The organism is Pseudomonas sp. AFG_SD02_1510_Pfu_092 (assembly GCF_003331055.1).
GTDB lineage: Bacteria > Pseudomonadota > Gammaproteobacteria > Pseudomonadales > Pseudomonadaceae > Aquipseudomonas.
In genome coordinates, this window is sequence record NZ_PUQD01000009.1 from 56,427 (window position 1) to 110,472 (window position 54,046).

A 54,046-nucleotide genomic window follows, 5' to 3' on the forward strand; every position below is an offset into this window, starting at 1 on the left:
CTGGGCCGAACTCAACCCGCTGCCGCGGATTGTCGACTTCCAGCCCGGCGAGCGGGTATTGCCCTGGCTGTCGATCCGCATCCGTATCGAACAGGCCACGCCGCTGCGTGCTGCGGTGCTGACGCGTGACGGCATCTGGCATGTCGGCTCGACCCTGATCGATGCCGCTGGCGGCGGTTGTACCGCGCCCAGCGTGGTACGCACCCAGCCCGGCTGGGAGGAGCACCTCGGCGAAGTGCTGGGCGGGCGCTACCCGCGCGCGGACAGTAGCCGCTTGCGCCTGCAGGTAGCGCACCCGATGGACAATGGCCTGGTCAGCGGCATCCCCGAGTTCTTCCTCAACCACGCCGAGCTGCAGGGCGCCGATGGCCAGCGCCTGGCCAGCCTGGCGCTGTACCCGGCGGTCAGCGAAAACCCCAACCTCGGTTTCGACATCCTTGGCCCAGGGCCGACCCGCCTGGTGTTGCAGGACAACAGCGGCAACCAGTTCGAGGCCGCCGTGCCCTGAGCGCCGCACCCGATTCCCCGACCAGAGGCCGCCGTGATGCGTTGCATTCTGCTGTTGCTGCTGTGCCTGGGCCTGCCGGCCTGGGCCGACCTGAACTATCGGCTCAACCCCCGGCAGATCGCCGAGGGCACCTGGCTACTGGAGGGCAGCACCGACAATTTCGCCAAGGATAACGGTGGCAACATCGTCAACACGGCATTCATCGCCACCGAAAGCGGCGTGCTGGTGATCGACAGCGGGCCGTCGAAACGCTACGGCGAAGCCTTGCGCCAGGCCATTGCCACGGTCACCGACAAGCCGGTGAGCGAAGTGTTGCTGACCCATCATCACCCCGACCATGTGCTGGGCAACCAGGCGTTTGCCGATGTGCCCGTCGGCGCCCTGGCCGGCACGGGCGAGCTGTTGCGCCAGCAGGGTGAGGCGATGGCCGAGAACATGTACCGCCTGGTCGGCGACTGGATGCGTGGCACCGAGGTGGTGCTGCCGACGCGGGTGCTAGAGCCGGGCATTCGCGAGGTTGGCGGGCACCGCCTGCGGCTGCTGGCGCTGGGCGGGCATACCGGCGCCGACCTGGCGATTCTCGATGAAACCACCGGCGTGCTGTTCGCCGGCGACCTGGTGTTCTACCAGCGTGCCCTGACCACGCCGAACAGCCCGGGCCTGGAGGTGTGGCTGCAGGACCTGGACACCTTGCAGGCGCTGCCCTGGAAGCAGCTGGTACCCGGCCACGGCCCGGTCGCCAGCGATGCCCGGCCGTTTGCCCAGATGCGCGACTACCTGGGCTGGCTGGACGGGCTGATGCGCGACGGTGCTGCGCGCGGCGATGACATGGCCGAGATGATCCGCAGGCCGATCCCCGAGCGGTTTGCCGGCATCAGCCTGACGCGCTACGAGTTGATTCGCAGTGTCAGCCATCTGTACCCGCGCTACGAACGCCAGCAACTGCGGCGCGTGGACGCCAGCCCCATACCAAGGAACTAGAAAACTCCGTACTCCTGGCAATTGTTGGCAAACAGGCCGCGACCAAGAATTCCCGGCACACCGGGAAATTTTCCCGGACACAACAAAAACTCCAAAGGTAGCCGTCATGACCCGATCCCCACGTCGTCCCGTGTTCGCCGTGAGCCTGGTGCTCAGCGCCATGCTGCTTGCCAATGCGGCGCACGCTGCTGTCAGCAATGAAGAAATCCTCCAGGACCCGAAGAACCCGCAGCAGATCGTGACCAACGGCCTGGGTGTGCAGGGTCAGCGCTACAGCCCGCTGGACATGCTCAACAGCAACAACGTCAAGGAACTGCGGCCGGTCTGGGCGTTCTCGTTCGGCGGCGAGAAGCAGCGCGGCCAGCAGGCTCAGCCGCTGGTCAAGGACGGCGTGATGTACCTCACCGGCTCCTATTCGCGGGTGTTCGCCGTGGATGCGCGCACCGGCAAGAAGCTGTGGCAATACGATGCGCGCCTGCCCGATGACATCCGCCCGTGCTGCGACGTGATCAACCGTGGTGTGGCGCTGTACGGCGACCTGGTGTTCTTCGGCACCCTCGATGCCAAGCTGGTGGCGCTGAACAAGGACACCGGCAAGGTGGTGTGGAGCAAGAAGGTCGCTGACCACAAGGAAGGCTACTCCATCAGCGCCGCGCCGATGATCGTCAACGGCAAGCTGATCACCGGCGTCGCCGGTGGCGAATTCGGCGTGGTCGGCAAGATCCAGGCCTACAACCCGGAGAACGGCGAGCTGCTGTGGATGCGCCCGACCGTGGAAGGGCACATGGGCTACGTGTACAAGGATGGCAAAGCCATCGAGAACGGTATTTCCGGCGGCGAGGCGGGCAAGACCTGGCCTGGCGACCTGTGGAAGACCGGCGGTGCGGCCCCTTGGCTGGGCGGCTACTACGACCCGGAAACCAACCTGATCCTTTTCGGTACCGGCAACCCGGCACCGTGGAACTCGCACCTGCGCCCGGGCGACAACCTGTACTCCTCGTCGCGCCTGGCGCTGAACCCGGACGACGGCACCATCAAGTGGCACTTCCAGAGCACGCCGCATGACGGCTGGGACTTCGACGGCGTCAACGAGCTGATCTCGTTCAACTACAAGGACGGCGGCAAAGAGGTCAAGGCCGCCGCCACCGCCGACCGCAACGGCTTCTTCTACGTCCTGGACCGCACCAACGGCAAGTTCATCCGTGGTTTCCCGTTCGTCGACAAGATCACCTGGGCCACCGGCCTGGACAAGGACGGCCGGCCGATCTACAACGAAGCCAGCCGCCCCGGTGCACCAGGCAGCGAGGCCAAGGGCAGCTCGGTGTTCGTCGCCCCGGCCTTCCTCGGCGCCAAGAACTGGATGCCGATGGCCTACAACAAGGACACCGGCCTGTTCTATGTGCCTTCCAACGAGTGGGGCATGGACATCTGGAACGAAGGCATCGCCTACAAGAAGGGCGCGGCGTTCCTCGGTGCCGGCTTCACCATCAAGCCGCTCAACGAAGACTACATCGGCGTGCTGCGTGCCATCGACCCGGTCAGCGGCAAGGAAGTGTGGCGCCACAAGAACTTCGCGCCGCTGTGGGGCGGGGTGCTGACCACCAAGGGCAACCTGGTGTTCACCGGCACGCCGGAGGGCTTCCTGCAGGCGTTCAACGCCAAGACCGGCGACAAGGTCTGGGAGTTCCAGACCGGTTCCGGCGTGCTCGGTTCGCCAGTGACCTGGGAAATGGACGGCGAGCAGTACGTGTCGGTGGTCTCCGGCTGGGGCGGCGCGGTACCGCTGTGGGGCGGCGAAGTGGCCAAGCGGGTCAAGGACTTCAACCAGGGCGGCATGCTCTGGACCTTCAAGCTGCCCAAGCAGCTGCAAACCGCCAGCGCCAAGCGCTGACCCCACGCCTGCCGCTTGCCGCCAGCCATCCGGCGGCAAGCGGCCCTACTACCAAATGACGAGAGCCCCGCTGCCAACGATGCATTCGCCCGGCAGGCGGGGCTTTTTACCATCGGTCCATCGCCTGTCGCCAGACAGGCATCGACCCGCAGAGGCTCAGCATGATCTACGCACAACCCGGAACCCCAGGCGCCATCGTGTCCTTCAAGCCACGCTACGGCAATTTCATCAACGGTGAGTTCGTGCCGCCGCTGGGCGGCCAGTACTTCACCAACAGCTCGCCGGTCAATGGCCAGCCGATTGCCGAGTTCCCGCGCTCTGGCGCCGAGGACATCGAGCGCGCCCTGGACGCCGCGCATGCCGCCGCCGAGGCGTGGGGCAAGACGTCGGTGCAGGACCGCGCGCTGGCGCTGCTGAAGATCGCCGACCGCATCGAGCAGCACCTTGAAGTGCTGGCCGTGAGCGAAAGCTGGGACAACGGCAAGGCCGTGCGCGAAACCCTCAACGCCGACGTCCCGCTGGCAGCGGACCACTTCCGCTACTTCGCCGGCTGCATCCGCGCCCAGGAAGGCGGCGCCGCGGAAATCAACGAAGGCACCGTGGCCTACCACATCCACGAGCCGCTGGGCGTGGTCGGGCAGATCATTCCGTGGAACTTCCCGCTGCTGATGGCTGCCTGGAAACTCGCCCCGGCGCTGGCTGCCGGTAACTGCGTGGTGCTCAAGCCGGCAGAGCAGACGCCCTTGTCGATCACGGTGTTCGCCGAGCTGATCGCCGACCTGCTGCCTGCCGGCGTGCTCAACATCGTCCAGGGCTTTGGCCGTGAAGCCGGCGAGGCCCTGGCCACCAGCAAGCGCATCGCCAAGATCGCCTTCACCGGCTCCACCCCGGTGGGTTCGCATATCATGAAGTGCGCCGCCGAGAACATCATCCCGTCCACCGTCGAGCTGGGTGGCAAGTCGCCGAACATCTTCTTCGAAGACATCATGCAGGCCGAGCCGGCGTTCATCGAAAAGGCCGCCGAAGGCCTGGTGCTGGCGTTCTTCAACCAGGGCGAAGTGTGCACCTGCCCGTCGCGCGCGTTGATCCAGGAATCGATCTACGAGCCGTTCATGGCCGAGGTGATGAAGAAGATCGCCAAGATCACCCGTGGCAACCCGCTGGACACCGAGACCATGGTCGGCGCCCAGGCCTCGGAGCAGCAATACGACAAGATCCTTTCCTACCTGCAGATTGCCCGCGAGGAGGGCGCACAGCTGCTCGCCGGTGGCGGGGCAGAGCGGCTCGACGGCGACCTGGCCAGCGGTTACTACATCCAGCCGACGCTGCTCAAGGGCCACAACCGGATGCGCGTGTTCCAGGAAGAGATCTTCGGCCCGGTGGTGGGGGTGACCACCTTCAAGGACGAAGCCGAAGCCCTGGCGATTGCCAACGACAGTGAGTTCGGCCTGGGCGCCGGCCTGTGGACCCGCGACATCAACCGCGCCTACCGCATGGGCCGCGGGATCAAGGCCGGGCGGGTATGGACCAACTGCTACCACCTGTACCCGGCGCATGCCGCGTTCGGTGGCTACAAGAAGTCCGGGGTCGGCCGTGAAACCCACAAGATGATGCTCGACCACTACCAGCAGACCAAGAACCTGCTGGTGAGCTACGACATCAACCCGCTGGGCTTCTTCTAACGCCTGGAATGGCCTCGGGGGCTGCTTTGCAGCCCATCGCCGGCAAGCCAGCTCCCACAGGGATCGCAGGAATTCCAGACCTGTGTAGTACCTGTGGGAGCTGGCTTGCCGGCGATGAGGCCAGGGCAGCAACACATTGCTCCTCGGCTTTCGCTGCCTTCCTACCAACGCACCCCGCCAATCAGTCCCAAAGTAGCATTCGGCCCCGCCGCCCCTCGTGCATTAATGCCTGTACCGGAATCGCCCGGCACAAGAAGAGGACATGCCCCATGTGGACCAAACCCGCGTTTACCGACCTGCGTATCGGCTTCGAAGTGACGATGTACTTCGCCAACCGTTGATACCTGCCCGGCCATCGACACGGTGGCCGGGCCCTGATTGCAGATGCCGCCGGTGAAGCTGATCGAGTGTGACCAGGCCTTGTCGTTGCGCCGGGGGTTCCGCCTGTGCTGGGAACACCGCCAGGCCTGCCACGTGCTGCAGCACCCCGCGGGCGTCATCGAACTCAACGCCAGTGCCGGCTGGGTGCTCGAGCTGCTCGACGGCCAGCGCAGCGTGGCCGCGGTCATCGAGCGCCTGGCCCAGCGTTTTCCCGGCGCGCCGGGGCTCGCCGAAGATGTCCTGGCGTTTCTCGAGGTGGCCCGCGCCAAGTCCTGGGTCGAGTGAGCCGCTGCCCCGCTTTGGTCTGGTTGCTTTCGCTGCGGGATGCTTTACGCTGGCGCTTATCTTCCAGAACAAGAACAACAGGCTTCCCGATGAGCCAGAGTTTCAGCCCGCTTCGCAAATTCGTTTCGCCTGAGATCATCTTCGGTGCCGGCTGCCGGCATAACGTCGCCAACTACGCCAAAACCTTCGGCGCGCGCAAGGTGCTGGTGGTCAGCGACCCCGGCGTGATCGCCGCCGGCTGGGTGGCGGATGTCGAGGCCAGCCTGCAGGCCCAGGGCATCGACTACTGCCTGTACAGCGCCGTGTCGCCCAACCCACGGGTCGAAGAGGTGATGCTCGGCGCCGAGATCTACCGGCACAACCACTGTGATGTGATCGTCGCGGTCGGTGGCGGCAGCCCGATGGATTGCGGCAAGGCCATCGGCATCGTGGTCGCCCACGGGCGCAGCATCCTCGAGTTCGAAGGGGTGGACATGATCCGCGTGCCCAGCCCGCCGCTGATCCTCATCCCGACCACTGCCGGCACCTCGGCGGACGTGTCGCAGTTCGTGATCATCTCCAACCAGCAGGAACGCATGAAGTTTTCCATCGTCAGCAAGGCGGTGGTGCCGGATGTGTCGCTGATCGACCCGCAGACCACCCTGAGCATGGACCCGTTCCTGTCGGCCTGCACCGGCATCGATGCGCTGGTGCATGCCATCGAAGCGTTCGTCTCCACCGGGCATGGCCCGCTGACCGACCCGCACGCGCTGGAAGCCATGCGCCTGATCAACGGCAATTTGGTGGCGATGATCGCCAACCCTACCGATATTGCCCTGCGCGAGAAGATCATGCTGGGTAGCATGCAGGCCGGGCTGGCCTTCTCCAATGCGATTCTGGGCGCGGTTCATGCCATGTCGCACAGCCTGGGCGGCTTCCTCGACCTGCCGCATGGCTTGTGCAATGCTGTGCTGGTGGAACATGTGGTGGCGTTCAACTACAGCTCGGCGCCGGAGCGTTTCAAGGTGATTGCCGAAGTGCTCGGCATCGACTGCCGCGGCCTCAACCACCGGCAAATCTGCGGGCGCCTGGTGGAGCACCTGATCGCCCTGAAGCGGGCCATCGGCTTCCACGAAACCCTGGGCCTGCATGGCGTGCGCACCTCCGACATTCCGTTCCTGTCGCAACATGCGATGGACGACCCGTGCATCCTCACCAACCCGCGTGCGTCGAGCCAGCGTGATGTCGAGGTGGTGTATGGCGAGGCCCTCTGACGAGCAGCAGCGGGCGCTGGCCGGGCTGCTGGGGCTGGGTGACCACTCCGCGCGCAAGAGCCATTACCCGGAACTGGCGGCGCGCCTGGACGAACTGGAAGCCGAGCGCAACCGCTACAAATGGCTGTTCGAAAACGCTGTCCACGGGATTTTCCAGGCCAGCCTGCAGGACGGCATGCGTGCCGCCAACCCGGCGTTGGCGCGCATGCTCGGTTACGACGACCCGCAACAGGTACTGTTTTCGCTGACCGACCTGGCCGCCAACCTGTTTGTCGGCGGCGCCGAAGAGCTGCAGGCGATTACCGCGACCCTCGCCTGTGAACGCAGCCTGCATGGCTATGAAACGCGCTTGCGGCGCAGGGACGGCAGCCATCTCGACGTACTGATGAACCTGTTGCTCAAGCCCGGCCACGAAGGACTGGTGGAAGGCTTCGTGGCCGACATCACCGAACGCAAGCTGGCCCAGCAGCGCCTGCAGCAGCTCAATGACGAACTCGAGCAGCGGGTCGCTGCGCGTACCGATGAACTGCTCGAGGCCCGCGACGCGGCGCAGATGGCCAATCGCAGCAAGGACAAATACCTCGCCGCCGCCAGCCATGACCTGCTGCAACCGCTGAATGCCGCACGGCTGCTGATCTCCACCTTGCGCGAACGGCCGCTGCCAGACGCGGAAAAGGTACTGGTGGAGCGTACCCATCAGGCCCTGGAAGGCGCCGAAGACCTGCTGACCGACCTGCTCGACATTTCCCGCCTTGACCAGGCGGCGGTCAAACCGGATGTGGCGCTGTACCGCCTCGACGAACTGTTCGGGCCACTGGTTTCGGAGTTTCGTTCGGTGGCCGACGCGGCCGGCCTGAAGTTGCGCGCGCGCATCGGCGACTACGCCATCAGCACTGACCTGCGGCTGATGACCCGCATTCTGCGCAACTTTCTCAGCAACGCCTGCCGCTACACCGACCACGGCGGCATCCTGCTGGGCGCCAGGCGGCGTGGCCAGCACCTGCGCCTGGAGGTGTGGGACAGCGGGCGCGGCATTGCCGCCGACCGGCTGCAGGATATTTTCCTCGAGTTCAACCAGCTGGACGTCGGCCGCGCCGCTGATCGCAAGGGCGTGGGCCTGGGGCTGGCCATCGTCGAACGGATCGCCAAGATTCTCGGCTACCGGGTGGCGGTGCGCTCGTGGCCGGGGCGTGGCTCGATGTTCAGCATCGAGGTGCCGATCGGCGAAGCCATGCCGCTGCCTGTGCACCAGGCAGCGCCGCAGCCGGGCACTGGCAACCCGTTACCGGGGCGCCGCCTGCTGGTGCTGGACAATGAAGTGAGCATTCTCGAAAGCATGGGTGCACTGCTCGGGCAGTGGGGCTGCGAAGTGGTGACCGCGACCGACCAGGCGGGGGCCTTGCTGGCGTTGCAGGGGCGCGCACCGGAATTGATCCTGGCGGATTTCCACCTGGACCACGGCGTGGTCGGCTGCGAGGTGGTCAGGCACTTGCGCGAACATTTTACCAGCGCCATTCCCGCAGTGATCATTACCGCCGACCGCAGCGATCAGTGCCGACGCGCCTTGGCCAAGCTTGGCGCGCCGTTGCTGAACAAACCGGTCAAGCCGGGGAAACTGCGCGCGGTGTTGAGCCAGCTGCTGGGCCAGGCCTGATACCAGCAGCGGGTTGGTCGAGGCACGGCGGGACAGGCGATTGCCAATTGCCGATCAGCGCGCATAGATCTGCCTGCCGGCAAACCAGGTCTGCAATACCTGGGTGTCGCGCAGCGTTTCGGCATCGACGGCGAACACGTCGCGGTCGAGGACGATCATGTCGGCCTGCTTGCCGACCTTGAGCGAACCGATCTGTTGTTCCAGGCGCATGGCGCGGGCGGCGTTGAGGGTATAGGCCTGGAACATCACCTGGCGGTCGATGGCTTCGTCGGCGTTGAGCACGCCGTTCGGCCCCTTGCGGCTGATGGCCTGGTAGATCGCCTTCCACGGGTCGGGGGTGGTGATCGGCCAGTCGCTGGCGCCGGCAAGGGTGGCACCGTGCTTGAGCAGCGAACGTGCCGGGAAGGTGTGCAGGAAGGCCATGGCGTTCACGTACGGCTTGACCAGTTCCAGGTTTGCCTGGTCGGCGCTGGCCCAGTACAGCTGCATCGCCGCGATCACGTCGAGCTGCCTGAAGCGGGCATATTCCCTGGGGTTGACCATCTGCACGTGGGTGATGGAGTGGGGAATGCCGCTGTGCCGATCACGGCGCGCCTGGGCGATGCCGTCGAGCGCCTCGCGCACGGCGCGGTCGCCGATGGCATGCACATGCACCAGCCAGCCACGGGCATCGGCGGCGCTGACCAGTTCGCCGAAGTGCTGTGGGTCCAGCAGTAGCTCGCCGCGCTGCCCGGAGTTGCTGTAGGGCTCGAGCATCGCTGCGGTCTGCGCGGGTGCTTCGGCCACCCCGTCGGCAAATACCTTGATGCCCGGCAGGGTGAGGTTGTGCACGCCGAGGAACTGCCGGCGCACCTGGTCCAGTTGGTCGAGGTCGGCTGGGCGGGCCCTGGCGTCGGCCATCAGCAGCGCGGCGACATGGGCGTTCAGTTCGCCGCGCGCAGAAAGGTCTTTGTAGACCGGCAGCACGCCCAGCGAATCGTTGTGCACATCGGCCCCCGGCAGCTCGTTGGCCAGCGGGTCCATCCAGCCGGTGACACCCAGTTGCTTGTAGTGCTCCAGCGCCAGGCGCCCGGCTCGCATCAGGGTGGCGTGGCTCAGCGCCGGCAGCAGGTCGGTGACCGGGTAATAGCTGGCATCGGCAAGGAAACCGTTCGGGGTACCGTCCGCCTGCTGGCCAATGGTGTTGCGGGCCTCGGCGGGCAGGGCGCTGATGCTGCCGGCATCGATTCCGGCGCGCCTGAGCAGGGCCTGGTTGGCCCAGCCGGTATGCATGTCGTTGGCGGCGAGCAGCAGCGGTTGTGTGGCCCATTCGCCCTGGTTGAAACGCTGTTGCAGCGCCGGGATGTCATTCCAGTAAGCGCCCGGCACGCCGCCGACCACCAGGAATTCGCCGCGCACGGCCTTGCCGTTGTCGCGCCACTGGCGCAAACGCCGCTCCAGTTCGTCCAGCGTGACCTGTTCGCCGGCAAGATCAGCCAGCGCCAGTTGCAGGCCACCCTTGATCGCATGCGAATGCGCATCGAGCATGCCCGGCATCAACACCTTGCCGCCCAGGTCGATGACCTGCGTACCTGCGGCCTTCAGGCGTAACACGGCCTGGTCGGAGCCCACGGCGACGATGTTTTCGCCTGCGACCGCCACGGCCTGCTGCAGGGGCTGGCCTGGCTCGGCGGTGTAGACCTTGGCGTTGTGCAGAATCAGGTCCACCGCTGCGAAACCCGGCATGCAGGTGCAAGCCATGCCGGCGCTGATTGCGATCTTCAGGAACTGCTTCATGCGTTGCCTCGTTGTTGTGGTGATGGCGCCGCAGCCTAGCCAGCGGGCAAGGGCGGATAAAGGCGCGCGCAGGCACAACTTTTTTCGGTATGAGGAAACAATCCCGCGCCGGTGATTGCCAGCGTGCAAGCAGCCGGCCTGTAGCTGCCTATTCAAATTGTCGGCATTTGCGGGTTTGATAGGCATCGGCAGCGACTGGCTGCCGTCGCACCGCCCCCAACCGTTTGTGCCCAACAGGAAGAAACCATGGACAAGATGATGGCCCTGACCATCTTCGTCGCTGCCGCCGAGCATGGCAGCTTCAGCCGGGCGGCCGAGCAGCTGGGCAAAACGCCGTCAGCCATCACCAAGGCTGTCGCCCATCTGGAGAGCGAGCTGGGCGTGCGCTTGTTCGAGCGCACCACCCGGCGCATGGCCCTGACCGAGGCTGGCACCTTGTACCTGGAAGGCGCGCGTCAGGCGCTGATGCACCTGCAACGGGTGACCGAAGAAGTGGAGCAGCTGCAGCATGCGCTGCGCGGTACCCTGCGCATTACCGCGCCGCCGTCGTTCGGCCCGGCATTTCTGCACCAGGTGTGTTGCCGTTTCATGCGCGAGCACCCGCAGGTGCGCCTGGAGGTCAACCTCAACGATGCCAACGAAGACCTGATCGATGGCGGTTACGACCTGTCGTTACGCGATGGCCCCACCGATCAGCCGGAGCTGATTGCCCAGCCGCTGATCGAGAACCGCGTGATCCTCTGCGCCAGCCCCGCCTACCTGGCCCGTCACGGCGAGGCGATCACCCTCGATAACTACGCCGAGCACGATTGGCTGTTGCTGCGCCACCCGCTGCTCAACCGCAGCTTCTGGTGGATCGAGCACGGCGGCCAGACCTTGCGGGTACGCCAGCCCACGCCGCGGCTGCTGAGCGACAACTTCGATTTCCTGCTGGCGTGCCTGCTCGATGGCCAGGGCTTGCAGTTCGTTCCCACCTGGTGCGCCGCGCCCTACCTGGCCAGCGGGCAACTGGTGGAAGTGATGCCCGATTACTGGCGTGCTCTGAGCGCCTTCGGCCCCTGGGTGCACGTGCTGTATCTGCCGCACCGGCGCAACACGCGCAAGGTGCAGGCGTTCATCGCGTTGCTGCACGAGCACCTGCACGGGCAGGGAATGCAGGTGCCGGGACACGGCTGAGTATTTCCCCACGGGCACAAAAGTTGTGCGGATGGTGACGATGATCGGCCGGGAACAGCGGGTTAGGCTAGCCGAGCTTGCCTGAACACCGCGGACTGTTTGCCTGTCGTTCTACGGCGCGCTTCTGGCCGTACTCTTTCCACAATGGCAACGATGCCCCCAGGCCAGCTGCACCAGGAGTTACCCGCCGTGATAATCCACACCCATGTCAGCGACATCCGCAACCCGCTCGAGCGTGGCCGCCAGATCGGCGCGCGCTTTGCCGAGCAGATCCGTACCACCACCGCCTTGTACCTGGGCTTCTTTCCTCGGGTAGGCGTACCTTTGAGCGAGGCGCAGCGCATCGGCGAGAATAGCCTGGCGGCACTGCAAGCCTGGAGCCCCGGCCTGGCCGATGAAGTGGCCGGCCTGGCCGCCGGTGCCGGCCTGCCGCTGTGGCAGCTGGCGAGCCTGAACGCCCGTACCGAAGTGCTGGCGGCGCGGACCCGGCACAGTGAATGCTCCACCAGCGTACACGCGCCCCGTGGTGCGCGGGCGCCGCAGACGCTGCAGACCTGGGACTGGCATGACAGCCTGTGCCCCCATGGCCTGATGCTGGCGCTGCACAGCGAACACGGCATGAACGTCAAGCTGTTCTGTGAGTTCGGCATGCTGGCCAAGCTCGGTGTGAACAGCGCGGGGCTGGGCCTGCACTTCAACATTCTCCACCACGCCAGTGACAACGACAGCGGTGCGGTACCGGTGCACGCCATCGCCCGTCGCCTGCTGGAGGAAGCCAGCAGCGTCGAGCAAGCCATCGAGCTCGCCCGCTCGGCGCAGGTCAGCGCCTCCACCGTGCTGACCGTGTTTTCCCGTGAGGACAGCAGCCCGCGTGCCGCCAGTATCGAACTCAGCCCCGCGCGCACGGCGCTGGTTTTGCCGCGCGAGGACGGCTGGCTGCTGCACACCAACCACTTCCTCGACCCGCAACTGAGCCTGGGCGAGCAGGTCGCCGACCTGGCGGATACCCGTTGCCGGCTGAGCCACCTTGAACAGGTGATTGGCCAGATGGGCAGTGCCGACCTGCGTGCCCGGGCCGCCGCCATGTGCGGCAGCGCGGGCGACAGCGCGCCGATCTGCTTCCACCCGGACATGACCATGCCCGACACCGAACGCTGGCAAACCCTGCTCAGCGTCGGCATCGACACCGAGCGCTGCGCCCTGCAGTACCTGGCCGGCACCCCTGTACAACTGGCCAAAGCCGGCTTCGACACCTTCTGAGCCAACCCGCTGCCGCCTGCCCGAGGCGGCACCTGCCTGACGAGAACAACAACAATGCATGCACAACCTTCCGGCCCTGCGTCTTCGCGCTCGGCCTTGCGCACCTTCTGCGTCTCCGGCCTGGGAACGGCGCTGGAGTTCTATGACTTCATCATCTACGGCACCGCTGCGGCACTGGTATTTCCCCAGGTGTTCTTCCCGCAGATGGATCACCTGACCGCCACGCTGCTGGCGTTCAGCGCCTTCGGTGCGGGCTTCCTTGCGCGCCCCTTGGGCGGCCTGGTGTTTGGCCATTTTGGCGACCGCCTCGGGCGGCAGAAGGTGCTGGTCAGCACCTTGCTGCTGATGGGCCTGAGTACCTTTCTGATTGGCTGCCTGCCCGGCCATGCCAGCGTCGGCGTGGCCGCGCCGATCCTGCTGGTGCTGCTGCGCCTGATTCAGGGCTTTGCCGCAGGCGGAGAGTGGGGCGGCGCCGCGCTGTTCGGTATCGAGTCTGCGCCAGCAGGCCGACGCGGGCTGTGGGGCAGCTTCACGAGCATGGGCATCGGCGTGGGTGGCATCCTCGGCGCCGGGGTGTTCGCCATCGTCAGCGCAGCGTATGACGACAATCTGGTCGATTTTGCCTGGCGCATCCCGTTCTGGCTGGGCGGCAGCCTGGTGCTGATCGGCCTGTACGCGCGGCTGAAGGCGCCGGTTGCCGCCACTGCACCGTTGGCCAAACCGGTGCGTGCGCCGCTGGCCGAGGCCCTGCGGCAACGCCCGCGGCAGTTGTTGCTGTGCACCGGGATCGCCTTCGGCTACTGCACCATCGCCTACATCGGCAGTACCTTTTTCCTCACCTATGCCACGCAAGTGGGCTTCGGCAGTACCGAGGCGTTGATGTTCGACCTGGCGCTGTCGGTCGCCATCGTGCTGTCGGCACCGCTATGCGGCTACCTGTCGGACCGCCTGGGGCGGCGCACGGTGATGGGCTTCGGTGCAGGCGCCATGGCCCTGGGGCTGTTCGCGTTCTTCCCGTTGGTGAGCATGCACAGCTTCGTGGTCGCCTTGTGCGCCTACAGCCTGACCGGCCTGCTGATGGGCGCGACCCAAGGGCCGATCCCGGCCTTTCTCGCTGAGCAGTTCCCGCGCAGCATGCGCTACTCGGGTATTTCCGCCAGCTACCAGATCGGCGCCGCGCTGGGCGGTGGCAGCGCTTCGAGCGTGGCCACGGCAATCTTGATCCTCACCGATCATCAGCCGCTGGGCGTGGCGTTGTACGGGGCAGGGGCGCTGGCGCTGGTTGCGCTGTGTTCGCTGATGCTGCGCGAAACATCGCGGCTGAGCATGGCGCAAATTGACGAACAGGCGCCGATACTGACGGGGGCAATGGCTTCGAACGCGCAAGGCGCAAACTGCAAGTCGGCGGAATAGAGCAGGTACAGTAACTTTGAAGTTTGGATCCACTTATCAGGAAAAACTTTCCATTCGGTCAAGTCCCAATAACTTAGCCAACTAACTAACTTTCTTTAGTGTACCGCCTGTCGGTCGTTTTGCTCGAAAAATGAACGATTTGCGCAGCGGTGACTCCTATTTGCCAGCAGGTGCTATCCATGTGATTGCACCTCGCGCCTTCCCCCCTGAACTTATGGACGTTCAACCTCATCGGCATTGCACGGATGCTCATGGGGCTTTTGTATTCTGAATAGTGGAGCAATGCCATGCCAAACCGAGGCTCTTCGGGTGAGCCGCCGCGTGTCTGAAATTACAATCTGCTGTTTCACTTAAACGATATGAACTTGGCCTTGCCGCTGCGACCCTCTTGTTCGCATGCCTATGTGCAGGTCATTTAGCGCTGACGCATTACGTGGAGAAAACGTCGTGGAGATTAATACAATTATTAGCCTGTTCGGGCAGAAAGAATCCATGGAGCTGGTGCGGTTGTCGGTCATTTACGTTCATTTATTGGCCTGTTGTATCGCCATCGGCCTGGTGTTTGCCAGCGATGCCGAGATGGTCAGGAACTTGTTGAAAGGCCAGAAAGAGGCTGGGCATGACGGGCAACACATGACCCGTTTGCAAAAGTCCGTGGCCAACGCCCTTATCTTCTTGTGGATAACGGGCGCTGCAGTAATCGGTATCGACTACCTGGATAAAGGCATGAACTATTTTGCCAATCCGAAACTTCAGGCAAAGGTCATTATTGTTTTGTTGCTGACCTTTAACGGCATGCTCTTGCACCGTTATGTTTTGCCGGCCCTGCTCAAAGCGGGCAACTTGCTCGACCTCAACTTTGGCGTGCGTATGTTTGCGCTGTTCTCCGGTGCACTTTCGGGTGTGTCCTGGCTGTATGCGGCAATGCTCGGTGTCGGCCGACCGCTGGCGTGGAAATACTCGCTGACCGAGTTGCTGCTGGCCTACCCGGTGCTGATCCTGCTCGGCTTTGCCCTGATGGCAGCCCTGACCCAGTGGGCGCGCAACCGCAGCCAGGCCGAACCGGCCCGGGCACCCGTCTGGCACCTGGCCGGCATTCCCGTCTGATCGCCTGAGCCACGCTGCAATTGCGCCGCGAACCGGGTAGCCCGGTTCGCGGCGAGCTCATTTCTTGCCAGGCAACACCGAACCGAGCACTTGCCTGGCCGTCTGCACGATCACCCCGGCCTGGTCAGGGTCGCCTTTGAGCAGGGCGCTGGCGAACTTCTTCGCCTGCTCCAGCTTGATGTGCGGCGGCAGTGGCGGCACGTTCGGGTCGGTCTTGAACTCGATCAGGACCGGCCGGTCAGCCGCCAGCGCGCGTTCCCAGGCACTGGCGACCTCTTCCTCGCGCTCCACATAGATGCCTTGCAGGCCTATGGAAATGGCGAACAAGTGGTAGGGCACATCCGGTATCGACTGCGAAGCTTCGAACTTCGGGTCGCCTTCCATGACCCGCTGCTCCCAGGTGACCTGGTTGAGGTCCTCGTTGTTGAACACCGCGCAGATCCATTGCGGGTTCTGCCATTGTTGCCAGTACTTGGCCACGGTGATCAGCTCCGCCAGGTTGTTCATCTGCATCGCGCCGTCACCCACCAGCGCTATCACGCTGCGCTGCGGGTGGGCGAACTTGGCGGCGATGGCATACGGCACCGCAGCCCCCATGCTGGCCAGCCCGCCGGACAGCGAACATTGCATGCCCTGGCGGATCTGCAGGTCGCGGGCGAACCAGTTGGCGCAGGAACCGGAGTCGCTGGTGACGATGGCCTGGTCGGGCAGGCGCGGCGACAGCTCGTACACCACACGCTGCGGGTTGATCGGGTCTGCCTTGACCAGGGCGCGTTTTTCCAGGGTCTTGTCCCACGCTGTACGCCAGCTTTCGACCTTGCCGCGCCAGTGGCGCTCGGTCTTGTGCTCCAGCAGCGGCAGCAGCGCCGCCAGGGTTTCACTGGCGTCGCCGACCAGGTTCACCTCCATCGGGTAGCGCAGGCTGAGCATGTCCGGCTGCAGGTCGATCTGCACGCCGCGGGCCTGGCCTTCGCTGGGCAGGAATTCGACGTAGGGGAAGCCGGAACCGATCATCAGCAAGGTGTCGCATTCGTTCATCAGCCGGTAGCTGGGCTCGGTGCCGAGCAGGCCGATGGCGCCGGTGACCCATGGCAGGTCGTCGGGCAGCACGGCCTTGCCGAGCAGGGCCTTGGCCACGCCTGCACCGAGCTTCTCGGCGATTGCCACGACCTGCTCGCTGGCTTGCAGGGCGCCGGCACCGACCAGGATCGCCACCTTGCGGCCGGCGTTGAGTACGTCGGCCGCGCGCTGCAGGTCCGCCGCGAAGGGCACCACCCTGGGCTTGCTGTAGCCAATGCCGGAGTGCAGCGTGCCGTGCGCCCGGGGCGGCTCGCTGTAGGGCAGGTCCTGCAGGTCATTGGGCAGGATGAGGGCAGTCACCCGGCGTTCACCGACGGCGGTACGCACGGCGCGGTCGAGCAGGTGGCGCACCTGCTCCGGGGTCGAAGCCTGCTGGACGAACGCGCCGGCCACATCCTTGAACATCGACAGCAGGTCGAGCTCTTGCTGGTAATGCCCGCCCAGCGCCGCACGTGCCTGCTGGCCGACGATTGCCAGCACCGGCTGGTGGTCCATGCGGGCATCGTACAAGCCGGTCAGCAGGTGCGAGGCACCAGGGCCGGAGGTGGCCATGCACACCCCGAGTTCGCCGGTGAACTTGGCATGCGCGCTGGCCATGAACGCCGCCATTTCCTCATGCCGGGCCTGGATGAACTCGATCTTGCCGTTGGCCCTGGCGAGTGCACCGAACACACCGTTGATGCCGTCGCCGGGGTAGCCGAAGATGCGCCGCACCCCCCACTGATACAAGCGTTCCACCAGAAAGTCGCCTACCGTGCCAGTCATTGTGTTCTCCCGGGCTATGGTCGATAGGGGTCTGGACTTGGCCGGCGCCGCGAAAGTTTCAATCCGCTGGCGGGTCCTCTGGCTGACGGCGTTCGGCCAGGGCCCGGTACTCTTTGCGTAGCGCCTGCAGCTTCTTGCTGTCCATGTCTTCCAGGTCGAGTACCGACATCTCCGTGTGCTTGGTCGCCCGTATCAGCTCGTCGAGCTTGACGTGGATGATGTCGTTGTCGCGGTTCTGCGTGTTCTGGATCAGAAACACCATCAGGAAGGTGATGATGGTGGTGGAAGTGTTGATGATCAGCTGCCAGGTATCGTTGTAATGAAACCAGGGCCCCGACAGCGCCCACATCAGGATGAGCAGCAGGGCGATGAGGAAGGTCTTGGGGCGCCCGGCATGGTTGGACAGCCATTGGCAGAATTGGGCGAATCTCATGGAAGTGGTCTCCTGGCTAACCTTTAAGTTGGGACCGTGGGCCGTGCCGGAAAATTTGTTTTTTCATCACCCTGCATACCGGCGGGCCGGGTGGCACTGGTTTTACAGCGTTGGTCGCCAACGCTGTCGCTCAGGTTGAACGCTGCAGCAACCAGGGTGCTCTTAAGGCAAAGGCGATCGTGAGGGCTTTTCAATGAGCATTGAACGCAGCATTCCTGAGCTTGAGGCCTGGTATGCCCAGTACGACGACATCAGTTACCGGCGCGAGTCGCCGGATGCCTATCACCACGAGCTGATACGCACCGCCGAGGCGTTGCGTGACGACGGCGCCATCGACTGGGACGACTGGCTGGCGCTCAAGGCGTTGGCCGATGATGCCCATGTGCACGCCCTGCAGGATGCCGTGCAGGCCCATGTGAGCGACCCGGACGCATGAAGGCGCTGAAGATTGCCACGTTCAACATCAATGGCATTCGCAGCCGCCTGCCAGCGCTGCTGGCCTGGCTGGAGCGGGAGCAACCCGATATCGCCTGCCTGCAGGAGCTCAAGGCGCCAGATTCACAATTTCCGCGGCAGGCGCTGGAGGCGGCGGGTTACGGTTGTGTCTACCAGGGGCAGCCGTCGTGGAATGGCGTGGCCATTCTGGCGCGCGGCAGCGAGCCGCTGGTGGTGCGGCGTGGCTTGCCAGGCATGGAGGACGATGCGCAGAGCCGCTACCTCGAAGCGGCGGTGCACGGGGTGCTGGTGGCGTGCCTCTATCTGCCCAACGGCAACCCGCAACCCGGGCCGAAATTCGACTACAAGCTGCGCTGGTTCGAGTGCCTGCTCAAGCACGCGCAGGGGCTGCATGACAGTGGTCATCCCACGGTGCTGCTGGGCGATTTCAATGTCGTGCCGACGGACATGGACATTTACAATCCGCGCTCATGGTTGAAGGATGCATTGCTGCAACCGGAGTCGCGGGCCTGTTTCCAGCGCTTGCTGGCGCAGGGTTGGGTCGATGCCATTCGCCAGGTGTATCCGGACGAGCGTATCTATACCTTCTGGGATTACTTTCGCAACCACTGGGCGCGCAACGCCGGGCTGCGCATCGACCATCTGCTGCTCAACCCGGAACTGGCGCCTTACCTGAAGAAGGCAGGTGTCGATGCCTGGGTGCGTAACGAAGCCAAGGCCAGCGATCATGCGCCCGTCTGGATCGAGGTCGGCGGGCGGCGTAGGAGCCGGTAAGGTCCATGCAGACCCGCCTTGCCTGTCCTTCATGTGGGAGCGGGCGACGCGGAGGATGGCACCGGCTGCGCCGGTGTTCGCGGCTAAAGCCGCTCCCACAGGTACCGCGTGAGCCATAGGCCTGCATGATTCCATGTGGGAGCGGGTTCACCCGCGAAGCAGGCAACGCGGAGGATGGCACCGGCTGCGCCGGTGTTCGCGGCCACGGCCGCTCCCACAGGTACTGCGTAAACCCGCGGCATACGCAGCCCCCTGTGGGAGCGGGTTCATCCGCGAAGCAGGCGACGCGTTGGATGGCACCGGCTGCGCCGGTGTTCGCGGCTAAAGCCGCTCCCACAGGTACCGCGTGAGCCATAGGCCTGCACGATTCCATGTGGGAGCGGGCAAGCCCGCGAAGCAGGCGACGCGGAGGATGGCACCGGCTGCGCCGTTGTTCGCGGCCACGGCCGCTCCCACAGGGACTGCGTAAACCCGCGGCATACGCAGCCCCCTGTGGGAGCGGGTTCACCCGCGAAGCAGGCGACGCGGTGGGTGGCACCGGCTGCGCCGGTGTTCGCGGCCACGGCCGCTTCCACAGGTACCGCGTGAGCCCAAGGCCTGCACGATTCCATGTGGGAGCGGGCAAGCCCGCGAAGCAGGCAACGCGGAGGATGGCACCGGCTGCGCCGGTGTTCGCGGCTAAAGCCGCTCCCACAGGTACCGCGTGAGCCCTAGGCCTGCGCGATTCCATGTGTGCGGGCAAGCCCGCGAAGCAGGCAACGCGGAGGATGGCACCGGCTGCGCCGGTATTTGCGGCCACGGCCGCTTCCACAGGTACTGCGTGCGCCATAGGCCTGAGGGTCGCGCCAGCTTTAGAAATTGAGCAAGACAGTTGCTCCCACCTCGACAACCCTGCCCCCAAGATCCAACAAGTGACCGCCCGGCAGATCAATACTTGTTATCATTGACGCATCCCTCACCTGCGCCAGTCTCACGAGAACACGCTGTCTCGCCAGGGTTTTCATCGAATACGAGTTCAAACAATGAAAAGGACGATCAAACCTTCCTCTGCCTCGCAGCCTGAGCGGGACGGGATTGTGCCGAGTCACCTGAACTTTCCGGTAGTCGGCATCGGCGCGTCGGCCGGCGGGCTTGCCGCTTTGAAGATATTCTTCGAGCACATGCCGGCCAATAGCGACATGGCCTTCGTCATTGTGCTGCACCTCTCGCCAGACCACGAAAGCGTGGCCGACAAGATCCTGCAGTCGGCCACGGCGATGCCGGTGCTGCAGGTGAACGGCACCTCGCGCATCGAGCCCAATCATGTCTATGTGATATCGCCGGCCTCGCAGCTGACGATGAACGATGGCTACCTGAAAGTGGTGCCCTCGACCCGGCCATTGGGCAAGCATATTGCCATCGACCTGTTCTTCCGCGACCTGGCGGATGTGCACAAGGAGTTCAGCTTCTGCCTGGTGCTGTCCGGCACCGGCAGTGACGGCGCGGTGGGCCTGTCACGGATCAAGGAGCAGGGCGGCATCACCATCGTGCAGAGCCCTGACGATGCCGAGTTCGACGGCATGCCGCATGCCGCGATCGCCACCGGCATGGTCGATGCGATTCTGCCGGTGGTCGACATACCGCACAAGTTGCTGGAATTGTGGCGCAACACGCAGACCATCAGGCTGCCGGCGCCCCACGATCTGAAAGTCTCGGTACAGACCGAGGAGCACGCCCGCGAGGACGCCGAACGGGTGCTGCAGGATATCCTGCGTACCTTGCGCAACCGCACCGGCCACGACTTCAAGCACTACAAGCGCGCCACCGTGCTGCGGCGTATCGAACGCCGGCTGCAGGTGACCGCGCAACCGGACCTGCCCAGCTACCTGCGTTACCTTGAAGAAACACCGGATGAAGCCAAGAAGCTGCTTGGCGACATGCTGATCGGCGTAACCAACTTCTTCCGCGACCGCGAGGCGTTCGAAGCCCTCGAGCGCCATGTGCTGGGCTCGTTGCTCAGCGCCAATGGCGAGGATGACAAACGCGAGGAAGTACGCATCTGGTCGGCCGGCTGTTCGACCGGTGAGGAAGCCTACAGCCTGGCGATCCTCAGCGCCGAACACCAGAAGCTCGAGACCAATCCGTTGAAGCTGCAGGTGTTCGCCACCGATATCGATGAACGGGCGATCGCCGTCGGCCGGGCGGGGCTATATTCCGAAGCCATCGTCACCGATGTGCCGCCGATGCGGCTGCGGCAGTACTTCGTCAAGGAAAACGACCACTTCCGGGTGCGTAAGGAAATTCGCGAAAAAGTGCTGTTCGCCAAACACAGCCTGCTGTCCGACCCGCCGTTCTCGCAAATCGACCTGGTCGTCTGCCGCAACCTGCTCATCTACCTGGACCGTGACATCCAGAAAGAGATGCTGCAGATGTTCCACTTCGCCTTGCGCCCGGGTGGTTACCTGTTCATGGGCTCGTCGGAGTCCGCCGACGCCTGCCCCGAGCTGTTCACCCCGGTCGACAAGCGTAACCGCATTTTCCGCGCCAAGGTCGGCGCCAGTGTCAACCGCCGCGCACCGACCATGCCCCGGGGCGGCTTCACCCTGTCCAGCCTGGCGCTGCCGGCACCGCTGGTACAGGTGCCGCGCAAGTTTTCCTACGCCGATATCCATAACCGGGCCATGGCCCAGCAGATGCCGCCGAGCATGATCGTCGACGCCAATGGCGACATCCTGCACATGAACGAAGGGGCAGGGCGTTTCCTGCGTTATGTGACCGGCGAAGTCGGGCGCAACGTGATGGTGCTGGTCATGCCGGAGCTCCGGCTGGAGTTGCGCACCACGCTGTTCCAGGCACAGCAGAGCGGCAAGGCCACGCTGTCGCGCAAGGTGCGCATCAGCGAGGCCGCCGGCGACTTCTGGCTCGACATCGCCGCCCGCCCGTACAAGGACGATGTGACCGAGCAGGAAGTCTGCACCATCGTCTTCAACATGGCCCCGGTCAGCGTCGGTGAGCAACTGCTGGAGTTCGACCAGCAGACCGAGAACAAGGTGATGGCCAGCCTCGAAAGCGAGCTGCAGCGCACCAAGCTGCACCTGCAGGAGACCATCGAGCAATCGGAGGTTTCCAGCGAGGAGCTCAAGGCCTCCAACGAAGAGATGCAGGCGATCAACGAAGAGCTGCGCTCCGCCACCGAAGAGCTGGAAACCAGCAAGGAAGAGCTGCAGTCGATCAACGAAGAGCTGTTGACGGTCAACTACGAGCTCAAGAGCAAGGTCGAGGAAACCGACAAGATCAACGATTACCTGGCCAACCTGATCGCGTCCACCGATATCGCCACGGTGTTCGTCGACCGCAACATGCACATCCGCTGGTTCACGCCACGGGCCAAGGACATTTTCAGCATGTTGCCGGTGGACACCGGGCGTTCGTTGCTCGACATCACCCACCGGCTCGATTACCCGCAGCTGGCCGATGACGCCACCGCGGTGTACGAGTCGCTGACCATGATGGAGCGCGAGGTCAGCAGCAGCGACCATCGCTGGTACATCGCCCGGCTGTTGCCGTATCGCTCCAGCGAGGACCATATCGACGGCACGGTGCTGACCTTCATCGACATCACCAAGCGCCGCGAAGCGGAAGAGGACCTGCGCCTGGGCCAGGAGCGCATGCGCCTGGTCGCCGAAAGCACACAGGACTTCGCCATCATCATCCTCGATGGAAACGGGCTGATCAGCGACTGGAATCGCGGCGCGGAATTCATTTTCGGCTACAACACCGACGAGATCATCGGCCGCCACTTCAGCGTGCTGTTCACCGAAGAGGACAACGCCGCCGGCGTGCCTGAAACGGAACTGCGCAAGGCCCAGGAGCATGGCCGCGCGGAGGATGAGCGCTGGCACGTGCGCAAGGACGCCAGCCGCTTCTATTGCAGTGGCGAAACCGCGCGCTTGCGTGGCGAAACCGCAGGCTTCGTCAAGATCGCCCGCGACCTGACGGGTCACAAGCGCTTGCAGGACGAGCAAAGCAAACAGCTGGCCGAGACCCAGACCAACAGCATGCTCAAGGATGAGTTCTTTGCGGTGATGTCGCATGAGCTGAAGCACCCGCTCAACCTGATCCAGCTCAATGCCGAAATTCTTCGCCGGCTACCGGCGGTACGCAACACGGTCAACGCGAGCAAGGCGCTGGCGACCATCAACGATGCCGTGACCAGCCAGGCGCGCATCATCGATGACCTGCTGGATACGGCCCGGCTGCGTACCGGCAAGCTCAAGCTCAAGCGCCAGCTGCTGGACCTGGCCGGCCTGGTGACGTCGATTCACGCGATTGCCGCAGAAGAGTACCCGTCGGCCCGCATCATCCTCGAACTGCCACAGCCGGGCGCGTCGCTGCTGGTCAATGGTGACCCGACGCGGATCGAACAGGTGGTGTGGAACCTGCTCAACAATGCGCTGAAGTTCAGCGGCGAGAATGCCCGGGTGCGGGTGGTGCTGAGCCGCACGCAGACCTGCGCGCGCCTGGATGTGATCGACAATGGCCCGGGCTTGTCGGCTGCCGACCTGGCCAGCATCTTCGAACTGTTCAAACAGGTGAAGCATGGCAATCACCGCCGCGATGGCCTGGGTATCGGCCTGTCGTTGGTCAGGCAGCTGGTCGAAGCACATGGTGGCTCGGTGGTCGCCCGTTCAGCCGGGTTGGGGCACGGCTCGACCTTCTGTGTCGAGCTGCCGTTGTCCAGCCAGGATGTGACCGAGCTGGCGGCGGCAGAGGTACAGGAGGCCGGTGACGGCCGGCTGAAGGGGCTGAAGGTGCTGCTGGTGGACGATTCGCCGGAAGTCGTCGAGGTGATGCGCATGCTGCTGGAAATGGAACAGGCGCTGGTCAGCAGTTACCTCGACCCGGTCCAGGCACTGCGTGAAGTGGCCGAGCAACGTTTCGATGTGATCCTGACGGATATCGGCATGCCGGAAATGGATGGCCATGAGTTCGTCAGCGCATTGCGTGAGAAGCAGCAGCACCGCACCACGCCGACCATTGCCCTGAGCGGTTATGGCTCGAGCCAGGCCAAGCGGGCGGACGAGGCTGCACTGTTCGACCGGCGCCTCACCAAGCCAGTGCAATACGATGACCTGGTCGGGGCCATCGAGGCGGTCTGCCGCAAGGGGCGGGCTTGAGCCAGCAGGGGCCTTGTGCAACGCAAGGCCCCTTGCAAGCAATTGGCGCCTCGGAAGATCAGCCTGTTGCCATCAGTGCTACAGGGTTTGGCCGGGCGAATATCTTGTGCCCAATTGCTTAAGGCATTTCGTCAGCGTTAGCGAAATCACTTTCACCCTGAAGCGTTTGCCTTCGGTCATTAGTTAACACAGACCAACCTGTGTTAACCACATGAGGTGAAAATCATGGCTAACAACGACGACAAACGCAGCAACCAGGGCGGCAGCGCGAACACCAACCCAGGCAACTTCGCCAACGACCGCGAGAAGGCCTCCGAAGCCGGTCAAAAGGGCGGACAGATGTCGGGGGGCAACTTCAAGAACGACCCTGAGCGCGCCTCCGAAGCCGGCCACAAAGGCGGGCAGATGTCGGGGGGCAATTTCAAGAACGATCCTGAACGCGCTTCCGAGGCTGGCCACAAAGGTGGCCAGATGTCCGGTGGCAATTTCAAGAACGATCCTGAACGTGCCTCCGAGGCTGGCCAGAAAGGCGGGCAAGCCTCCGGCGGCAATTTTGCCAACGACCGCGAGAAAGCCTCGGAAGCCGGCCGCAAAGGTGGGCAACAGAGCCATGGCGGCGGGCGCAACAGCGATGACAACCGCTAGCACCTGTTGAAAGTCCGTTGAACCTGCCGAGGCGGCCACGGCCGCCTCGGTACGCTAAAGAGGATTTGCCAATGTTCATGCACAACAAGCGATTGCAATATACCGTTCGCGTCGCCGAGCCCAACCCAGGGCTGGCGAACCTGCTGCTGGAACAGTTCGGTGGCCCCCAGGGCGAGTTGGCGGCGGCCATGCGCTACTTCACCCAGGCAGTGACCGAGGATGACCCAGGGCGCAAGGACATGCTGTTCGACATCGCCACCGAAGAGCTGAGCCACCTGGAAATCATCGGTTCGATCGTGGTCATGCTCAACAAGGGGGCCAAGGGGCGCCTGGCAGAAGGGGTCGAGGCGGAAGGTGAGCTGTATCGCTCACTGACCGGTGCCGGCAACGATTCGCACATCACCAGCTTGCTGTATGGCGGTGGTGCCGCGTTGGTGAACTCGGGTGGCATCCCCTGGACGGCTGCCTACATCGACACCATCGGCGAGCCGACCGCCGACCTGCGTTCCAACATCGCCGCCGAGGCCAGGGCCAAGATCGTTTACGAACGCCTGATCAACGTCACCGACGACCCGGGAATCAAGGATGCCCTGGGCTTCCTGATGAGCCGTGAGATCGCCCACCAGATGTCGTTCGAGAAGGCCCTGCATTCGATTCAGCCGAACTTCCCGCAAGGCAAGCTGCCAGGCGACCCGGAGTTCAACCGCACCTACTTCAACCTGTCCCACGGCGGCGAAATGCGCGGGTCGTGGAACGAAGGCCAGGACTGGGTCTATGTCGACCAGCCCGAGCCTGCGGTGGATGGCGGCGATGGCATGGCGACCGTGCAGCTCGATGAAGCGTCGGCGGCAGCGGCCGAAGCCATGAAGCTCAGAACGATGTCCAACCCCGAGTTGCAGCCACTGACTGGCGCGGAACTGGGCAAGGTCAACGGCGACGAGCCGGTGTGATGATACCCCGCAACGGATCTTGCGATCCGCTGCGGGTAACTTGTTGACGCTTGCCTTAACGTTTGGCTTCGGCGTCCGGGTCAGCGGAGCGTGCCAGGAAGGCACGGGTAATCTCCGGCAGGTGCTCCTTCAGCCACTGGGCCATGGCTTCCTCCTCCTTGAGTATCGACCGGCACGCCTGGGCCGTGGCGCTGTCGCCGGCCGCCTCGGCCGCCTCGATCAGCACCGTGTAGGACGCGATCTCCATGTTCTCGAACACATAGCCGGACATCGCGCCCTTGACCACTTCATCGCTCATGACCATGCCGCCGACGGCCTGGCCGAACGCCATGAGCTTGCCGGCCAGGTCCTTGAGCGTGGAAGTGCTGCCACCCAGGCGCTCGATGCACTCCAGCAGTACCCGTTGCTGGCCTTGGGTTTCTTCGATGTGCTGGACGATGCGGGCCTTGAGCTGCGGATAGTGCTCCAGCCGTTCGGCCTGGCCCTTGAGCATGCTCTCGGCTTGCTGCTCCATGGCATGGGCGTCGCGCAGCCAGTCCAGCAGGTTGTCTTGTACCGTTGCCATTGCAAGTACCTCTTCCATTGCAGTGATAGGTACTGTTGTGAGGCCGCCGGGGCTGGAACGGTCGAACCACTCGACGGATGGCAGCGGCAATGCCGGTTACAGGACTTCACAAATCTTCTGAATGAACAGCAACCCTTGTGGGAGCGGCTTTAGCCGCGAACACCGGCGCAGCCGGTGCCATCCACCGCGCTGGATTCTTCGCGGCTAAAGCCGCTCCCACAGGGTACGCAGACGGCACTTGAGCCAGCCGTCATTGGCGTTGAACGGATACATCTGCCGCCGGATCAACCCCATGCGTCGTCCGTTTTTCAACCAGCCACGCGGGAGCACATTCGATGGCCAAGTACCTGTACCTGATCAGCTACATTCTCGACAACCAACCCGGCACCTGTGAATTGCGCAGTGATGAAGAAGACCTCAGCAGGGACGCTGCGCGCGATTATCTGCAAGGCGTGCACCGCAATGAAGCGACCTCGTTCACCGATGTGCAGGTGCAGCGCCTGGAACATGAGCATCAGCCCGGCACATCGCCGGGCCATTACCAGCAGCCCTGAGCCACCAACGGCGTGAGCGGGCAGGGCGCCCGTTCATGCCCCTCTGATACCCAGGCTTTCCCGCGCCTGACCGCGCGCGTTGGCTTCTTCGGGCAAGGCCGTGACCTTGATGGCGCGCACCGGCACGGCGAACTTGGCGCCGATGCCGGAAAAGCGCTCGAGCAGGCGGAAGTTGATGGCCTGCTGAATGTCCATGTACAGGTTGTAGCCGGGGTCCTGGACGATGTACACGCATTCGAACTCCAGCGCTTCCTTGCCGAAGCCGCGCAGGTGAGCGCGGTCGAAACGCACCTGTTGCTGCGCCTTGATGGCTTCTTCGACGATGCCCGGGGCTTTCTTCACCGCCTCGGTGGGCGTGTCGTACGACAGGCCGAACTCGAACACGATGCGCCGTTCCTGCAGGCGCTTGTAGTTCTGGATGGTGCTGCTGATCATGCTGGCGTTGGCCATCACGATCTGCTCGCCACCCAGGCTGCGGATGCGCGTGGTTTTCAGCCCGACGTGTTCCACGGTACCGGCCAGCGGGCCGATGACGATGAAGTCGCCGACCTCGAAGGGTTTGTCCACGGCGATCGACAACGAAGCGAACAGGTCGCCGAGAATGTTCTGCACCGCCAGCGCGACCGCGATACCGCCCACCCCCAGGCTGGCGACGAACGCGGTGATGTTCACCCCCAGGTTGGAGAGCATCGCCAGCAGCACCACCGACCACAGCAAGACCCGCGCGCCCCATGCTGACAGCGTGGCCAAGGCGCTGCCCTGGTTCAGCCCGCTGGTGTTGTGCCGGGCGAAATAGCGGCTCAGGCCGAGGCCGATGGCGCGGTTGGCCCACAGCCCGATCTGCAACGCCGCGACCACGAACCACAGGCTGCCGACCCGCGTCAGCCAGCGCTCGGGCAGGTCGAGCATGCTCAGGCCGACCAGCAGCGAGGCCAGCAGCAGGAGGAAGTTGCTGGTCCCTGCCAGCACCTTGGCCAGCACTTGGCTCAACACCCCGTCGTGTTCCGACCAGCGCCTGACGCGCCGCAGCAGGAAGCTGATGGCCGCCCGCGCCACCAGGAAGGTCACGATGGCGACGGTCAAGGCCAGCAGCAGGTTGAGAATGGAGATGCCGAACAGCGTGGTATCGGCGAACAATGCGATGATGCGATCACTCATGAGGGCTTGCCTCCTTCCGTAAGGATTGGGTGACTCAAGGTACGGGCGCTACAGGCCCAGCATGTTGGCGTGCACGTAGTACATGATCCACAGCGACAGCCCCACCAGCAGCACGATGATCACGATCGAGAACACCAGCGCCACCAGGCTCCAGCGTTGTTCGCGTGCGGTGGTCAGGTGCAGGAAGAACACCATGTGCACGAGGATCTGCAGCACGGCGCAGGCCAGTATCAGCAGAAAGGTGAGTGCGCGCGGCAGGCCTGGGTACATGGCCAGGCCGAACGGCACCAGGGTGAGAATGGCGGCCAGCAGGAACCCCACGTTATAGGACAGGTGGCTGCTCTGGCTGGCACCGGCGCTGCTGTGAACCTGGCTTTCACTGGACATCAGATCACCCCGAACAGGTAGACGACGGTAAACACGCACACCCAGACGATGTCGAGGAAGTGCCAGAACAGGCTCAGGCAGCTCAGGCGTGTGGAGTTGACGCAGGTCAGGCCACGCTGCTGTACCTGGACCATCAGCACGGCCATCCATACCAGCCCGGTCAGCACGTGCAGGCCATGGGTGCCGACCAGGGTGAAGAAACCGGTGAGGAAGGCACTGCGTTGCGGGCCGGCGCCCTCGGCGATCAGCTGGTAGAACTCGTTGATCTCCATGGCGATGAAGCCCAGGCCGAGCAGGAAGGTCAGCCCCAGCCACTGCAACACCCGGCGCTTGTCCTTACGGTGGTTGGCCAGCATGGCGTAGCCGTAGGTGATGCTGCTGAACAGCAACAGGAACGTTTCGACCAGCACATACGGCAGCTCGAAGATGTCCGCCGCGCTCGGCCCGCCTGCCACGGCCTGGCCGAGCACGGCGTAGGTGGCGAACAGCGTGGCGAACAGGATGCAGTCGGTCATCAGGTAGATCCAGAAGCCGAACAGGCTCAGCGAGCCGGCATCCTCGTAACCTTGCTCCTGCTGATGGGCGGTTTCGTTCAACACGACATGGGACATGGTCAGGCCTCCGCCATCAGTTGCCGCCGTTCGCTTTCCACGCGCTCGACTTCCTCGGCGGTGACGTAGTACTCGGTATGCGGGTCGTAGCTGCGCACGATCAGCGTCGCCACGGTGGCCAGCAGGCTGACGATCACCAGCCACCAGATGTGCCAGACCAGGGCGAAGCCCAGCACCGTGGCGAGGGCCCCGAGTACCACGCCGAGGCTGGTGTTGCAGGGCATGTGGATCTTGCGGAAATCCGCTTCAACCAGGGTTTTCAGGCCTTTTTCCTTCATCCCCCAGTAAGCGTCGATACCCTGTACCACAGGTTGTTCGGCAAAGTTGTAGAACGGCGGTGGCGAGGCGGTCGCCCATTCCAGGGTGCGGCCATCCCAGGGGTCGCCGGTATGGTCGCGGTTCTCGTGGCGCTTGCGGATGCTCACCACCAGCTGCATCGCCTGGCAGGCCACGCCGCACAGGATGATCAGCACACCGAGCATTTCCAGCAGCAGGAACGGCCGCCATTCCGGCACATCGAAATGGTTCAGACGCCGGGTCATGCCCATGAAGCCGAGGAAATACGACGGCATGAAGGCGAAGTAGAAGCCGACCAGCCAGCACCAGAACGCCGCGCGGCCCAGCGGGTCGTAGAGCTTGAAACCGAACGCCTTGGGGAACCAGTAGGTCAGCCCGCACAGGTAGCCGAACACCGCACCGCCAATGATCACGTTATGGAAGTGCGCGATCAGGAACAGGCTGTTGTGCAGCAGAAAGTCCGCCCCCGGCACCGCCAGCAGCACGCCGGTCATGCCGCCGATGCTGAAAGTGACGATGAAACCCACCGTCCACAGCATCGGGGTTTCGAAGCGCACACGCCCGCGGTACATGGTGAACAGCCAGGTGAAGATTTTCACCCCGGTGGGCACGGCAATGATCATGGTCATGATGCCGAAGAAGGCATTCACGTTCGGCCCGGCGCCCATGGTGAAGAAGTGGTGCACCCAGACGATGAACGACAGCACGGTGATGACGATGGTCGCCCACACCAGCGAGTAGTAACCGAACAGCCGCTTGCGCGAGAAGGTCGACGCCACTTCGGAAAAGATACCGAACGCCGGCAGGATCAGGATGTACACCTCCGGGTGGCCCCAGGCCCAGATCAGGTTGATGTACATCATCGGGTTGCCGCCCAGCTCGTTGGTGAAGAAGTGCATGCCCAGGTAGCGGTCCAGGGTGAGCATGAACAGCGTCGCGGTGAGGATCGGGAAGGCCGCCAGAATCAGGATCGAGGTGCACAGCACGGTCCAGGTGAACACCGGTATGCGGAACAAGGTCATGCCGGTGGTGCGCATCTTGAGGATGGTGACGAAGAAATTCAGGCCGGTGAGCAACGTTCCCACCCCGGATATCTGCAGCGACCAGATGTAGTAGTCCACCCCGACGCCGGGGCTGTAGCCGATACCGGAAAGCGGTGGATAGGCGACCCAGCCGGTGCGGGCGAACTCACCGATGCCGAGGGAAATATTGACCAGCAACGCACCGGAAACGAACAGCCAGAAACTGACGGCATTGAGGAACGGGTAGGCCACGTCGCGGGCGCCGATCTGCAGCGGTACCACGATGTTCATCAGGCCGACCACGAACGGCATGGCCATGAAGAAGATCATGATCACCCCGTGGGCGGTGAAGATCTGGTCGTAGTGCTCGGGCGGCAGGTAGCCGGGCGAGCCGTCCGAGGCCATGGCCTGCTGGGTGCGCATCATCAGCGCGTCGGCGAAGCCGCGCAGCAGCATGACCAGCGCGACGACGATGTACATCACGCCGATGCGCTTGTGATCGACCGAGGTGAACCACTCCGTCCACAGGTATTTCCACTTGCGCTTCCAGGTAATCGCCGCCACGCCGCCGAAGCCGATCAGCCCGACCACCGCCAGGGTGTACATGATGATGGGCTCGCCCAGCGGGATCGCATCCCAGGTCAGTTTTCCGAACATGTGCGTTACTCCTTGCCGGGTTGCTGCGCAGCGGCTTGTGGGTCGCCCAGGCGCCGCTCGACTTCGCGTGAGCGGTTGACGCCCTGGTACTTGTCGATCAGTTTCTGGAACAGTTGCGCATCCACCGCGGCGTAGTGCTCCACCGGGTGGGCGACGCTGGGCCGGGCCAGTTGCGTGTAGCTGGCCTGGTCGAGCTGGCGTTGCGAGCTTCGCACCTTGGCCACCCAGGCATCGAAGCCGGCCTGGTCGAGGGCGAGGGCCTTGAAGTGCATGTCGGAAAAACCGGGGCCGTTGTAGTTGGCGGCAATGCCGGTATAGCTGCCGCGGTGGTTGGCGATCAGGTGCAGTTGCGTCTGCATGCCGGCCATGGCGTAGATCTGCCCGCCCAGCGCCGGGATGAAGAACGAGGTGATGGCGCCGTCCGCGGTCACCCGGAAGTCCACCGGGGTGTCCACCGGCATGGCCAGTTCGTTGACCGAGGCAATGCCCAGTTCGGGGTAGATGAACAGCCATTTCCAGTCGATGGCGATTACCTGTACCTGGATCGGGCGGGCGTCGGACTGCAGCGGGCGGTATGGGTCCAGGGCGTGGGTGGAGCGCCAGGTGACGATGCCGAGCACGATGATGATGACCAGCGGCACGCCCCACACCACACACTCGATCACCCGCGAGTGGCTCCACTCCGGTGTGTACCGGGCCTTCAGGTTGGAGGCCCGGTAATGCACCGAGAACACCAGCGCCAGGACCATTACCGGGATCACCACGATCAGCATCAGCAGGGTCGCGAGGATGATCAGGTTGCGCTGTTCCAGGCCGACCTGGCCCTTGGGGTTGAACAGCACCATGTCGCACCCTGCCAACTGCAACGCGACCGCTCCCAGCACCAGCAGGCCGACCAGCCTGGCGGCTTGCGCATATCCCTTCGCCATGATCTTGCCCCGTATTGTGTTACCGAATGTTCAGGCTTGTTGCGTTAGAAGAAGGGCGGGCGGCAGAAGGTTGTATGGAATGTGTGCATTGGCGACGAGTGGTGCTCGGCCGCTGGCGCAGGCGCCTGGCTTGGCCGGCTGTCTGATGGCGCGGATTGTTTTGGCACTGGCCAGGGTAGACCGAGGCCTATGGAAGACAACACCGACGAGGGCAGCCCCATGAAGAAAAGAGGCGAGACGTACCGTAAATGGCGCGATCCGATCCTGCATCATCAGGTCCACGAGGAAACCCTCGGCGATGGCACGTGCCTGGAGGTCCAGACACGGCTGTCACGTACCGGGGCGACGCAGCTGTTCATCGGCGTGTATCGGGCTGATGGCACGGCGCTGTACGAGCGGGCCTACGCCCAGCGCGCCGGCGAAACCATGAGCCGCGCGCTGGTCTGGGGGGTGGGGTATGCACGGCGGGTGGCCAGCGAGGGCCGGGCGTTCAACGCCGAGCCGCTGGGCAACTGAGGCTCAGCCGTCGGATTGCTCCTCCGGTGGCACCTGGTCGTCCTGCCAGTCGGGTGCCTCCTGTTCCGGCTCGGGCTTGGGTACCGGCTCGCCGGGGTTGTGCGGGACATCATCGACATACGGGTCGGGGTGGTTGGGGTTGGTCATGGCGTGTTTCCTCCAAAAGGGCTTACCCGGGTTAGCGGTCGCCGTGGATGGTCAGCCCGGTTCCATGGCGGTGTTCTTCTTCCAGCCGCGCAGGTTCATGGCGCACAGGCAGACCTGCAGGATGATCAGCGCCCAGGCCTGGGCCTGCCAGCCCCACACTGCCCACAGCAGGTTGCTGCCGATGAAGCAGCAGAAACCCAGCTTGCGGCGGCCGGGGCGGCGCGAGCCGATGCACCAGGCGGCAAGCACCGTCAGGGCCATGGCAGGCCATTCGAGAAAGTCGATCCAGTATTCCATCAAGCGGTTCCACAACGGGCTGAAAGCGATACCTGCGCGCCTGGTGAGGCGCGCAGGCGGGCGTCAGGCGGCGCTCTGTTCGCCTTTGAGCAGTTTCTTCTGCGCCTCCATGGCCTGGCCCATCTCGTCCAGCGCCTGTTTGCCCAGCAGTTTGCGAGCGGTCGGGAACAGCTCGCTTTCCTCTTCCTCGATATGGTGCTCCAGCAGTTCTTTCAGCACCTTGACCCGGCCGGCGAATTCGACGGTGGCGGTTTCTGTCTGCAGCAGGTCGGGTAGCACCAGCGAGTCGACGGTGCGGTGCTCCTCCTTGGCCTCGTAGTACATTTTCTCTTCTTCCTTGCCGCCGGCCTGTTTGATGGCCGGGTACAGGATTTCTTCTTCGAGGGCGGTATGAATGGTCACCTCCTGCTTGATGCGCTCAAGCAGCTCGGCGCGTTTTTTCACCGCGCGCTCGGTGGTGGAGGACAGCTCTTCCAGCAGTTTTTTCACCAGTTGATGGTCCTGGGTCAGCAGTTCGATCGCGTTCATGAAACACCTCTTCGGGCTCGGAAAAGTCACGGTTGCCTTCGATGGAGTGAGGTGCAAGCGGCAAGGTTCAAAGCGTTTGACCAGCGCACCGGGCGCAGCCGTGGGCGCCGGCGATGACCACCGGGTCAGAATTAATGAATCTTTTTCCGCGGGGCAGGCTCCATTAGCCTGAATCGAAGAAGGAGAGTCCAATGGCAGGACAGCAGTTGTTTGTGATCGAGTACGAGCTTCACGGGGAATTTCGCACCTTCATCATCCGCCAGGAACGCATGGATAACGCCGAGGCCTGGCACTGGGCCAGTTGCGATGCCGGTGTGGGGATCATCCCACGGTTTGGCCAGCACAAGATCAAGAAGGTCAGCCGGCCGATGGCCGAGCGCTATGGCCTTGCCAATGTGCGTTGGCGCGCCTCGGGGCAGGGCCCCGAATTCGTCGCGCCACCGATCGATGTGAAGAAATTCTCCAACGGGACTGCCGGAGAGGCCTGAAGCGCTTCTCTGGCCTGAAAGATCGGGGTCGCGCTGCGGCCTCGATTGCTGAGGACATGTTTGTGGAGATACAACCGCTACTCGATGCCTTGTTGCTGGCGCGCGGTCCGGGCGGCCAGGAAGACGAGGTCCGGGCAATCGCCCAGCGCGCACTGGCCAGCTGTTGCGAAGAGGTCCACTGCGACAACGCAGGTAACCTGGTCGGGGTCATTCGCGCAGCGGCCCCAGCCGACCCTGCTACGGCGATACGGGTCATGGCCCATCTGGACGAGATCGCCATGATCGTCAAGAAGGTCAGGCCGGATGGCAACCTCGAGGTGCTGGCGCTGGGCGGCGCGCAGCCCATCAGTTTCGGCGTCTGCCCGGTCGATATCCTGGCTGAACGGCAGGTGCTGCCGGGGGTGCTGTCCTACGGTTCGATGCACAACAGCGGGCAGTCCGGGGCCGGGCGCGATGTGCTGTCCGGCGCCGTGCAATGGAAGGATGTCTACGTCGTCACGCGCATGACCCCGCAGGCCCTGGAGCAGGCCGGGGTGCGTGCAGGCACGCGGGTGGTACTGAGCCAGCACTGGCGACAGCCGTTCAAGGTGCAGGACTGTATCGCGGCCCATTTTCTCGACGACCGGGCGCCACTGGCAGCGGTAGTCCAGTGCGCGCAGCTGCTTTGTCAGCGACGCAGCGAACTGCGCCAGGACGTGTGGTTCGTGCTGACCACACTGGAGGAAGAATCCAACGCCGGTGCCATGTATGCGGCATCCAGGCTACCCGGCGATACCACCATCGCGGTGGAAGTCGGGCCGGTGCTGGATGAGTATGCCACCCGGCTGTGCGCCGACCCGATCATCAATACCGGCGACCAGAAAGGTTATTACAGCCGCAGCGTGGTGCAGGCCCTGATCGCCGCGACGCGCCGGGCAGGCTACACGCCGCAGCCGGCGCTGCTGGTCGACTTTGCCTCCGACGCGAGTGCGGTGCTGAGTTCGGGTACCGATGCGCGGGCAGGCTGCATTGCCATCCCGACGGAAAACACCCACGGTTTCGAAATGGTCCTGGTGGAGGGGATCAGCGCCTGTGCCGGCAGCTTGCTGGAGTATCTGCTGCAGCCGCACGCGGCTGTCACTCCTGAGGAATGACCGAGATCTTGCCGTTGCGTTCGACGATGGCGAACTTGATCTGCTCGACCCTTTCGATGCCTTGGCTGTCCCGCGCTGATTCGAGAATGTCGTCCTCGGTCAGCCGGGCCCGGCGCATGCGTTGGTGAAGAAAGCGCCCCTGCTCGACGACCAGGGTGGCATGGCCATCCACCAGCCGCGCCAGGCGCCTGGAATTGAGCTTGGCCAGGGACAGGCCGACATCCAGGGCGATCAGCGTGGCGATCACCAGCATCGCATTGGTGAAGGAAAAGTCTTCGCCCAGCAAGGCCTGCTGGGTCGCTTCGCCGATGATCAGCAGCAAGACGAAATCGAAGGTGGTGAGGTCGGCCAGCGAGCGCCTGCCGGCCACGCGAAACAGCAGCATCAGGGCGACGTACATGCCTGCTGCGCGGAGAATCGAGTCCATGTCGAGCTCCTAGGGGAAAAGGAAGGTGGAGAAGCGTACCGCGCTGCTTTCGCCGGCCCTGACCACGCCCTCGAGGGTGCCGACATGTTCGCTGCGCAGGGTCAGGTAGAGGGTGGCGATACCGTCCTTGCTGGTACCCAGCTGCAGCAGCAGCGACTTGCCGTGGGACAATGACTGTTGCGGCTCGGGCTGCAGGGTCTCGATGCTGGCTTCACGTAGCAGTGTGCCGCCCAGCAGCACCATCACCGGCTTGCCTGCGCTGCCGTGAACGGTGATGCGCAGGTTGTCGGTGGTGCCGCTGCGGCTCAGTCGCTGATACTCGACCTGGACGCGGCCGTCTTCACTGGTGACCTGGGCATCGCTGAGCGGGCCGTTGCCGAACAAGCCGGCCAGGGCCAGCAGCACGATAAGCACCAGCACGTACCATCCCACCCGCTCGAAGCGCCACACGCGCTGCTGCATGCGCATGTCTTCCTCGACCGGGTGGCACCTGGAGACCAGTTCGTCTTCGCTCATGGCGTCAGCCCTCAGGCGCGTTCACCGCGCAACCAGCGTTGGTGGTAGGCCTGCAGGTGCGACAAGCCGTAAAGCGCGCTTTGCCGAATGACATCGGCGCGTTCGCCAAAAAAGCGCTGGCTACGGGTGAACACGGCCAGCGGCTCCCCGGCAAATGCCCAGGCAAAACACACCGTGCCCGGGGCGATGGCACCCTGCGGCTCGGGCCCGGCGACCCCGGTGCTGGCGATGGCCACGCTGGCGTCGCTGTCTTTCAGGGCGCCCAAGGCCATTTCCCAGGCCACTGCCTCGCTGGTCAGGCCGTAGCGTTCGATGGTTTGCGGGTTGACCCCGAGCAGGCGTTTCTTGGCGCTGGGCGAGTACACCACATAGCCGCTTTCCAGCACTTCGCCGGTGCCGGGGACCGCCGCCAGCAGCGCGACCATGGCGCCGGCGGTGCAGGACTCGGCGGTGGTCAGGAGCAGCTTGTGGGCCTTGAGGTAATCAAGGGCCTCGATTACAGGGTCGTTTGCCATGGCAGCTCACTCATGCGTCGTTTTGTGGTGGACGTGTTTCTACGGCGGTTGGTTCATTGCGTGTGGGCCACCTGTCATGGGCGGGCAAAGCTGGCTGAACTTTGCCTGGGCTGGCGGCTTCCTCTTAAGTAGGAGGGTGGCGCAAGACATGCACCACCGCCGGTTCAACCAGAGGAGAGGCGATCATGACCGAGCCCGTAACCTATTTCTGGATCGCCGTGGCGGCGATCATTCTGTTGGTCGATCTGTGGGCCATTGTCAGTGTGTTCCGCAGCGACAAGACCGATGTGACCAAGGCGATGTGGGCCTTGCTGCTGTTGGCGCTGCCGGTGGTCGGCCTGGCCATTTGGGGCGTGCTCGGGCCGCGTGGCATCAAGCGCGGCACTGGGCCGTCTTCGCCGGAACACAGCAAGGGATAGGAGGTGGACATGAACCAGCAATCGACGCCCGCGCGCAGCGAGCCCCAGGGGGAGCAGGAGCGCGACAACGATGCCCAGCGCCCCGATGGCTCGACGGGTACGGCGCATGATTCCACGGCGCAGAAAACCGCGCGGGAAGCGCCACGGCGCAAGCGCTGAACTCGCTGTTGCCAGAGCTGGCAAGAACCCTGTGGGAGCAACTGTCTTGCTCAATTTCTAAAAGCTGGCGCGATCCCTGTGGGAGCGGGTTCACCCGCGAAGCAGGCAACGCGGTGGATGGCACCGGCTGTGCCGGTGTTCGCGGCTAAAGCCGCTCTCACAGGGATCGCGCCAGTATTCAGAAATTGAGCAAGACAGTTGTTCCCACAGGTAAGCGGACTACTGCCATGCAGCTCTGCAGCCTCGGACACCACCCTTTCACATGCCAGGAGCCCCCGCGTGCCGCGCATCATCACTCCCTCCACACCGGAACACGAAATCACCGAGCACAACGCCCGCATGTTCGGTTCGCCCAAGGAGCGGCTGGATTTCTACCGCAAGGAGATCCAGTACGAAACCAGCATTCTGGCCAACCGCACCGACGCCTACCTCGCCGCGCAGTCGTTTCTGGTGATCGCCTTCGTGTCGTCGATGGGTAACCTCAACCAGAGCTGGGGCGAGATGTTCACCCTTATCGTGCCACCGTTCCTCGCCCTGCTCGGTGTGCTCAGTTCGCTCAACGCCTGGCCGGGTATTCGCGCGGCCTACAAGATCATCGAGCACTGGCAGTTGAAGCAGAGCCACCTGCTGCGCAGCGAGCCGCTGATGGGCCTGGCCTACGATGAATCGCCGCTGTTCAGCGAGGCCGAGACCTCGCTGGCCGGGCACCGCAAGTCATTGCTGTTTTCCCTGCGCACGCCGTGGATCTTCCTGGTGTTCTGGCTGGTGCTCGGCGCCTACGCCGTGTTCATCCAGCTGGCATGAGCCTGCGGCCCCCTCCGCCGGGGGGGGGCTGGTGCGGGTTCAGCGGCGGGCACGGCGCAATAGCGCGAACGCGCAACCACCCAACAGCAGCATGGCCGCAACGCTCAACACGCCAGGCCGGTTGGGCCGTTTATGGCGCCCGGCAGGCTGTGCCGCGCGGTCAGCGTCGGCTGTCGAAGCTGCCGCCTCGGCATCGATACGGCTCAGTTGCAGGCGCGTACCGTCGACCAGGATCAAAGTCAGGTCTTTGATGTCGCCTGCCGCGCGGCCGGGGAACACCGGTTCGCCGGTGGCATCGAGCGCGTCGTAGATGAACCGTTGCCCCTCCAGCCAGCCGAGGGCAGTCAGCAGTTCAGGCCCCAGGTAATATTTGCCATCCAGGAAGAACCCGGGAAACTGGTGCACCCGTTCAAGGTTCTCCACCTGGTAGCGTTCGCCCGGCTTCATGCCGGTTGCCGGGTCGATCATGGCTGCGTCCCCGCGAAGGCGTGGTCAGGCCCCAAAGTGCCGGCGGCAGCGCCCGGCACGAGGATGACCTTGCGGCAATCGTCCTGCTTCTGGTCGAACATCTTGTAGCCCATGGCCGCTTCTTCCAGGGCCAGGCGGTGGGTGACGATCAGTTCCGGCTGCAGGCGCCCGGCCTCGATGTGCTCGAGCAGTTCCGGCAGAAACTTCTGCACGTGGGTCTGGCCCATCTTGAAGGTGAGCCCCTTGTCGAAAGCGTCACCGAACATGAAGGCATGGATGAAACCGGCGTACACCCCCGGCACGCTGACCACACCGCCGCGGCGCACGGCGGCGATACTCTGGCGCAGCGCCTTGCCGCTGCTGCCTTCGATCTTCAGCGTGGTCAGCACCGTTTCGGTGGTGCTGCCCTTGGCCTCGAAGCCGACCGCATCGATCACCGCATCGACCCCGCGCATGCCAGGGGTAAGACGAATGATGCTGTCGGCCGGGTCGTCATCCTGCTCGAAATTGATCGGCACCACGCCGTAGGCATCACGGGCGAAGGCCAGCCGGTAGTCGTTGTCATCGACCATGAAGATCGTCTGCGCGCCGAGCATGCGTGCGCAGGCCGCGCTCAGCAGGCCGACCGGCCCGGCGCCGTAGATGGCGACCGTGGAACCCTGGCCGATCTGGGCATTGGTGACCGCCTGCCAGGCCGTGGGCAGGATGTCCGAGAGGAACAGCACCTTGTCGTCCGGCAGGGCGCTGGGCACTTTGAACGGGCCGGTGTTGGCCTTGGGCACCCGGACGAAATCGGCCTGGCCGCCGGGCACGCCACCGTACAGGTGGCTATAGCCAAACAGCGCCGCACCTGGCGGAATGCCTTTTTTGTTGAGGATCGCGCCACGGCCGGTGTTGGTGGTTTCGCAGGCAGCGAACTGCTCCAGCTGGCAGAAGAAGCAACTGCCGCAGGCGATCACGAACGGAATCACCACGCGGTCGCCGACCTGCAGGTTGGTCACGCCGCGGCCGGTCTCCTCGACGATGCCCATGAACTCGTGGCCGAAGATATCGCCAGGTTCGGTCTGCGGAATCTTGCCGTGATAGAGGTGCAGGTCGGAGCCGCAGATGGCGGTGGCGGTGACCCGCAGGATGATGTCGTCCTCGTCCTGGAGGATCGGGTCGGGGACGTTGTCGACCCTGACGTCCTGGCTGCCGTGGTATGTCAATGCTCTCATGGGTTCAGCTCCTGCAATAGCGGGTGGGGGAAATGCTCTATGCAGGGGAAGTCGGGGCGGGCGGTAAAGTTCAGGCGGAATCATCCAGTGGCGATGCCGGGCGCCGTCGGCCCCAGCCAAGTGAACCTTGCCCGGTGGGTGCGCTCGACTGACAAACAGCGTACGGACCGCCTTCATGAATGCACTCACCGAGCAGATCAGCATCGAGCAGCGCCGGCTCGAAGCAATCAATCGTTGGTTCCTGCTGTTCGACGACCTGGAACGCCGCCGCGAGTGCCCCAGCAGCCATCACGAAGAATTGCTGCGCCAGGCCGATGAAATGGATCGCCTCGGCCTGGTGCCGTGGCAGCAATGGCGCGATTTGCGGCGGCTGGCCGATCGCGCGTTTCTCAAGGCCATCGCTGGCGCGGATTACCACCCTCGCTGACACCCGCGGGTGGCCGCAGGCCATGAATTACCGGGGTGCCGTTCATTAGTTCGGCGGGCAACTGTCACAGATCATCGCGACTGAACTTGACGCAACATCGCCACGTCCCTCCCATGAATGCCTGCGGAAATCCGGCATTTGTCCACCACCAGCTACGAGGGCGTAATGATGGAAAAGACCGATCAAAGCTCGACCTCTTCACCCCAGCGCGGCCAGGACCATGTGCACGCCATCGGTGAAGAAGCCGGGGCACTGCTGGGCGAAGCCAGGCAGAAAGGTAGCGAGCAGCTGGAGCACTACCGCGACAGCGCCGCCGATCAGCTCGACTCGCTGCAACAAGGGGCGCGCTCGGCGGCAGCGGCACTGCAAGACAACGACAGCCTGGGCCTGTCCCAGTACCTGACCCAGGCGGCGGAGTGCGTCGGTGAGTTTGCCGAGCAGGTGCGCCACGAAAGTGCCGAAAGCCTGTTGCAGCGCGGCGCGCAGTTGGCCAAGAGCAACCCGGCGCTGTTTTTGGCCGGCAGCGTGGCAGTCGGCTTTGCCATCTCGCGTTTCATGCGAGCCAGCGCCAGCCATGCCACCTCTGCCACCCCCGCAACGGCCAGCGCCGGGGAGGGCTTGAGCGAACAACGGCATGCGCAACCGGTGGTGCCCGACCGGGGCAGTGACGTATCCACCCGCGAACCCTACACCCCCGTCGACCCGACCGGGCCGGGTGCCGGCACGCCGGTCACTGGCAGCCCGTTCGAGCGCGACGCGCTCAAAGGAGGCGAATGATGAACAAGGACTCTTTGCACACGACCCCAGGCGTGCACACGCCGGCTGACGACCCGGTCGGTGTCGGCGGCCTGCTGCGCCAGTTGATGCGCGAGGTACCAGAGCTGTTCACCAAGGAACTGGCCCTGGCCAAGGCCGAGCTGCAGCACAACCTGGCCACCCTCAAGGCCGGTACCGCAGCGGTGGCGGCCGGCGCCATCGTGGTGCTGGCGGGCTTCGTCATCCTGTTGCTGGCGGCGGTCTATGCGCTTGCGCTGGTCGTCCAGCCCTGGCTGGCGGCACTGATCGTCGGTGCGGTGACGGTGGTGATCGGCTTCATCATGCTGCAGTCGGGCAAAAAGCAGTTCGAACCTGGCCATCTGGCCCCTGACCGTACCCTGCATGCCATGCAGCAGGACAAGGACACGCTGAAGAGGAAACTGCCATGACCACGGCCTTCGAACATGAAGCACACAAGGACCCGGACCTGCTGGAGCAGGAAATCAACGCCAAGCGCGAGCACATCAGCGACCTGGTAGACGCCCTGGAGCAGCGCCTCAGCCCGGGCCAGATGGTCGACCGGGTGCTGGCCTATGCCAAGGGTAACGGCGGTGAGTTCTGCCACAACCTGGGCACCACCCTGAAGAACAACCCGGTGCCTGCCACCCTGACCGTGCTGGGCCTGGCGTGGCTGGGGCTGAACCAGAACCGCCCATTCAACCCGGGGCCGGTGCACCAGGGGCCGGGCCTTGGCGACAAGCTGGGGGAGGCGGTGGAAACGGTCAAGGGCGCCTTCGCCTCGGCAGGCGAGGCGATGCACGATGCCAACCAGAAAGTGCGCATGAAGGCGCATGACATGCGCGACCGGGCCAGTGAACTTGGCAGTGGTGCGCGCGAGTCCGTGGGCGCATCCGCCGATAGCTTGCGCAGTTCCGCGCACAAGGTCGGTGACCAGGCGAGCGCAGTGAAAAGCCAGTTCGATCATTTGCTGCAGGAGCAGCCGCTGGTGTTGGCCGCCCTGGGCATTGCACTGGGTGCTGCGTTGGGGGCGGCGCTACCCGCTACCCGCAAGGAAGACCAGCTGATGGGCGCGGCCAGTGACCAGCTGACCGACACGCTCAAGGCCAAAGGCAGCGAGGTCAAGGCGTCGGTCGCGCAGTCCCTGGAGGAAAGTGCAGGCAAAGCGCCGACCCAGCCAGGGCGCAGCACCGACGGCTCCGACCTGTCATCCGGGCTGGGCTTTACTTCCTGAGGCGTCCGGTACCAGCCCCTTCCGCCTGTGCTGAAGGGGTCGGTGCCTGGTGCGTATCGCGGGTCCGTGTCAGGCGGCTTCCTCGGCCAGGCGCTTGAGCAACGCTTTGGCCGCCGCTTCGGAAGACGCCGGGTTCTGCCCGGTGATCAAATGGCCATCTTCGACCACATGGCTTGCCCAGTCCGCCGCTTTCGAATACTCCCCGCCGTTGCCCTTGAGCATGTCTTCCACCAGGAAGGGCACCACCTCGGTCAGCCCGACCGCCTGTTCCTCGCTATTGGCAAAACCGGTCACGCGTTTGCCCTTGACCACCGGGTGCCCGTCGGGTGCCTTCACGTTTTTCAGCACGCCCGGTGCGTGGCACACGGCAGCGATCGGCTTGTTGGCGGCATAGAACGCTTCCAGCAGGGTACGCGAGTTCTCGTCTTCGGCCAGGTCCCACAGCGGCCCGTGGCCGCCGGGGTAGAACACCGCATCGAAGTGGTAGGGGTCGATTTCGCCGAGCGGTACCGTGTCGGCCAGCGCCATCTGCCCTTCGGTGTCGCGGGCGAAGCGCCGGGTGGCCGCGGTCTGGGCGTCGGCTTCGTCGCTTTTCGGGTCCAGTGGTGGCTGGCCGCCCTTGGGCGAGGCGAGGGTGACGTCGGCGTCGGCATCGACAAACACGTAGTAGGGCGCAGCGAACTCCTCCAGCCAGAAACCGGTTTGCTTGCCGGTGTCGCCCAGCTGGTCATGGGAGGTCAGCACCATCAGGATCTTTTTCATGCAGGCCTTTCTCCGAAAGCAAGGGCAGGGCGCCGCTCGCCCTGCATTACTGTGGGAGGGTGGTGCACGGCAAGCGTTCCATCAGCTTGCCGGAACCATGGCCGCGGCGCGGCTGCCGAATGCAGGCAAACGACAACCGGGGGTCGCAATGCCAAATCTTCCTGTCATCGGGGTCACTGCCTGTTCCTACACGGTGGGCCCGCATGCGGTGCAATTGAACGACGACAAGAATGCGCGGGCGGTGGCCAGCGCGGCCAAAGGGTTGCCACTGATCCTGCCGATGTTCCCGGAACTGCTCGCTATCGATGACATCATCGATAGCCTGGACGGGTTGTTGTTCACCGGCTCGCCGTCGAACATCGAGCCGCACCACTACGACGGGCCGCCCAGCCCGCCCGGCACCCAGCACGATGCCGCGCGTGACCACCTGGCGTTGCCACTGTGGCGTGCGGCGGTTGCTGCAGGCCTGCCGGTGCTGGGCATCTGCCGAGGGTTCCAAGAGATGAACGTGGCCTTCGGCGGCAGCCTGGTGCAACAGTTGCACCAGCCCGGCGCCGAGCACGAGCCGCCGAGCAACGAACCGGTCGAAGACCAGTACGCACCGGTCCATCTGCTGACGGTGCGGCCCGGCGGGGTGCTGCAGCGGCTGGGCTTGCCGGAGGTGATCGAGGTCAATTCGGTGCACGGTCAAGGTATCGAGCGCGTTGGCGAAGGGCTGCGCATCGAAGCCGTGGCCGAGGACGGCCTGGTCGAGGCGCTGTCCGTGCAAGGCAGCCGGGCGTTTGCCCTGGGTGTGCAATGGCACCCGGAATGGCAGGTGATGTTTTACCCTCAGTACCTGGCGATCTTCCGCGCGTTTGGTGAAGCGTGCCGAGCCCGGGCGGCGCAGCGCCCCGGACGCTGCCGGCAAAAACTGAACATTGCCGCCAGCGAACCCTCCAATGGCAGGTGATCCGGAGGAATAGCCATGCAACCGCAAACCGAAGGGCTGGAAGAGCAGGGGCCGAGCAAGGTGCCGTTCATCAACGACCCACTAAAACCTTCGTCACCACCATTGAATGATGCCGATGCCACGGATGCCGACGAGGCAGAGCAGGACATTCAGGACGACGGCGAATCGCTGTGAACAGGAGCACCCCGGGCGCCAGGCGATGAAAGAGAACGTCAGCATGCCAGCCAGCTGCAGCCCACCGGCGACCCAATGTCAGGCGGCGGGCCTGCTGGCACTGGGCGCGCTGAGTGTGCTGGCCTCCGGGCTGGCGCCGCTTGACCGGGCCGATTGGCTGATCGAAAACGTCTTGCCGCTAGCGTTGTTGCTGGGCCTGGTGCTTACCCTGCGCCGCTGGCGGTTTTCGCTGGCGGCCTATCTGGGCATCCTTGGCCTGTTGCTGATTCATGAGCTGGGCGCGCACTACACCTATGCCAAGGTGCCTTACGACGCTTGGCTGGATACACTCACCGGGCACTCGCTGAATGCCTGGATGGGCTGGCAGCGCAATCAGTTCGACCGCCTGGTTCACCTGAGCTACGGCCTGTTGTTCACCCTGCCGATCCGCGAGCTGCTGCAACGGCAAAGCCCGCTGCGCGGTGGCTGGCTGGTGTTGTGCACGCTCGCCATGGTGCTTGCGACCTCGGCACTGTACGAACTGGTGGAGTGGGTCGGTGGCCAATACCTGGGCGACGACCAGGCGCAAGCCTTCCTGGCGACGCAGAAAGACCCGTGGGATGCGCAGAAGGACATGGCCCTGGCCTTGTTGGGTTCGCTGGTGTGCTTGCTGGGCCTGCGCATTGCGTCAGGCAAGCATCACGCTACGGCGCACTAGAAGTGAAAGATGGTATTTATTCGCGATTATTTCTCATTTACACTTGCCGCCTTTCTTCGCCGCCAGCCTTGCGCCAGGATGCAACGTGTCGTTCGAGCCCGCCAAACCGACGCTGCTGTCTACCTTGGTACGTCACTATGACGAGCTGGTGGACCACATTCGCCGCCGCTTCGGTGACCGAGGCATGGCCCGCGACATGGTGCATGATGTGTGCCTGCAGTTGCTCGAGCGCGGTGAGAAAGAAGACATCCGTGCGCCGCTGGCCTTGCTGCGCAAGATCTCCAGCGACACCGCCGTGAGCCATTACCGCAGCGAGCGCCGCCGGGGCGCCTGGGTCCAGGCGTTTGCCGAACTGCCGGAGGTGGCTTGCCCGGCAGCCACCCCGGCGCACCGGTATGATGCCGAGCGCGAACTGCAACTGCTGGCCGAGGCCATTGAACGTCTACCACCGCGCTGTCGAGCCGTTTTCATCATGCACAAGATTCACCAGATGCCGCAGGCCGAGGTCGCCGAACACCTGGGTCTTTCCATCAAGACCGTGGAAAAGCACCTGCGCCTGGGCGTGGCCGCATGCCGGCAGCGGCTTGGCCGTGACGAGGTGCAGGCATGACGGACAAGCCCGGGCAGGCGCCGCTGGACGACGCCTTGCAACGCCATCGCGAACAACTCAAGCAGTTGTTCCCGCTGCCGCCGGCCAGGCCTGCGAAAACCAGGGTGGCGAGTTCTGCGGCTACCGCGCTGGCGGTTGCGCTCAGCTTCGCCGCCTTGGCCTGGCTGAACCCCGCTTACGAGCGTGAGCATTTCGCTGCCGCTATCGGCGAGCGGCGCGCTGTACAGCTGAGCGATGGCAGCAAGCTGCTGCTCGACAGCGGCACCCAGGTCGATGTCAGTTGGCGGCTGCGCAGCCGTGAGGTCAGCCTGCGCGGCGGGCAAGCGCTGTTCGATGTGTCCTCGGCGGTGTACCGGCCGTTCGTGGTGCGCGCCGGGCTTACCGAGGTCGAGGTGCTCGGCACGCTGTTCAATGTTCGCCGCCTGGATAACGACGATGTTCGGGTGACGCTGGCGCGCGGGCGGGTGGATGTCGCTGTAGCGGCAGCCGCGCAACCGGCTGTGCAGCTTGTGCCGGGGCAGCAGGTCGACTCAATTGCTGGGCAGCTGCGGCCCGTGGCGAAGGTCGACGCTGCCAAGGCAATGGCCTGGAAGGACGAGCGCATCGTGTTCGAGCAGACACCGCTGGACGAGGCGGTGGCGGTGCTGCGTCGCTATCGCAAGGCTGCCATTCACCTGAACGACCCGAGCCTGGCCGGGTTGAAGGTGACGGGCGTGTTCGAGACGCGCAACGTCGAGCGGCTGCTGGCGCTGCTACCCAGCATCCTGCCGGTTGCCGTGCAGCAGCAAGGGGACGGCAGTGTGCTGATCCGCCGCAAAGCGGGGCAAAAATAATCGTCGGGCGCAGGTAGGGTTTTCCGGTTCGCGGGGCGGCTAGTGAAAAAGCCCACCCACAAAAAGGAATTCGAGTCGTGCAGTTTCCCTTGCCCAGTCGTCAATTACGCCTGTCGTTGCTTGCCAGTAGCCTGCTTATCGCCGTGTCGGCCCAGGCCCAGGAAAAGCTGGCGCTGGACTTGCCTGCCGCGCCGCTGGACGAGGCGATCAACACCCTTGCGCAGCAATCTTCGGTACAGATCATCGTTGCCGGCGACGTCGCTGCTGGCCGAAAGGCGCCGGCGGTGAAGGGCCGGTTCACCGCGCAGGAGGCATTGCAGACGCTAGTCAAGGACAGCGGCTTGCACGTGCAGGCCAAGGATGAGCGCACGTTCATCATCGTCCCGCAGGCTGCACCCAGTGCCGTTGCCGAACCCCGCAGCGCACCCGTGGAAATGGCGCAGATGGAAATCACCGCCTCGCGTACCAGCAGCAGCCTGGTTTCCGCGACGCGGCAAGCCACGCTGATCGAGCATGAGCAATTGCAGGAACTGCGCCAGGGCTCGGAGAGCCTGGCCACGGTCCTGGCCAAGGCCATTCCGGGCATGTCCGATTCCAGCCGCACGGTCACCGAGTACGGCCAGACCCTGCGTGGGCGCAGCATGCTGGTGATGGTCGACGGGGTGCCGCTCAACACCAACCGCGACTCTTCGCGCAACCTGGCCAACATCGACCCGGCGCTGATCGAACGGGTCGAGGTCATCCGTGGCAGCAGCGCCATCTACGGCAGCGGCGCCACGGGTGGCATCATTTCCATCACCACACGGCCTGCCGGTGGCGAAAACCGTGGCGAAACCAGCCTGAGCGCCACCTCACCGCTCAGCCGCCTGGGCCGCGATGGCCTGGGCGGCCAGTTCCCGCAGTATTTCGCCGGCTCCCAGGGCGCGGTGGATTATTCGTTCGACTTCGGTACCCGCCACACCGGTGCCTCGTACGATGCGCACGGCGAGCGGATCGCCCCGGAGCCCAGCCAGGGCGACCTGTTCGACTCCAACAGCTACAACATCGGCGGCAAGCTGGGGCTGCGCATCGACGACGACCAGCGCATCCAGCTTGCCGCCAGCCACTACGAGGCGCGCCAGGATACCGACTACGCCACCGACCCGAGCGTGGCCCGGTATCCGGCAGGATCGGTGCCGGCCAATGCGATCAAAGGCCTGGACCTGGATGAGCAGAACCATATTCGCAATACCCTGGTGAACCTCGAGTACGAGCACCTCGACGTTTTCGGCAGCAAGCTGTCTGCGCAAATGTACTATCGGGACTACTTCACCCGCTTCACGCCGTTCGATGCCCGCGCCGTGGCCACCCGTGGCGGCAACGTCGACCAGATCATGCAGAACAGCGAGGTGTTCGGCAGCCGCCTGACCCTGCGCACCCCGCTCGGCAGCAGCGGCGACACCGAACTGGTGTGGGGCGGCGACTACAACCAAGAGCGCAGCGACATGCCGATCGATGTGTTCGACCCGGCGGCTTACGATGCCAGCGGCGGGCTGGTGTTCGACAAGATCGGCAAGCTCACCTACATGCCGCCGCTCAAGACCCGTAGCGCCGGGGCGTTCGCGCAATTGCAGCATCGCTTCGATGAGCACTGGTCGGTGGATGGCGGCCTGCGCTACGAATACTCCACCGCCGAATTCGATGACTTCGTTCCATTGTCCGAAGCCACGGCTGCCTCGCCGGTGGCGGTGGAAGGCGGCGAGATTCATTACGATGCGCTGCTGTCCAACCTCGGCATCGTCTATTCGCCGGTGCTCGGCCAGGAAATCTACGCGTCGTTCAGCCAGGGCTTCCAGCTGCCTGATGTGGGCATCCAGTTGCGCAACGCGCGGCGTGGCTTCGACTTGGGGGCGTCGAACCTGGAGCCGGTGAAAACCAACAATTACGAGCTTGGCTGGCGGGGTGAGCTGGGGAGCAACACGCTGGGCACCCTGGCGGTGTTTTACACCACCTCCAAACTGGGTGATGTGCAGAGTTTCAACAATGGCCTGATTCTGACCCGCACCAAGGAGCGCATCTACGGTGCCGAGGCCAGTGCCGATTGGTTGACCGACGATGCGGTGTGGGGCGCTGGCGGCAGTGCCACCTGGATGCGCGGGCGCGAAAAGCCGGACGGCAAAGGCTGGCAGGACATGACCGGCTATCGCGTTCCGCCGCTGAAACTGACCGCCTATGTGCAGTACAAGCCGAGTCTGGACTGGAGCAACCGCCTGCAAGCCACGTTCTTCGATGGCAAGGACTACCGGCTCGATGGCATCGACAGCTTCGGTCGGCACCAGGTGAGCAGCTATACCACCGTGGACCTGGTCAGCCAGTATCAGCTTTCCCCGGACGACAAGGTCAGCGTCGGCATTCAGAACCTGTTCAATCGTGACTACTACCCGCTGTACAGCCAGTTGCTGCGCAATAACAACAACACCAGCCACCTGCCGGCACCCGGCACCGTGCTGACGGCCAGCTATACGCACGACTGGTGACCGCCGTCCAGGCAGTGTGAACCTTGCCGCCTGGCGGTAAGTCACAGCTGTGACGACGAACCCGTGGAGGGGCTGTGATGATTCATCTGGGCTGCGCGGGCTGGAGCCTGTCACGCCAGTACGCCGATGCTTTTGCTGCGCCCGGCAGCCACCTGCAACGCTACGCTGCCAGGTTCAACGCGGTGGAGATCAACAGCAGCTTCTACCGGCCCCATCGGCCGGAAACCTATGCCCGCTGGGCCACATCGGTGCCTGAGGGTTTTCGTTTTGCGGTCAAGCTGCCGAAAGCCATCACCCATGAGCAACGCCTGGAACGCTGCGAGCCGGCGCTCGAGGCGTTTCTGGCCGAGTGCGGGCAATTGGGCGAGCGCCTGGGTTGCCTGTTGGTGTAGTTGCCACCGTCGTTGGGCTTTGCCGAGCCGGTGGCGCAGCGCTTCTTCGAAAGCCTGCGCGAACGCTATGCCGGGGCGGTGGCGATCGAGCCCAGGCACGCCAGTTGGCAGTCGGCGCAGGCAATGCTGAGCGACCTACGCATCGCCCAGGTCGCGGCGAGCCCTTCGCGTTTCGCCACCGATGCGCTGCCGGGTGGTTGGCCCGGGCTGGTTTACTGGCGCCTGCATGGCGAGCCGCGGATTTATCATAGCGAGTACTCCACGGCTTACCTGCAAGGCCTGGCCGAACGATTGCAACGCAGCCGAGCTGCGGGTGTGCCCACATGGTGCATTTTCGACAACACAGCGTCCGGCGCGGCGTTGGGTAATGCGTTGGACCTTGAGCAGCGTTTGCGTTGAAGCAAGCCGATCAAACTTTCGGCTGTGTACAGGCTCTTCTGAAAACACTTGGCTGATACGAGGACGCGTTCATGAAGCACACCGATGGCAAGACCGGCGACAAGGTTCCCCGGCCGATTTCCTCTGAAGAGGCGCAGCGCGGCGAGCAAGCGACTGACCCAGTGCTGGAGAACCCTGACCCGGATACCGAGGTGGTGGACAAAGTGATCACGCCGACGTCGATCAAGGAACAGGAAGAACAGACCCGAAAAATCAGGCAACGCCTGGCTGATGCCGAGGGCAAACCACAGCCTTGAACGGCAGTGCCTGGCACCGGCTGCGCCGGTGTTCGCGGCCACGGCCGCTCCCACAAGTACTGCGCAAGCCCGGGGCTGCGTCGTTCCCTGTGGGGGCGGGCGACGCGATGCATGGCACCGGCTGCGCCGGTGTTCGCGGCCACGGCCGCTCCCACAAGTACCGCGCAAGCCCGGGGCTGCGTCGTTCCCTGTCGGAGCGGGCGACGTGGTGCATGGCACCGGCTGCGCCGGTGTTCGCGGCTAAAGCCGCTCCCACAAGTACTGCGCAAGCCTGGGGCTACATCGTTCCCTGTGGGAGCGGGCGCGCCCGCGAAGCAGGCGACGCGGTGCCTGGCACTGGCTGCGCCGGTGTTCGCGTGATCGTGTAGCCAGCGTCATCCGCTCGTTGAGCTACACCATGGCCTGCGTAAGCCCCGGGTCATGGCTGCCGCTCGGCCACCGCTCGCAACGTACGCAACGTCACCACCGGCGCATCGACCACGAACCGGTTGGCCAGCCATCCCGGCACATCCCCGGCAGGGTCGGCCTGCAACTGGTAAGTCACCTCGGTCTTGCGCTCACCCAGCGGTTTCATCCGCCACTCACCACTGACATGCTGCACGCGGATCAGCCCGGCCACGTTGGGGATTTTCCCGGGTTCGGCGCTAAGGTGGCGCAGCAGCGTACCATCGTCCAGGCGTTCGGTGGTGACCCTCAGCACGATGTCACGCGGCATCGTCGGCCACGGCAGGTCGGTGGTCAGGTACACCCAGGTGCTGTCGCCCTGCACATCCAGCAAGCGCATCTCGGCGCAGGCGTACAGCCATTTGCAGGCCACCCGCAGGTTCTCCTGCAGGTCCGTGAGCGTGCGAACGCTGGCCTGCATGGTGCTGACCCCACGGAACTGCTGGTACGGCGAATCGGCAACGTTGCTCAGGTACACACGGATGCCTTCGCGGTCGTAGGCCAGCTTCCAGTCATCGGCGGCTGAGGCGAGGCAGGGCAGCAGCAGGGCGGCAAGCAGCAGGCGGCGGTTCATGGCGGGTACCGCGCGGGGATGGGTATTTCAGTATGCGCGGCAAACGCAAAGCCCGCCAGATTGGCGGGCTTGCGGGCATCGACCTGCGCTTAGCGCTTGGGGTTCAGCGTCAGGTGCACGTGACGGTTCACATCCTTGTACAGCAGGTAGCTGAACTTGCCTGGACCGCCGGCGTAGCAGGCTTGCGGGCAGAATGCGCGCAGCCACATGAAGTCGCCGGCCTCGACCTCGACCCAGTCCTGGTTCAGGCGGTATACCGCCTTGCCTTCCAGCACGTACAGGCCGTGTTCCATCACGTGGGTCTCGGCGAACGGAATCACGCCGCCCGGCTGGAAGGTGACGATATTCACGTGCATGTCGTGGCGCATGTCGGCCATGTCGACGAAGCGGGTGGTGACCCAGCGGCCTTCGGTGCCCGGCATCTCGATGACGGTGGCGTTGTCCCGGTGGGTAACGAAGGACTCAGGCACGTCCAGGCCTTCGACTTTCTGGTAATGCTTGCGCAGCCAGTGGAAGGTGACGTTGGACTTGCTGTTGTTGCGCAGGCTCCACTCGGCGCCCGGGGCCAGGAAGGCGTAGCCACCCGGTACCAAGGTGTGGTGCTTGCCTTCGACGGTGATGTCCAGCTCGCCTTCGACGATGAACACCACGGCTTCGGCGTTCGGGTCCAGCTCAGGGCGCTCGCTGCCGCCTTCCGGGGCAACTTCGACGATGTACTGCGAGAAGGTTTCGGCAAAACCGGTGAGCGGGCGGGCGATGACCCACATGCGCATCTTGTCCCAGAACGGCAGGTGGCTGGTGACGATGTCACGCATCACGCCCTTGGGTATGACGGCATAGGCTTCGGTGAACATGGCACGGTCAGTCAGCAGCTCGGTCTGAGCCGGGTGCCCACCGTGGGGGGCGAAGTACGAATGGTTCGACATGGACGATCTCGACTTGTTGTTCTCTCCCCATGCCGTGAACCGCACCGGCCGGTGCGGCGCAGGGGATGTGGCGACAGAATAGGGGCGAGTGCGTGCCATCCACAAATTAAATGTTGGAATACCCGGTATTTGCTGGCTGAATGTTCACCTGGCGGCCGGCATGCCGTTCCGGCAAGCGGTCGCCCTGGCCGAACAGCTTGTGCCGCAAGCTGCCTTCGGCATAGCTCAGCGGATAGCGGCCACGCCGTTGCAGCTCCGGCACCAGCAGTTCGACCACCTGGGCCAGGTCGTCCGGCTGCACGGCGTAGGTCAGGTTGAAGCCATCGATGCCGGTCTGCTCCAGCCAGCGTTCCAGCTGGTCGGCAACCTCGCTGGCCGAGCCCACCAGCACCGGGCCACGGCCACCCAGGCCGATGAACTCGGCGGCCTCGCGCACGCTCCAGCGGCGGTTCGGGTCGGCGGCGGTAAAGGCGGCCAGGGCGGCACGCCCCGCATCGTTCTCGACATATTCGATCGGTGCCTCGGGGTCGACGCCGGCGAAGTCGATACCGGTCCAGCCCGACAGCAGGGCGAGGGCGGCGTCGAGGTCGACATAGCGGCGATACTCGGCGAAGCGCGCCTCGGCCTCTTCGCGGGTGGCGGCGACGATCAACAGCGCCTGGGCATAGATCAGCACCTCGTCACGGCCGCGCCCGGCCGCCTCGCTGGCCTGGCGGATGCCGTCGGCGTAGCGCCGCAACACCGTCGGCGTCGGCCCGCTGATGAAGACACATTCGGCGTGCCGTGCGGCGAACTGCTGGCCGCGTGCCGAAGCGCCGGCCTGGAACAACACCGGCGTGCGTTGCGGCGAGGGCTGGCACAGGTGCATGCCCGGCACCTGGAAGTGCTCGCCGGCATGCGCGATGGGGTGCACCCGCGACGGCTCGATATAGCGCCCGCTGTCACGCTCCAGCAGCACCGCGTCATCGTCCCAGCTTTTTTCCCAGAGCTTGTACAACACTTGCAGGTATTCCTCGGCCAGGTCGTAGCGCTGGTCATGGCCCAGCTGCCGCGCCAGGCCCAGATTGCGCGCGGCGCTGTCGAGGTAGCCGGTGACGATGTTCCAGCCGACCCGGCCATTGCTCAGGTGATCGAGCGTGGACATGCGCCGGGCGAAGGGGTAGGGGTGCTCGTAGGTCAGCGAGAAGGTCACGCCAAAGCCCAGGTGTTCGGTAACCCCGGTCATGGCCGGTACCAGCAGCAGCGGGTCGTTCACCGGTACCTGCACGCCGCCGCGCAGGGCGGCTTCGGGGCCGCCCTGGTAGACGTCGTAGATACCCAGCACATCGGCGATGAACAGCGCGTCGAACAGCCCGCGTTCGAGCAGGCGGGCCAGGTCGGTCCAGTAATCCAGGCGGTTGAAGGCCACGCTGGTGTTGCGCGGATGACGCCACAGCCCGGGGGACTGGTGGCTGGCGGCATTCATGCTGAAGGCGTTGAAGCGGATCGGGCGGGGCATGCCAGGTGCGCTCCGTTCAAGGCAATACGGAAGCCGGGTAGACCGCTTCGGCCACCTGCAGCTTGCGTGGAATCAGGCCCAGCCCCTGGAAGGTGTCAGCCAGCTTCTGTTGTTCGGCAACGATCTGCGGGGTGATGGCCACGGCGTTGTAATTGCGCCGTTCGCTGGCCACTGCCAGCACGTTGGCGTTGATCCCCAGCTGTGGCGCGAGCAACGCGGCGACTTCTGCAGGCTTGGCGTTGGCCCACTGGCTGACCTTGCCCAGTTCGCTGAAGAAGGTCTTGAGCAACTCACGATGCTGGTCGGCGAAACTGGCGGTGGACAGGTAGAAGGTGCGGTTGTTGGACAGGCCACTGCCGTCGCGCAGGTTCTTCAGGCCGGGCTGGCTTTCTGCGGCGGCCAGGAACGGATCCCACAGGGTCACGGCCTGGACGCTGCCCGACTGCAGGGCAGCCACGGCATCGGCGGCGTTGTTGACGTAGGCGGGGGTGATGTCGCGGTAGCTGAGGCCGGCCTGTTCCAGGGCCACGGCCAGCAGGTATTGGGCGTTCCAGCCGCGGCCGGTGGCCACGCGTTTGCCCTTCAGGTCCTGTACGCTGGCCAAGTGGTCCTGTTCGCGCACCACCAGGCCGATGCCGCGTGGGTAGGGCTGCTCGGCAGCCAGGTAAACCACCGGTTTGCCTGCGGCCTGGGCGAACACCGAGGGCGCGTCGGCGGCATGGCCGAGGTCGATGGCGCCGGTGCTCAGGGCTTCGAGCAGTTGCGGGCCAGCGGCGAACTCATGCCAGCTGACTTTCACCCCCTGTGGCGCCAAGGCCTTCTCCAGGGCGCCGCTGCCCTTGAGAATGTTGATGCTGTTGAATTTCTGATAGCCGATGCGCAGGGTTTTGGCCTCGTCGGCGAGGGCTTGGGACCAGGGCAGCAAGGTACTGGCGACACTGGCCAGCAAGCCGCCGATCAGCAGGCGGCGCAGGGGCGAAAAGGCACGGGAAGGCATGGGCGTTGCTCCTTGAGTCGGGTGGGAAACGATGTATCCAGACTAAGGAGGCGGCGTTTGGCTTTCAATTTTTATATGTCGGTTTGTTAGATTGTTTTGTT

56 protein-coding genes and 2 pseudogenes (1 of these 58 running past the window's edge) are annotated in these 54,046 nt (G+C 64.4%); 36 read left to right on the forward strand and 22 right to left on the reverse strand.

Annotated features, from left to right (window positions below; translation table 11 throughout):
* The 8 genes from C6A77_RS06640 to C6A77_RS06675 all read left to right on the forward strand — a co-directional run.
* Positions 1-508 carry the 3' portion of a quinoprotein dehydrogenase-associated SoxYZ-like carrier gene (locus tag C6A77_RS06640; RefSeq protein WP_114168699.1) on the forward strand. It extends 260 nt beyond the left edge of the window, so the window shows 508 of its 768 coding nt (coding positions 261-768); the start codon falls outside the window, past its left edge; the stop codon is at positions 506-508.
* 36 nt (positions 509-544) lie between these two features.
* Positions 545-1,489, forward strand: a complete 945-nt coding sequence (locus C6A77_RS06645) for a quinoprotein relay system zinc metallohydrolase 1 (RefSeq protein ID WP_114168701.1) — start codon at positions 545-547, stop codon at positions 1,487-1,489.
* A gap of 106 nt (positions 1,490-1,595) precedes the next feature.
* A complete protein-coding gene (pedH, locus tag C6A77_RS06650; RefSeq protein WP_114168703.1) occupies positions 1,596-3,380 on the forward strand; it encodes a PQQ-dependent alcohol dehydrogenase PedH in 1,785 nt (594 codons plus the stop codon).
* A 161-nt stretch (positions 3,381-3,541) separates the two neighbouring features.
* Positions 3,542-5,062: an aldehyde dehydrogenase family protein gene (locus tag C6A77_RS06655; RefSeq protein WP_114168705.1), complete on the forward strand. Its 1,521-nt coding sequence runs from the start codon at positions 3,542-3,544 to the stop codon at positions 5,060-5,062.
* A gap of 269 nt (positions 5,063-5,331) precedes the next feature.
* Positions 5,332-5,403 carry a pyrroloquinoline quinone precursor peptide PqqA gene (gene pqqA, locus C6A77_RS06660; protein ID WP_003253598.1) on the forward strand — a complete coding sequence of 24 codons (72 nt, stop codon included), beginning with the start codon at positions 5,332-5,334 and terminating at the stop codon, positions 5,401-5,403.
* Between the two features lie 52 nt (positions 5,404-5,455).
* The gene (gene pqqD / locus C6A77_RS06665; protein ID WP_114168796.1) at positions 5,456-5,728 is read left to right on the forward strand and encodes a pyrroloquinoline quinone biosynthesis peptide chaperone PqqD; all 273 of its coding nucleotides are present in this window, start codon (positions 5,456-5,458) and stop codon (positions 5,726-5,728) included.
* An 89-nt stretch (positions 5,729-5,817) separates the two neighbouring features.
* Positions 5,818-6,981 carry an alcohol dehydrogenase-like regulatory protein ErcA gene (gene ercA, locus C6A77_RS06670; RefSeq protein ID WP_114168707.1) on the forward strand — a complete coding sequence of 388 codons (1,164 nt, stop codon included), beginning with the start codon at positions 5,818-5,820 and terminating at the stop codon, positions 6,979-6,981.
* The gene (locus tag C6A77_RS06675) at positions 6,965-8,635 is read left to right on the forward strand and encodes a NahK/ErcS family hybrid sensor histidine kinase/response regulator (RefSeq protein ID WP_114168709.1); all 1,671 of its coding nucleotides are present in this window, start codon (positions 6,965-6,967) and stop codon (positions 8,633-8,635) included. Before ercA ends, C6A77_RS06675 begins: the two co-directional genes overlap by 17 nt.
* A gap of 54 nt (positions 8,636-8,689) precedes the next feature.
* On the opposite strand, the gene C6A77_RS06680 is transcribed toward C6A77_RS06675, so the two are convergent.
* On the reverse strand, positions 8,690-10,411 hold the full coding sequence (locus C6A77_RS06680) for an amidohydrolase (RefSeq protein ID WP_114168712.1): 1,722 nt from the start codon (positions 10,409-10,411) through the stop codon (positions 8,690-8,692).
* A 246-nt stretch (positions 10,412-10,657) separates the two neighbouring features.
* On the opposite strand from C6A77_RS06680, the gene C6A77_RS06685 reads away from it, so the two are divergent.
* From C6A77_RS06685 to C6A77_RS06700, 4 genes are all read left to right on the forward strand, one after another.
* A complete protein-coding gene (locus C6A77_RS06685) occupies positions 10,658-11,587 on the forward strand; it encodes a LysR family transcriptional regulator (protein ID WP_114168714.1) in 930 nt (309 codons plus the stop codon).
* A gap of 189 nt (positions 11,588-11,776) precedes the next feature.
* Positions 11,777-12,847, forward strand: a complete 1,071-nt coding sequence (locus tag C6A77_RS06690) for a C45 family peptidase (RefSeq protein ID WP_114168716.1) — start codon at positions 11,777-11,779, stop codon at positions 12,845-12,847.
* A gap of 54 nt (positions 12,848-12,901) precedes the next feature.
* Positions 12,902-14,260, forward strand: coding sequence for an MFS transporter (locus C6A77_RS06695; RefSeq protein ID WP_114168718.1), 1,359 nt, complete (start codon positions 12,902-12,904; stop codon positions 14,258-14,260).
* A 492-nt stretch (positions 14,261-14,752) separates the two neighbouring features.
* Entirely contained in the window at positions 14,753-15,367 is a 615-nt protein-coding gene (locus C6A77_RS06700; protein ID WP_114168720.1) for a hypothetical protein, read from the forward strand.
* A gap of 57 nt (positions 15,368-15,424) precedes the next feature.
* On the opposite strand, the gene C6A77_RS06705 is transcribed toward C6A77_RS06700, so the two are convergent.
* Both C6A77_RS06705 and C6A77_RS06710 read right to left on the reverse strand, forming a co-directional pair.
* Positions 15,425-17,212, reverse strand: a complete 1,788-nt coding sequence (locus C6A77_RS06705; protein WP_114168722.1) for a thiamine pyrophosphate-requiring protein — start codon at positions 17,210-17,212, stop codon at positions 15,425-15,427.
* Between the two features lie 58 nt (positions 17,213-17,270).
* Entirely contained in the window at positions 17,271-17,645 is a 375-nt protein-coding gene (locus C6A77_RS06710) for a low affinity iron permease family protein (protein WP_114168724.1), read from the reverse strand.
* Between the two features lie 193 nt (positions 17,646-17,838).
* Here C6A77_RS06710 and C6A77_RS06715 point away from each other — a divergent pair, with 193 nt between their 5' ends.
* The 5 genes from C6A77_RS06715 (at position 17,839) to C6A77_RS06740 (ending at position 25,626) form a co-directional block, all read left to right on the forward strand.
* Positions 17,839-18,081, forward strand: coding sequence for a hypothetical protein (locus tag C6A77_RS06715; RefSeq protein WP_114168726.1), 243 nt, complete (start codon positions 17,839-17,841; stop codon positions 18,079-18,081).
* Entirely contained in the window at positions 18,078-18,875 is a 798-nt protein-coding gene (xth, locus tag C6A77_RS06720; protein WP_114168728.1) for an exodeoxyribonuclease III, read from the forward strand. The genes C6A77_RS06715 and xth overlap by 4 nt, the downstream gene beginning before the upstream one ends.
* A 1,022-nt stretch (positions 18,876-19,897) precedes the next feature.
* Positions 19,898-24,031 carry a CheR family methyltransferase gene (locus C6A77_RS06730; RefSeq protein WP_114168732.1) on the forward strand — a complete coding sequence of 1,378 codons (4,134 nt, stop codon included), beginning with the start codon at positions 19,898-19,900 and terminating at the stop codon, positions 24,029-24,031.
* A 225-nt stretch (positions 24,032-24,256) separates the two neighbouring features.
* On the forward strand, positions 24,257-24,676 hold the full coding sequence (locus C6A77_RS06735) for a general stress protein (protein WP_114168734.1): 420 nt from the start codon (positions 24,257-24,259) through the stop codon (positions 24,674-24,676).
* Between the two features lie 71 nt (positions 24,677-24,747).
* Positions 24,748-25,626 carry a manganese catalase family protein gene (locus C6A77_RS06740; RefSeq protein WP_114168736.1) on the forward strand — a complete coding sequence of 293 codons (879 nt, stop codon included), beginning with the start codon at positions 24,748-24,750 and terminating at the stop codon, positions 25,624-25,626.
* Positions 25,627-25,681: 55 nt separating this feature from the next.
* Here C6A77_RS06740 and C6A77_RS06745 read toward each other — a convergent pair whose 3' ends face one another.
* Positions 25,682-26,191, reverse strand: coding sequence for a DUF892 family protein (locus tag C6A77_RS06745; RefSeq protein ID WP_114168738.1), 510 nt, complete (start codon positions 26,189-26,191; stop codon positions 25,682-25,684).
* 335 nt (positions 26,192-26,526) lie between these two features.
* On the opposite strand from C6A77_RS06745, the gene C6A77_RS06755 reads away from it, so the two are divergent.
* A complete protein-coding gene (locus C6A77_RS06755; protein WP_114168742.1) occupies positions 26,527-26,745 on the forward strand; it encodes a hypothetical protein in 219 nt (72 codons plus the stop codon).
* Between the two features lie 33 nt (positions 26,746-26,778).
* Here C6A77_RS06755 and C6A77_RS06760 read toward each other — a convergent pair whose 3' ends face one another.
* Genes C6A77_RS06760 through cyoA form a run of 5 tightly spaced genes read right to left on the reverse strand, consistent with a single transcriptional unit; the run spans position 26,779 to position 31,806 of the window.
* Entirely contained in the window at positions 26,779-27,903 is a 1,125-nt protein-coding gene (locus C6A77_RS06760) for a mechanosensitive ion channel family protein (RefSeq protein WP_114168744.1), read from the reverse strand.
* 48 nt (positions 27,904-27,951) lie between these two features.
* The gene (cyoD, locus tag C6A77_RS06765; protein WP_114168746.1) at positions 27,952-28,290 is read right to left on the reverse strand and encodes a cytochrome o ubiquinol oxidase subunit IV; all 339 of its coding nucleotides are present in this window, start codon (positions 28,288-28,290) and stop codon (positions 27,952-27,954) included.
* Positions 28,290-28,901, reverse strand: a complete 612-nt coding sequence (gene cyoC, locus C6A77_RS06770) for a cytochrome o ubiquinol oxidase subunit III (protein ID WP_114168748.1) — start codon at positions 28,899-28,901, stop codon at positions 28,290-28,292. The genes cyoD and cyoC overlap by 1 nt, the downstream gene beginning before the upstream one ends.
* Before the next feature lie 2 nt (positions 28,902-28,903).
* Entirely contained in the window at positions 28,904-30,877 is a 1,974-nt protein-coding gene (gene cyoB / locus C6A77_RS06775; RefSeq protein WP_114168750.1) for a cytochrome o ubiquinol oxidase subunit I, read from the reverse strand.
* A 5-nt stretch (positions 30,878-30,882) separates the two neighbouring features.
* A complete protein-coding gene (gene cyoA / locus C6A77_RS06780; RefSeq protein ID WP_114168752.1) occupies positions 30,883-31,806 on the reverse strand; it encodes a ubiquinol oxidase subunit II in 924 nt (307 codons plus the stop codon).
* Between the two features lie 219 nt (positions 31,807-32,025).
* Between cyoA and C6A77_RS06785 the strand changes: the two genes are divergently transcribed.
* Entirely contained in the window at positions 32,026-32,322 is a 297-nt protein-coding gene (locus C6A77_RS06785) for a hypothetical protein (RefSeq protein WP_114168797.1), read from the forward strand.
* Positions 32,323-32,325: 3 nt separating this feature from the next.
* On the opposite strand, the gene C6A77_RS25500 is transcribed toward C6A77_RS06785, so the two are convergent.
* The 3 genes from C6A77_RS25500 to C6A77_RS06795 all read right to left on the reverse strand — a co-directional run bounded on the left by C6A77_RS25500 (position 32,326) and on the right by C6A77_RS06795 (position 33,294).
* Entirely contained in the window at positions 32,326-32,469 is a 144-nt protein-coding gene (locus C6A77_RS25500) for a hypothetical protein (protein ID WP_161959652.1), read from the reverse strand.
* Between the two features lie 51 nt (positions 32,470-32,520).
* Positions 32,521-32,766 carry a hypothetical protein gene (locus C6A77_RS06790; RefSeq protein WP_114168754.1) on the reverse strand — a complete coding sequence of 82 codons (246 nt, stop codon included), beginning with the start codon at positions 32,764-32,766 and terminating at the stop codon, positions 32,521-32,523.
* A gap of 63 nt (positions 32,767-32,829) precedes the next feature.
* Entirely contained in the window at positions 32,830-33,294 is a 465-nt protein-coding gene (locus C6A77_RS06795; RefSeq protein ID WP_114168756.1) for a hemerythrin domain-containing protein, read from the reverse strand.
* A 191-nt stretch (positions 33,295-33,485) separates the two neighbouring features.
* Between C6A77_RS06795 and C6A77_RS06800 the strand changes: the two genes are divergently transcribed.
* Together C6A77_RS06800 and C6A77_RS06805 are read left to right on the forward strand one after the other, a co-directional pair.
* On the forward strand, positions 33,486-33,782 hold the full coding sequence (locus tag C6A77_RS06800; protein ID WP_114168758.1) for a DUF6555 family protein: 297 nt from the start codon (positions 33,486-33,488) through the stop codon (positions 33,780-33,782).
* 56 nt (positions 33,783-33,838) lie between these two features.
* Positions 33,839-34,915, forward strand: a complete 1,077-nt coding sequence (locus C6A77_RS06805) for a M42 family peptidase (RefSeq protein ID WP_114168760.1) — start codon at positions 33,839-33,841, stop codon at positions 34,913-34,915.
* Here C6A77_RS06805 and C6A77_RS06810 read toward each other — a convergent pair.
* Genes C6A77_RS06810 through C6A77_RS06820 form a run of 3 tightly spaced genes read right to left on the reverse strand, consistent with a single transcriptional unit; the run spans position 34,899 to position 36,373 of the window.
* Positions 34,899-35,342 (reverse strand): YetF domain-containing protein, encoded by a 444-nt coding sequence (locus C6A77_RS06810; RefSeq protein WP_114168761.1) that lies wholly within the window; start codon positions 35,340-35,342, stop codon positions 34,899-34,901. The genes C6A77_RS06805 and C6A77_RS06810 overlap by 17 nt on opposite strands.
* 9 nt (positions 35,343-35,351) lie before the next feature.
* Positions 35,352-35,858: a hypothetical protein gene (locus C6A77_RS06815; protein ID WP_114168763.1), complete on the reverse strand. Its 507-nt coding sequence runs from the start codon at positions 35,856-35,858 to the stop codon at positions 35,352-35,354.
* 11 nt (positions 35,859-35,869) lie between these two features.
* Entirely contained in the window at positions 35,870-36,373 is a 504-nt protein-coding gene (locus C6A77_RS06820) for a CinA family protein (RefSeq protein ID WP_114168765.1), read from the reverse strand.
* A 185-nt stretch (positions 36,374-36,558) separates the two neighbouring features.
* On the opposite strand from C6A77_RS06820, the gene C6A77_RS06825 reads away from it, so the two are divergent.
* The 3 genes from C6A77_RS06825 to C6A77_RS06835 all read left to right on the forward strand — a co-directional run bounded on the left by C6A77_RS06825 (position 36,559) and on the right by C6A77_RS06835 (position 37,755).
* Positions 36,559-36,792, forward strand: coding sequence for a PLDc N-terminal domain-containing protein (locus tag C6A77_RS06825; RefSeq protein WP_114168766.1), 234 nt, complete (start codon positions 36,559-36,561; stop codon positions 36,790-36,792).
* A 9-nt stretch (positions 36,793-36,801) separates the two neighbouring features.
* Positions 36,802-36,951, forward strand: a complete 150-nt coding sequence (locus tag C6A77_RS25690) for a hypothetical protein (protein WP_164497657.1) — start codon at positions 36,802-36,804, stop codon at positions 36,949-36,951.
* Positions 36,952-37,230: 279 nt separating this feature from the next.
* Positions 37,231-37,755 carry a hypothetical protein gene (locus C6A77_RS06835; protein WP_114168768.1) on the forward strand — a complete coding sequence of 175 codons (525 nt, stop codon included), beginning with the start codon at positions 37,231-37,233 and terminating at the stop codon, positions 37,753-37,755.
* Positions 37,756-37,896: 141 nt separating this feature from the next.
* Here C6A77_RS06835 and C6A77_RS06840 read toward each other — a convergent pair.
* Both C6A77_RS06840 and C6A77_RS06845 read right to left on the reverse strand, forming a co-directional pair.
* A pseudogene (locus C6A77_RS06840) lies at positions 37,897-38,223 on the reverse strand (short-chain dehydrogenase); the annotation flags it as partial.
* Entirely contained in the window at positions 38,220-39,440 is a 1,221-nt protein-coding gene (locus C6A77_RS06845) for a zinc-dependent alcohol dehydrogenase (protein WP_114168770.1), read from the reverse strand. The gene C6A77_RS06845 and the pseudogene C6A77_RS06840, both read right to left, overlap by 4 nt.
* A 175-nt stretch (positions 39,441-39,615) precedes the next feature.
* On the opposite strand from C6A77_RS06845, the gene C6A77_RS06850 reads away from it, so the two are divergent.
* From C6A77_RS06850 to C6A77_RS06865, 4 genes are all read left to right on the forward strand, one after another.
* Positions 39,616-39,867: a hypothetical protein gene (locus tag C6A77_RS06850; protein WP_114168771.1), complete on the forward strand. Its 252-nt coding sequence runs from the start codon at positions 39,616-39,618 to the stop codon at positions 39,865-39,867.
* A gap of 117 nt (positions 39,868-39,984) precedes the next feature.
* Complete coding sequence (locus C6A77_RS06855) at positions 39,985-40,644, forward strand: hypothetical protein (RefSeq protein ID WP_241507394.1); 660 nt, start codon at positions 39,985-39,987, stop codon at positions 40,642-40,644.
* Positions 40,644-41,072: a phage holin family protein gene (locus tag C6A77_RS06860; protein WP_114168772.1), complete on the forward strand. Its 429-nt coding sequence runs from the start codon at positions 40,644-40,646 to the stop codon at positions 41,070-41,072. Before C6A77_RS06855 ends, C6A77_RS06860 begins: the two co-directional genes overlap by 1 nt.
* On the forward strand, positions 41,069-41,875 hold the full coding sequence (locus tag C6A77_RS06865; protein WP_114168773.1) for a DUF3618 domain-containing protein: 807 nt from the start codon (positions 41,069-41,071) through the stop codon (positions 41,873-41,875). Before C6A77_RS06860 ends, C6A77_RS06865 begins: the two co-directional genes overlap by 4 nt.
* Before the next feature lie 69 nt (positions 41,876-41,944).
* Here C6A77_RS06865 and C6A77_RS06870 read toward each other — a convergent pair whose 3' ends face one another.
* Positions 41,945-42,637: a type 1 glutamine amidotransferase domain-containing protein gene (locus C6A77_RS06870; protein WP_114168774.1), complete on the reverse strand. Its 693-nt coding sequence runs from the start codon at positions 42,635-42,637 to the stop codon at positions 41,945-41,947.
* A 148-nt stretch (positions 42,638-42,785) separates the two neighbouring features.
* On the opposite strand from C6A77_RS06870, the gene C6A77_RS06875 reads away from it, so the two are divergent.
* From C6A77_RS06875 to C6A77_RS06905, 8 genes and pseudogenes are all read left to right on the forward strand, one after another.
* On the forward strand, positions 42,786-43,589 hold the full coding sequence (locus C6A77_RS06875) for a gamma-glutamyl-gamma-aminobutyrate hydrolase family protein (protein WP_114168775.1): 804 nt from the start codon (positions 42,786-42,788) through the stop codon (positions 43,587-43,589).
* A gap of 15 nt (positions 43,590-43,604) precedes the next feature.
* Positions 43,605-43,763 carry a hypothetical protein gene (locus C6A77_RS25695; RefSeq protein ID WP_164497659.1) on the forward strand — a complete coding sequence of 53 codons (159 nt, stop codon included), beginning with the start codon at positions 43,605-43,607 and terminating at the stop codon, positions 43,761-43,763.
* A 43-nt stretch (positions 43,764-43,806) separates the two neighbouring features.
* Positions 43,807-44,460: a DUF2238 domain-containing protein gene (locus C6A77_RS06880; protein ID WP_114168799.1), complete on the forward strand. Its 654-nt coding sequence runs from the start codon at positions 43,807-43,809 to the stop codon at positions 44,458-44,460.
* Positions 44,461-44,545: 85 nt separating this feature from the next.
* Positions 44,546-45,070 (forward strand): RNA polymerase sigma factor, encoded by a 525-nt coding sequence (locus tag C6A77_RS06885; protein WP_114168776.1) that lies wholly within the window; start codon positions 44,546-44,548, stop codon positions 45,068-45,070.
* The gene (locus tag C6A77_RS06890) at positions 45,067-45,903 is read left to right on the forward strand and encodes a FecR domain-containing protein (protein WP_114168777.1); all 837 of its coding nucleotides are present in this window, start codon (positions 45,067-45,069) and stop codon (positions 45,901-45,903) included. Before C6A77_RS06885 ends, C6A77_RS06890 begins: the two co-directional genes overlap by 4 nt.
* 77 nt (positions 45,904-45,980) lie before the next feature.
* The gene (locus tag C6A77_RS06895; RefSeq protein WP_114168778.1) at positions 45,981-48,419 is read left to right on the forward strand and encodes a TonB-dependent receptor; all 2,439 of its coding nucleotides are present in this window, start codon (positions 45,981-45,983) and stop codon (positions 48,417-48,419) included.
* Positions 48,420-48,496: 77 nt separating this feature from the next.
* Positions 48,497-49,210 (forward strand): annotated as a pseudogene (locus C6A77_RS06900) (DUF72 domain-containing protein).
* A 71-nt stretch (positions 49,211-49,281) separates the two neighbouring features.
* Positions 49,282-49,506 carry a hypothetical protein gene (locus C6A77_RS06905; protein WP_114168779.1) on the forward strand — a complete coding sequence of 75 codons (225 nt, stop codon included), beginning with the start codon at positions 49,282-49,284 and terminating at the stop codon, positions 49,504-49,506.
* A 418-nt stretch (positions 49,507-49,924) separates the two neighbouring features.
* Here the strand turns inward: C6A77_RS06905 and C6A77_RS06910 are convergent, their stop codons facing one another.
* The 4 genes from C6A77_RS06910 to C6A77_RS06925 form a co-directional block, all read right to left on the reverse strand.
* Positions 49,925-50,524 (reverse strand): START domain-containing protein, encoded by a 600-nt coding sequence (locus C6A77_RS06910; RefSeq protein ID WP_114168780.1) that lies wholly within the window; start codon positions 50,522-50,524, stop codon positions 49,925-49,927.
* A gap of 89 nt (positions 50,525-50,613) precedes the next feature.
* Complete coding sequence (locus tag C6A77_RS06915; RefSeq protein WP_013972924.1) at positions 50,614-51,450, reverse strand: bifunctional allantoicase/(S)-ureidoglycine aminohydrolase; 837 nt, start codon at positions 51,448-51,450, stop codon at positions 50,614-50,616.
* A gap of 106 nt (positions 51,451-51,556) precedes the next feature.
* Complete coding sequence (locus C6A77_RS06920) at positions 51,557-52,948, reverse strand: LLM class flavin-dependent oxidoreductase (RefSeq protein ID WP_114168781.1); 1,392 nt, start codon at positions 52,946-52,948, stop codon at positions 51,557-51,559.
* Positions 52,949-52,964: 16 nt separating this feature from the next.
* Positions 52,965-53,945: an aliphatic sulfonate ABC transporter substrate-binding protein gene (locus C6A77_RS06925; RefSeq protein ID WP_114168782.1), complete on the reverse strand. Its 981-nt coding sequence runs from the start codon at positions 53,943-53,945 to the stop codon at positions 52,965-52,967.
* Positions 53,946-54,046 lie beyond the last annotated feature (101 nt).

What these genes read in the sequence shown, in the direction of transcription:
- C6A77_RS06915 (WP_013972924.1), bottom strand. Translation starts at nt 51,450, where the DNA reads ATGTCGAACCATTCGTACTTCGCCCCCCACGGTGGGCACCCGGCTCAG.
- C6A77_RS06810 (WP_114168761.1), bottom strand. Translation starts at nt 35,342, where the DNA reads ATGGACTCGATTCTCCGCGCAGCAGGCATGTACGTCGCCCTGATGCTG.
- C6A77_RS06905 (WP_114168779.1), top strand. Translation starts at nt 49,282, where the DNA reads ATGAAGCACACCGATGGCAAGACCGGCGACAAGGTTCCCCGGCCGATT.
- C6A77_RS06730 (WP_114168732.1), top strand. Translation starts at nt 19,898, where the DNA reads ATGAAAAGGACGATCAAACCTTCCTCTGCCTCGCAGCCTGAGCGGGAC.
- C6A77_RS06755 (WP_114168742.1), top strand. Translation starts at nt 26,527, where the DNA reads ATGGCCAAGTACCTGTACCTGATCAGCTACATTCTCGACAACCAACCC.
- cyoB (WP_114168750.1), bottom strand. Translation starts at nt 30,877, where the DNA reads ATGTTCGGAAAACTGACCTGGGATGCGATCCCGCTGGGCGAGCCCATC.
- C6A77_RS06795 (WP_114168756.1), bottom strand. Translation starts at nt 33,294, where the DNA reads ATGAACGCGATCGAACTGCTGACCCAGGACCATCAACTGGTGAAAAAA.
- C6A77_RS06760 (WP_114168744.1), bottom strand. Translation starts at nt 27,903, where the DNA reads ATGAGTGATCGCATCATCGCATTGTTCGCCGATACCACGCTGTTCGGC.
- C6A77_RS06865 (WP_114168773.1), top strand. Translation starts at nt 41,069, where the DNA reads ATGACCACGGCCTTCGAACATGAAGCACACAAGGACCCGGACCTGCTG.
- C6A77_RS06745 (WP_114168738.1), bottom strand. Translation starts at nt 26,191, where the DNA reads ATGGCAACGGTACAAGACAACCTGCTGGACTGGCTGCGCGACGCCCAT.
- C6A77_RS06820 (WP_114168765.1), bottom strand. Translation starts at nt 36,373, where the DNA reads ATGGCAAACGACCCTGTAATCGAGGCCCTTGATTACCTCAAGGCCCAC.
- C6A77_RS06680 (WP_114168712.1), bottom strand. Translation starts at nt 10,411, where the DNA reads ATGAAGCAGTTCCTGAAGATCGCAATCAGCGCCGGCATGGCTTGCACC.
- C6A77_RS06910 (WP_114168780.1), bottom strand. Translation starts at nt 50,524, where the DNA reads ATGAACCGCCGCCTGCTGCTTGCCGCCCTGCTGCTGCCCTGCCTCGCC.
- C6A77_RS06845 (WP_114168770.1), bottom strand. Translation starts at nt 39,440, where the DNA reads ATGAGAGCATTGACATACCACGGCAGCCAGGACGTCAGGGTCGACAAC.
- C6A77_RS06855 (WP_241507394.1), top strand. Translation starts at nt 39,985, where the DNA reads ATGCCTGCGGAAATCCGGCATTTGTCCACCACCAGCTACGAGGGCGTA.
- C6A77_RS06870 (WP_114168774.1), bottom strand. Translation starts at nt 42,637, where the DNA reads ATGAAAAAGATCCTGATGGTGCTGACCTCCCATGACCAGCTGGGCGAC.
- C6A77_RS06790 (WP_114168754.1), bottom strand. Translation starts at nt 32,766, where the DNA reads ATGGAATACTGGATCGACTTTCTCGAATGGCCTGCCATGGCCCTGACG.
- C6A77_RS06800 (WP_114168758.1), top strand. Translation starts at nt 33,486, where the DNA reads ATGGCAGGACAGCAGTTGTTTGTGATCGAGTACGAGCTTCACGGGGAA.
- C6A77_RS25695 (WP_164497659.1), top strand. Translation starts at nt 43,605, where the DNA reads ATGCAACCGCAAACCGAAGGGCTGGAAGAGCAGGGGCCGAGCAAGGTG.
- C6A77_RS06785 (WP_114168797.1), top strand. Translation starts at nt 32,026, where the DNA reads ATGAAGAAAAGAGGCGAGACGTACCGTAAATGGCGCGATCCGATCCTG.
- cyoC (WP_114168748.1), bottom strand. Translation starts at nt 28,901, where the DNA reads ATGTCCCATGTCGTGTTGAACGAAACCGCCCATCAGCAGGAGCAAGGT.
- pedH (WP_114168703.1), top strand. Translation starts at nt 1,596, where the DNA reads ATGACCCGATCCCCACGTCGTCCCGTGTTCGCCGTGAGCCTGGTGCTC.
- C6A77_RS06705 (WP_114168722.1), bottom strand. Translation starts at nt 17,212, where the DNA reads ATGACTGGCACGGTAGGCGACTTTCTGGTGGAACGCTTGTATCAGTGG.
- cyoA (WP_114168752.1), bottom strand. Translation starts at nt 31,806, where the DNA reads ATGGCGAAGGGATATGCGCAAGCCGCCAGGCTGGTCGGCCTGCTGGTG.
- C6A77_RS06710 (WP_114168724.1), bottom strand. Translation starts at nt 17,645, where the DNA reads ATGAGATTCGCCCAATTCTGCCAATGGCTGTCCAACCATGCCGGGCGC.
- C6A77_RS06805 (WP_114168760.1), top strand. Translation starts at nt 33,839, where the DNA reads ATGTTTGTGGAGATACAACCGCTACTCGATGCCTTGTTGCTGGCGCGC.
- C6A77_RS25690 (WP_164497657.1), top strand. Translation starts at nt 36,802, where the DNA reads ATGAACCAGCAATCGACGCCCGCGCGCAGCGAGCCCCAGGGGGAGCAG.
- C6A77_RS06685 (WP_114168714.1), top strand. Translation starts at nt 10,658, where the DNA reads ATGGACAAGATGATGGCCCTGACCATCTTCGTCGCTGCCGCCGAGCAT.
- C6A77_RS06645 (WP_114168701.1), top strand. Translation starts at nt 545, where the DNA reads ATGCGTTGCATTCTGCTGTTGCTGCTGTGCCTGGGCCTGCCGGCCTGG.
- ercA (WP_114168707.1), top strand. Translation starts at nt 5,818, where the DNA reads ATGAGCCAGAGTTTCAGCCCGCTTCGCAAATTCGTTTCGCCTGAGATC.
- C6A77_RS25500 (WP_161959652.1), bottom strand. Translation starts at nt 32,469, where the DNA reads ATGACCAACCCCAACCACCCCGACCCGTATGTCGATGATGTCCCGCAC.
- xth (WP_114168728.1), top strand. Translation starts at nt 18,078, where the DNA reads ATGAAGGCGCTGAAGATTGCCACGTTCAACATCAATGGCATTCGCAGC.
- C6A77_RS06740 (WP_114168736.1), top strand. Translation starts at nt 24,748, where the DNA reads ATGTTCATGCACAACAAGCGATTGCAATATACCGTTCGCGTCGCCGAG.
- C6A77_RS06890 (WP_114168777.1), top strand. Translation starts at nt 45,067, where the DNA reads ATGACGGACAAGCCCGGGCAGGCGCCGCTGGACGACGCCTTGCAACGC.
- C6A77_RS06695 (WP_114168718.1), top strand. Translation starts at nt 12,902, where the DNA reads ATGCATGCACAACCTTCCGGCCCTGCGTCTTCGCGCTCGGCCTTGCGC.
- C6A77_RS06925 (WP_114168782.1), bottom strand. Translation starts at nt 53,945, where the DNA reads ATGCCTTCCCGTGCCTTTTCGCCCCTGCGCCGCCTGCTGATCGGCGGC.
- C6A77_RS06875 (WP_114168775.1), top strand. Translation starts at nt 42,786, where the DNA reads ATGCCAAATCTTCCTGTCATCGGGGTCACTGCCTGTTCCTACACGGTG.
- C6A77_RS06735 (WP_114168734.1), top strand. Translation starts at nt 24,257, where the DNA reads ATGGCTAACAACGACGACAAACGCAGCAACCAGGGCGGCAGCGCGAAC.
- C6A77_RS06815 (WP_114168763.1), bottom strand. Translation starts at nt 35,858, where the DNA reads ATGAGCGAAGACGAACTGGTCTCCAGGTGCCACCCGGTCGAGGAAGAC.
- C6A77_RS06675 (WP_114168709.1), top strand. Translation starts at nt 6,965, where the DNA reads ATGGCGAGGCCCTCTGACGAGCAGCAGCGGGCGCTGGCCGGGCTGCTG.
- C6A77_RS06655 (WP_114168705.1), top strand. Translation starts at nt 3,542, where the DNA reads ATGATCTACGCACAACCCGGAACCCCAGGCGCCATCGTGTCCTTCAAG.
- C6A77_RS06860 (WP_114168772.1), top strand. Translation starts at nt 40,644, where the DNA reads ATGAACAAGGACTCTTTGCACACGACCCCAGGCGTGCACACGCCGGCT.
- C6A77_RS06880 (WP_114168799.1), top strand. Translation starts at nt 43,807, where the DNA reads ATGCCAGCCAGCTGCAGCCCACCGGCGACCCAATGTCAGGCGGCGGGC.
- cyoD (WP_114168746.1), bottom strand. Translation starts at nt 28,290, where the DNA reads ATGTCCAGTGAAAGCCAGGTTCACAGCAGCGCCGGTGCCAGCCAGAGC.
- C6A77_RS06700 (WP_114168720.1), top strand. Translation starts at nt 14,753, where the DNA reads ATGGAGCTGGTGCGGTTGTCGGTCATTTACGTTCATTTATTGGCCTGT.
- C6A77_RS06825 (WP_114168766.1), top strand. Translation starts at nt 36,559, where the DNA reads ATGACCGAGCCCGTAACCTATTTCTGGATCGCCGTGGCGGCGATCATT.
- C6A77_RS06920 (WP_114168781.1), bottom strand. Translation starts at nt 52,948, where the DNA reads ATGCCCCGCCCGATCCGCTTCAACGCCTTCAGCATGAATGCCGCCAGC.
- C6A77_RS06850 (WP_114168771.1), top strand. Translation starts at nt 39,616, where the DNA reads ATGAATGCACTCACCGAGCAGATCAGCATCGAGCAGCGCCGGCTCGAA.
- C6A77_RS06715 (WP_114168726.1), top strand. Translation starts at nt 17,839, where the DNA reads ATGAGCATTGAACGCAGCATTCCTGAGCTTGAGGCCTGGTATGCCCAG.